59 protein-coding genes, 1 tRNA gene, 1 other RNA gene, 2 pseudogenes and 1 other annotated feature (2 of these 64 running past the window's edge) are annotated in these 54,367 nt (G+C 55.3%); of the genes and pseudogenes, 31 read left to right on the top strand and 32 right to left on the bottom strand.

Translation table 11 applies throughout. From position 1 onward, the window contains the following. Window positions 1–343: the final stretch of an ammonium transporter AmtB gene (gene amtB / locus HZZ01_RS09520; RefSeq protein ID WP_179896717.1), read on the top strand. The gene continues 944 nt to the left of window position 1, outside the view; the window shows 343 of its 1,287 coding nt (coding positions 945–1,287); its start codon lies off the left edge, out of view; its stop codon occupies window positions 341–343. 47 nt (window positions 344–390) lie between these two features. On the opposite strand, the gene tesB is transcribed toward amtB, so the two are convergent. Continuing rightward, a complete protein-coding gene (gene tesB, locus HZZ01_RS09515; RefSeq protein ID WP_179896715.1) occupies window positions 391–1,254 on the bottom strand; it encodes an acyl-CoA thioesterase II in 864 nt (287 codons plus the stop codon). A 190-nt stretch (window positions 1,255–1,444) separates the two neighbouring features. On the opposite strand from tesB, the gene HZZ01_RS09510 reads away from it, so the two are divergent. Beyond that, complete coding sequence (locus tag HZZ01_RS09510) at window positions 1,445–2,002, top strand: YbaY family lipoprotein (protein WP_179896713.1); 558 nt, start codon at window positions 1,445–1,447, stop codon at window positions 2,000–2,002. 28 nt (window positions 2,003–2,030) lie between these two features. On the opposite strand, the gene HZZ01_RS09505 is transcribed toward HZZ01_RS09510, so the two are convergent. Beyond that, entirely contained in the window at window positions 2,031–2,351 is a 321-nt protein-coding gene (locus tag HZZ01_RS09505; RefSeq protein ID WP_179896711.1) for an MGMT family protein, read from the bottom strand. Between the two features lie 175 nt (window positions 2,352–2,526). On the opposite strand from HZZ01_RS09505, the gene ffs reads away from it, so the two are divergent. Then, window positions 2,527–2,623: signal recognition particle sRNA small type (gene ffs, locus HZZ01_RS09500), an RNA gene on the top strand. Window positions 2,624–2,757: 134 nt separating this feature from the next. Here ffs and HZZ01_RS09495 read toward each other — a convergent pair. The 3 genes from HZZ01_RS09495 to HZZ01_RS09485 all read right to left on the bottom strand — a co-directional run bounded on the left by HZZ01_RS09495 (window position 2,758) and on the right by HZZ01_RS09485 (window position 3,876). Then, window positions 2,758–2,973, bottom strand: a complete 216-nt coding sequence (locus HZZ01_RS09495; RefSeq protein ID WP_179896709.1) for an HHA domain-containing protein — start codon at window positions 2,971–2,973, stop codon at window positions 2,758–2,760. A gap of 24 nt (window positions 2,974–2,997) precedes the next feature. After that, window positions 2,998–3,375, bottom strand: a complete 378-nt coding sequence (tomB, locus tag HZZ01_RS09490; RefSeq protein ID WP_003850455.1) for an Hha toxicity modulator TomB — start codon at window positions 3,373–3,375, stop codon at window positions 2,998–3,000. 147 nt (window positions 3,376–3,522) lie between these two features. Further along, on the bottom strand, window positions 3,523–3,876 hold the full coding sequence (locus HZZ01_RS09485; protein WP_179896708.1) for a hypothetical protein: 354 nt from the start codon (window positions 3,874–3,876) through the stop codon (window positions 3,523–3,525). A gap of 340 nt (window positions 3,877–4,216) precedes the next feature. On the opposite strand from HZZ01_RS09485, the gene HZZ01_RS09480 reads away from it, so the two are divergent. The 3 genes from HZZ01_RS09480 to HZZ01_RS09470 are packed head-to-tail and all read left to right on the top strand — an operon-like array spanning window position 4,217 to window position 6,615. Continuing rightward, the gene (locus HZZ01_RS09480) at window positions 4,217–4,885 is read left to right on the top strand and encodes a metal ABC transporter ATP-binding protein (RefSeq protein ID WP_179896706.1); all 669 of its coding nucleotides are present in this window, start codon (window positions 4,217–4,219) and stop codon (window positions 4,883–4,885) included. Then, window positions 4,882–5,721 (top strand): metal ABC transporter permease, encoded by an 840-nt coding sequence (locus tag HZZ01_RS09475; RefSeq protein WP_179896704.1) that lies wholly within the window; start codon window positions 4,882–4,884, stop codon window positions 5,719–5,721. Before HZZ01_RS09480 ends, HZZ01_RS09475 begins: the two co-directional genes overlap by 4 nt. Window positions 5,722–5,736: 15 nt before the next feature. Next, a complete protein-coding gene (locus HZZ01_RS09470) occupies window positions 5,737–6,615 on the top strand; it encodes a metal ABC transporter substrate-binding protein (RefSeq protein WP_179896702.1) in 879 nt (292 codons plus the stop codon). A 45-nt stretch (window positions 6,616–6,660) separates the two neighbouring features. Here the strand turns inward: HZZ01_RS09470 and ykgO are convergent, their stop codons facing one another. The 4 genes from ykgO to HZZ01_RS09450 form a co-directional block, all read right to left on the bottom strand. Further along, entirely contained in the window at window positions 6,661–6,801 is a 141-nt protein-coding gene (gene ykgO / locus HZZ01_RS09465) for a type B 50S ribosomal protein L36 (protein WP_179896699.1), read from the bottom strand. Window positions 6,802–6,812: 11 nt separating this feature from the next. Further along, on the bottom strand, window positions 6,813–7,067 hold the full coding sequence (locus tag HZZ01_RS09460) for a type B 50S ribosomal protein L31 (RefSeq protein WP_136196485.1): 255 nt from the start codon (window positions 7,065–7,067) through the stop codon (window positions 6,813–6,815). A 161-nt stretch (window positions 7,068–7,228) separates the two neighbouring features. Beyond that, window positions 7,229–10,384, bottom strand: a complete 3,156-nt coding sequence (locus tag HZZ01_RS09455; protein WP_179896697.1) for an efflux RND transporter permease subunit — start codon at window positions 10,382–10,384, stop codon at window positions 7,229–7,231. A 16-nt stretch (window positions 10,385–10,400) separates the two neighbouring features. After that, entirely contained in the window at window positions 10,401–11,594 is a 1,194-nt protein-coding gene (locus tag HZZ01_RS09450) for an efflux RND transporter periplasmic adaptor subunit (protein ID WP_179896695.1), read from the bottom strand. A gap of 142 nt (window positions 11,595–11,736) precedes the next feature. On the opposite strand from HZZ01_RS09450, the gene acrR reads away from it, so the two are divergent. Next, window positions 11,737–12,375 (top strand): multidrug efflux transporter transcriptional repressor AcrR, encoded by a 639-nt coding sequence (gene acrR, locus HZZ01_RS09445; RefSeq protein WP_179896693.1) that lies wholly within the window; start codon window positions 11,737–11,739, stop codon window positions 12,373–12,375. On the opposite strand, the gene rsmS is transcribed toward acrR, so the two are convergent. Genes rsmS through priC form a run of 3 tightly spaced genes read right to left on the bottom strand, consistent with a single transcriptional unit; the run spans window position 12,372 to window position 13,366 of the window. Next, complete coding sequence (gene rsmS / locus HZZ01_RS09440; RefSeq protein WP_179896691.1) at window positions 12,372–12,524, bottom strand: pleiotropic regulatory protein RsmS; 153 nt, start codon at window positions 12,522–12,524, stop codon at window positions 12,372–12,374. The two genes, acrR and rsmS, sit on opposite strands and share 4 nt — an antisense overlap. 8 nt (window positions 12,525–12,532) lie before the next feature. After that, window positions 12,533–12,778: a hypothetical protein gene (locus HZZ01_RS09435; protein WP_179896689.1), complete on the bottom strand. Its 246-nt coding sequence runs from the start codon at window positions 12,776–12,778 to the stop codon at window positions 12,533–12,535. Between the two features lie 57 nt (window positions 12,779–12,835). Then, window positions 12,836–13,366, bottom strand: coding sequence for a primosomal replication protein PriC (gene priC / locus HZZ01_RS09430; protein ID WP_179896686.1), 531 nt, complete (start codon window positions 13,364–13,366; stop codon window positions 12,836–12,838). A gap of 57 nt (window positions 13,367–13,423) precedes the next feature. Between priC and HZZ01_RS09425 the strand changes: the two genes are divergently transcribed. From HZZ01_RS09425 to htpG, 6 genes are all read left to right on the top strand, one after another. Continuing rightward, window positions 13,424–13,813: a DUF454 family protein gene (locus HZZ01_RS09425; RefSeq protein ID WP_179896684.1), complete on the top strand. Its 390-nt coding sequence runs from the start codon at window positions 13,424–13,426 to the stop codon at window positions 13,811–13,813. Window positions 13,814–13,957: 144 nt separating this feature from the next. Continuing rightward, window positions 13,958–14,509, top strand: a complete 552-nt coding sequence (gene apt / locus HZZ01_RS09420; RefSeq protein WP_179896681.1) for an adenine phosphoribosyltransferase — start codon at window positions 13,958–13,960, stop codon at window positions 14,507–14,509. A gap of 157 nt (window positions 14,510–14,666) precedes the next feature. Continuing rightward, window positions 14,667–16,751, top strand: a complete 2,085-nt coding sequence (gene dnaX / locus HZZ01_RS09415) for a DNA polymerase III subunit gamma/tau (protein WP_179896679.1) — start codon at window positions 14,667–14,669, stop codon at window positions 16,749–16,751. Continuing rightward, window positions 16,093–16,154: a sequence feature (DnaX frameshifting element), on the top strand. (Overlaps the previous gene by 62 nt.) A 55-nt stretch (window positions 16,752–16,806) precedes the next feature. Next, on the top strand, window positions 16,807–17,139 hold the full coding sequence (locus HZZ01_RS09410) for a YbaB/EbfC family nucleoid-associated protein (RefSeq protein ID WP_003850423.1): 333 nt from the start codon (window positions 16,807–16,809) through the stop codon (window positions 17,137–17,139). Continuing rightward, window positions 17,139–17,744 (top strand): recombination mediator RecR, encoded by a 606-nt coding sequence (gene recR, locus HZZ01_RS09405; protein ID WP_136198751.1) that lies wholly within the window; start codon window positions 17,139–17,141, stop codon window positions 17,742–17,744. The genes HZZ01_RS09410 and recR overlap by 1 nt, the downstream gene beginning before the upstream one ends. 97 nt (window positions 17,745–17,841) lie before the next feature. Continuing rightward, window positions 17,842–19,716 carry a molecular chaperone HtpG gene (gene htpG, locus HZZ01_RS09400; RefSeq protein WP_179896677.1) on the top strand — a complete coding sequence of 625 codons (1,875 nt, stop codon included), beginning with the start codon at window positions 17,842–17,844 and terminating at the stop codon, window positions 19,714–19,716. A gap of 56 nt (window positions 19,717–19,772) precedes the next feature. Here htpG and HZZ01_RS09395 read toward each other — a convergent pair whose 3' ends face one another. Continuing rightward, window positions 19,773–20,642: a LysR substrate-binding domain-containing protein gene (locus HZZ01_RS09395; protein WP_179896675.1), complete on the bottom strand. Its 870-nt coding sequence runs from the start codon at window positions 20,640–20,642 to the stop codon at window positions 19,773–19,775. 187 nt (window positions 20,643–20,829) lie between these two features. Between HZZ01_RS09395 and HZZ01_RS09390 the strand changes: the two genes are divergently transcribed. The 4 genes from HZZ01_RS09390 to HZZ01_RS09375 all read left to right on the top strand — a co-directional run bounded on the left by HZZ01_RS09390 (window position 20,830) and on the right by HZZ01_RS09375 (window position 24,896). Then, window positions 20,830–21,714, top strand: a complete 885-nt coding sequence (locus HZZ01_RS09390) for a DUF6024 family protein (RefSeq protein ID WP_179896673.1) — start codon at window positions 20,830–20,832, stop codon at window positions 21,712–21,714. A gap of 105 nt (window positions 21,715–21,819) precedes the next feature. Then, window positions 21,820–22,464 (top strand): adenylate kinase, encoded by a 645-nt coding sequence (gene adk / locus HZZ01_RS09385; RefSeq protein ID WP_090963185.1) that lies wholly within the window; start codon window positions 21,820–21,822, stop codon window positions 22,462–22,464. Window positions 22,465–22,577: 113 nt separating this feature from the next. Then, a complete protein-coding gene (hemH, locus tag HZZ01_RS09380; protein WP_179896671.1) occupies window positions 22,578–23,537 on the top strand; it encodes a ferrochelatase in 960 nt (319 codons plus the stop codon). 57 nt (window positions 23,538–23,594) lie between these two features. After that, the gene (locus HZZ01_RS09375) at window positions 23,595–24,896 is read left to right on the top strand and encodes an inosine/guanosine kinase (RefSeq protein WP_179896669.1); all 1,302 of its coding nucleotides are present in this window, start codon (window positions 23,595–23,597) and stop codon (window positions 24,894–24,896) included. 63 nt (window positions 24,897–24,959) lie between these two features. Here HZZ01_RS09375 and ybaL read toward each other — a convergent pair whose 3' ends face one another. Then, window positions 24,960–26,654 carry a YbaL family putative K(+) efflux transporter gene (gene ybaL / locus HZZ01_RS09370; protein ID WP_179896667.1) on the bottom strand — a complete coding sequence of 565 codons (1,695 nt, stop codon included), beginning with the start codon at window positions 26,652–26,654 and terminating at the stop codon, window positions 24,960–24,962. A 579-nt stretch (window positions 26,655–27,233) separates the two neighbouring features. Between ybaL and ushA the strand changes: the two genes are divergently transcribed. Then, entirely contained in the window at window positions 27,234–28,949 is a 1,716-nt protein-coding gene (ushA, locus tag HZZ01_RS09365) for a bifunctional UDP-sugar hydrolase/5'-nucleotidase UshA (RefSeq protein WP_218928150.1), read from the top strand. 34 nt (window positions 28,950–28,983) lie between these two features. On the opposite strand, the gene HZZ01_RS09360 is transcribed toward ushA, so the two are convergent. Continuing rightward, a complete protein-coding gene (locus HZZ01_RS09360; protein ID WP_179896664.1) occupies window positions 28,984–29,415 on the bottom strand; it encodes a multidrug/biocide efflux PACE transporter in 432 nt (143 codons plus the stop codon). 89 nt (window positions 29,416–29,504) lie between these two features. Here HZZ01_RS09360 and HZZ01_RS09355 point away from each other — a divergent pair, with 89 nt between their 5' ends. Then, window positions 29,505–30,374, top strand: a complete 870-nt coding sequence (locus HZZ01_RS09355) for a LysR family transcriptional regulator (RefSeq protein WP_179896662.1) — start codon at window positions 29,505–29,507, stop codon at window positions 30,372–30,374. Here HZZ01_RS09355 and ybaK read toward each other — a convergent pair. The 3 genes from ybaK to copA form a co-directional block, all read right to left on the bottom strand. Then, window positions 30,371–30,850: a Cys-tRNA(Pro)/Cys-tRNA(Cys) deacylase YbaK gene (ybaK, locus tag HZZ01_RS09350; RefSeq protein WP_179896660.1), complete on the bottom strand. Its 480-nt coding sequence runs from the start codon at window positions 30,848–30,850 to the stop codon at window positions 30,371–30,373. The genes HZZ01_RS09355 and ybaK overlap by 4 nt on opposite strands. A 174-nt stretch (window positions 30,851–31,024) precedes the next feature. Then, the gene (locus HZZ01_RS09345; RefSeq protein ID WP_179896658.1) at window positions 31,025–31,828 is read right to left on the bottom strand and encodes a TraB/GumN family protein; all 804 of its coding nucleotides are present in this window, start codon (window positions 31,826–31,828) and stop codon (window positions 31,025–31,027) included. Between the two features lie 71 nt (window positions 31,829–31,899). Beyond that, on the bottom strand, window positions 31,900–34,413 hold the full coding sequence (gene copA / locus HZZ01_RS09340; RefSeq protein ID WP_179896657.1) for a copper-exporting P-type ATPase CopA: 2,514 nt from the start codon (window positions 34,411–34,413) through the stop codon (window positions 31,900–31,902). 97 nt (window positions 34,414–34,510) lie between these two features. On the opposite strand from copA, the gene cueR reads away from it, so the two are divergent. Further along, window positions 34,511–34,915, top strand: coding sequence for a Cu(I)-responsive transcriptional regulator (cueR, locus tag HZZ01_RS09335; RefSeq protein ID WP_179896654.1), 405 nt, complete (start codon window positions 34,511–34,513; stop codon window positions 34,913–34,915). Here the strand turns inward: cueR and HZZ01_RS09330 are convergent. The 5 genes from HZZ01_RS09330 to tesA all read right to left on the bottom strand — a co-directional run bounded on the left by HZZ01_RS09330 (window position 34,903) and on the right by tesA (window position 38,689). Then, window positions 34,903–35,349, bottom strand: coding sequence for an NfeD family protein (locus HZZ01_RS09330; protein ID WP_179896652.1), 447 nt, complete (start codon window positions 35,347–35,349; stop codon window positions 34,903–34,905). The two genes, cueR and HZZ01_RS09330, sit on opposite strands and share 13 nt — an antisense overlap. Then, the gene (locus HZZ01_RS09325; RefSeq protein ID WP_090963162.1) at window positions 35,349–36,263 is read right to left on the bottom strand and encodes an SPFH domain-containing protein; all 915 of its coding nucleotides are present in this window, start codon (window positions 36,261–36,263) and stop codon (window positions 35,349–35,351) included. Before HZZ01_RS09325 ends, HZZ01_RS09330 begins: the two co-directional genes overlap by 1 nt. A gap of 58 nt (window positions 36,264–36,321) precedes the next feature. Then, window positions 36,322–37,179, bottom strand: a complete 858-nt coding sequence (locus tag HZZ01_RS09320) for a co-chaperone YbbN (RefSeq protein WP_179896650.1) — start codon at window positions 37,177–37,179, stop codon at window positions 36,322–36,324. A gap of 76 nt (window positions 37,180–37,255) precedes the next feature. After that, window positions 37,256–38,032: an SDR family oxidoreductase gene (locus tag HZZ01_RS09315; RefSeq protein WP_179896647.1), complete on the bottom strand. Its 777-nt coding sequence runs from the start codon at window positions 38,030–38,032 to the stop codon at window positions 37,256–37,258. 30 nt (window positions 38,033–38,062) lie between these two features. Beyond that, window positions 38,063–38,689 carry a multifunctional acyl-CoA thioesterase I/protease I/lysophospholipase L1 gene (gene tesA, locus HZZ01_RS09310; RefSeq protein WP_179896645.1) on the bottom strand — a complete coding sequence of 209 codons (627 nt, stop codon included), beginning with the start codon at window positions 38,687–38,689 and terminating at the stop codon, window positions 38,063–38,065. Here tesA and ybbA point away from each other — a divergent pair. Together ybbA and ybbP are read left to right on the top strand one after the other, a co-directional pair. Beyond that, on the top strand, window positions 38,657–39,343 hold the full coding sequence (ybbA, locus tag HZZ01_RS09305) for a putative ABC transporter ATP-binding protein YbbA (protein WP_179896643.1): 687 nt from the start codon (window positions 38,657–38,659) through the stop codon (window positions 39,341–39,343). The genes tesA and ybbA overlap by 33 nt on opposite strands. Next, window positions 39,340–41,757, top strand: a complete 2,418-nt coding sequence (gene ybbP, locus HZZ01_RS09300; RefSeq protein WP_179896641.1) for a putative ABC transporter permease subunit YbbP — start codon at window positions 39,340–39,342, stop codon at window positions 41,755–41,757. The genes ybbA and ybbP overlap by 4 nt, the downstream gene beginning before the upstream one ends. 83 nt (window positions 41,758–41,840) lie before the next feature. Here ybbP and purK read toward each other — a convergent pair whose 3' ends face one another. The 4 genes from purK to ppiB all read right to left on the bottom strand — a co-directional run bounded on the left by purK (window position 41,841) and on the right by ppiB (window position 44,749). Beyond that, on the bottom strand, window positions 41,841–42,905 hold the full coding sequence (gene purK / locus HZZ01_RS09295) for a 5-(carboxyamino)imidazole ribonucleotide synthase (RefSeq protein ID WP_179896639.1): 1,065 nt from the start codon (window positions 42,903–42,905) through the stop codon (window positions 41,841–41,843). Next, the gene (purE, locus tag HZZ01_RS09290; protein ID WP_179896637.1) at window positions 42,902–43,408 is read right to left on the bottom strand and encodes a 5-(carboxyamino)imidazole ribonucleotide mutase; all 507 of its coding nucleotides are present in this window, start codon (window positions 43,406–43,408) and stop codon (window positions 42,902–42,904) included. The genes purK and purE overlap by 4 nt, the downstream gene beginning before the upstream one ends. A gap of 130 nt (window positions 43,409–43,538) precedes the next feature. Next, window positions 43,539–44,255 (bottom strand): UDP-2,3-diacylglucosamine diphosphatase, encoded by a 717-nt coding sequence (locus HZZ01_RS09285; protein WP_179896635.1) that lies wholly within the window; start codon window positions 44,253–44,255, stop codon window positions 43,539–43,541. After that, entirely contained in the window at window positions 44,255–44,749 is a 495-nt protein-coding gene (ppiB, locus tag HZZ01_RS09280) for a peptidylprolyl isomerase B (RefSeq protein ID WP_010259052.1), read from the bottom strand. The genes HZZ01_RS09285 and ppiB overlap by 1 nt, the downstream gene beginning before the upstream one ends. A gap of 212 nt (window positions 44,750–44,961) precedes the next feature. Between ppiB and cysS the strand changes: the two genes are divergently transcribed. After that, window positions 44,962–46,347: a cysteine--tRNA ligase gene (cysS, locus tag HZZ01_RS09275; RefSeq protein WP_179896633.1), complete on the top strand. Its 1,386-nt coding sequence runs from the start codon at window positions 44,962–44,964 to the stop codon at window positions 46,345–46,347. A gap of 33 nt (window positions 46,348–46,380) precedes the next feature. After that, a complete protein-coding gene (locus tag HZZ01_RS09270; protein ID WP_179896631.1) occupies window positions 46,381–47,490 on the top strand; it encodes an AAA family ATPase in 1,110 nt (369 codons plus the stop codon). A gap of 24 nt (window positions 47,491–47,514) precedes the next feature. Here HZZ01_RS09270 and ybcJ read toward each other — a convergent pair whose 3' ends face one another. Both ybcJ and folD read right to left on the bottom strand, forming a co-directional pair. Next, window positions 47,515–47,727 (bottom strand): ribosome-associated protein YbcJ, encoded by a 213-nt coding sequence (ybcJ, locus tag HZZ01_RS09265; RefSeq protein WP_003849455.1) that lies wholly within the window; start codon window positions 47,725–47,727, stop codon window positions 47,515–47,517. Next, window positions 47,728–48,594: a bifunctional methylenetetrahydrofolate dehydrogenase/methenyltetrahydrofolate cyclohydrolase FolD gene (gene folD, locus HZZ01_RS09260; protein ID WP_179896630.1), complete on the bottom strand. Its 867-nt coding sequence runs from the start codon at window positions 48,592–48,594 to the stop codon at window positions 47,728–47,730. 173 nt (window positions 48,595–48,767) lie between these two features. Here folD and HZZ01_RS09255 point away from each other — a divergent pair, with 173 nt between their 5' ends. The 4 genes and pseudogenes from HZZ01_RS09255 to HZZ01_RS09240 all read left to right on the top strand — a co-directional run. Next, window positions 48,768–49,271, top strand: a complete 504-nt coding sequence (locus HZZ01_RS09255) for a DUF1198 family protein (protein WP_179896628.1) — start codon at window positions 48,768–48,770, stop codon at window positions 49,269–49,271. A gap of 94 nt (window positions 49,272–49,365) precedes the next feature. After that, window positions 49,366–49,442 (top strand) — tRNA-Arg (locus tag HZZ01_RS09250). Window positions 49,443–49,797: 355 nt separating this feature from the next. Further along, window positions 49,798–50,121, top strand: coding sequence for a hypothetical protein (locus HZZ01_RS09245; RefSeq protein WP_179896626.1), 324 nt, complete (start codon window positions 49,798–49,800; stop codon window positions 50,119–50,121). 125 nt (window positions 50,122–50,246) lie between these two features. Beyond that, window positions 50,247–50,360: pseudogene (locus HZZ01_RS09240) on the top strand (IS3 family transposase); the annotation flags it as partial. A 233-nt stretch (window positions 50,361–50,593) separates the two neighbouring features. Here HZZ01_RS09240 and HZZ01_RS09235 read toward each other — a convergent pair. Together HZZ01_RS09235 and HZZ01_RS09230 are read right to left on the bottom strand one after the other, a co-directional pair. Continuing rightward, window positions 50,594–51,115, bottom strand: a complete 522-nt coding sequence (locus HZZ01_RS09235) for a DUF2778 domain-containing protein (RefSeq protein ID WP_370463427.1) — start codon at window positions 51,113–51,115, stop codon at window positions 50,594–50,596. A gap of 226 nt (window positions 51,116–51,341) precedes the next feature. Beyond that, window positions 51,342–51,596 (bottom strand): SymE family type I addiction module toxin, encoded by a 255-nt coding sequence (locus HZZ01_RS09230; protein ID WP_370463426.1) that lies wholly within the window; start codon window positions 51,594–51,596, stop codon window positions 51,342–51,344. 584 nt (window positions 51,597–52,180) lie between these two features. Between HZZ01_RS09230 and ddpX the strand changes: the two are divergent. Then, window positions 52,181–52,762 (top strand): annotated as a pseudogene (ddpX, locus tag HZZ01_RS09225) (D-alanyl-D-alanine dipeptidase). A 111-nt stretch (window positions 52,763–52,873) separates the two neighbouring features. Here ddpX and HZZ01_RS09220 read toward each other — a convergent pair. Beyond that, on the bottom strand, window positions 52,874–53,110 hold the full coding sequence (locus HZZ01_RS09220; protein ID WP_090963114.1) for a DUF2171 domain-containing protein: 237 nt from the start codon (window positions 53,108–53,110) through the stop codon (window positions 52,874–52,876). A 343-nt stretch (window positions 53,111–53,453) separates the two neighbouring features. On the opposite strand from HZZ01_RS09220, the gene HZZ01_RS09215 reads away from it, so the two are divergent. Then, window positions 53,454–54,050, top strand: coding sequence for a DUF1349 domain-containing protein (locus HZZ01_RS09215; RefSeq protein WP_179896624.1), 597 nt, complete (start codon window positions 53,454–53,456; stop codon window positions 54,048–54,050). Window positions 54,051–54,148: 98 nt separating this feature from the next. Continuing rightward, window positions 54,149–54,367, top strand: the start of a protein-coding gene (locus tag HZZ01_RS09210) for a DUF481 domain-containing protein (protein WP_179896622.1). It continues 801 nt past the right edge of the window; 219 of the gene's 1,020 nt are visible here — the first part of the coding sequence; the start codon lies at window positions 54,149–54,151; the stop codon falls past the right edge of the window.

Raw genomic sequence — 54,367 nt, 5'->3', positions numbered from 1 at the left:
GGCGGGACTGTGGGGTGTTACCACGCTGAAAAAATGGCTGCGCGTGGATGATCCCTGTGATGTGTTCGGCGTGCACGGCGTCTGCGGCATTGTGGGCTGTATCCTGACCGGCGTTTTTGCTTCCTCTTCACTGGGCGGCGTTGGCTATGCACAGGGCGTCACCATGGGCCATCAGATCTGGGTTCAGCTTTTCAGCGTGGGTCTGACTATTGTCTGGTCAGGCGTTGTTGCCTTCATCGGCTTCAAGTTGGCCGATTTGATTGTCGGTCTGCGCGTACCGGAAGAGCATGAACGTGAAGGTCTGGATGTAAACAGCCACGGCGAGAATGCTTACAACCAGTAATGGATAGGCACTGAAAAAAAAAGGGGGCGAGAAATCGCCCCCTTTTTTTATTCGCTGCGCTGGCGCATTACCCCTTCCTGAACCGTTGAGGCCACCAGTACACCCTGCTGATTGTAAAACTCACCCCGGACAAAACCCCGCGCACCCGAAGCGGAAGTACTGACCACGCTGTAGAGCAACCATTCAGTGAAGTCGAAAGGGCGGTGGAACCACATGGAGTGATCGATTGTGGCGACCTGCATGTCCGGCTCTAAAAAGCCTTTACCGTGGGGCTGCAGCGCGACGGGCAGGAAGTTGAGATCCGAAGCATAGCCGAGCAGATACTGATGGATACGCAAGTCGGCAGGAAGTGGGCCGTTAGCTCGTATCCATACCTGGCGTTCAGGCTTATCCACATGGCCACGCAAAGGGTTGTGAATCTGCACCGGGCGGATCTCCAGCGGACGTTCAGCAATGAATTTCTCGCGTAACTTATCTGGCAGCATATGCGCCATTTTTTGCGCCATCGCCTGTTCAGTTAGTAGATTCTCGGGTCCCGCCACCTGCGGCATTGGATTCTGATGTTCAAATCCGCTTTCCGGTGACTGGAAAGAGGCGGTCATATAAAAAATAGGCTGCCCATTCTGAATGGCACTGACCCTGCGAGCGCTAAAACTTTTGCCATCGCGCAGCGTTTCAACATCGTAAATAATCGCTTTCTGGCTATCGCCTGGCCGCAAAAAATAGCTGTGAAAAGAGTGGATAACGCGATCTTCCGGGACGGTTTGTTTAGCTGCATACAGCGCCTGACCCACCACCTGACCACCAAACACCTGGCGCAGACCCAGATCTTCACTTTGGCCGCGATATAAACCCTCTTCCAGTTTTTCCAGATTCAATAAATTCAGCAGATTTTGCAGTGCCTGACTCATGGCGCATTCCTCAATATAGTGACCTGCTCAGTGTGAAAGATCGGACCAGTTGACGTCAATCAGACTTTCCGTTTTGCCTGTGTCAGGCAAAATTTCAAATATGTGCCAAAATTAAGGACATACGGCGAGTGAAGCGCTGTAAGCAGGATTCGCTGCCGACAATCATTTTGATCAAATGGAGACGACATCAATGAAACTCAGGCATGTGTTTAGTGGAGTGGTTATTGCGGTTGCTGTTGCGGGATGCGCCGACAAGAGTAAACCCGTACCTACACCAACGCTGGGTTCTGCAGTAGCAGGACAGACGGCCGCGATTGCGCAGCCAAATGTAAGTGGTTCGATCTATATCCGCCAGCGTATTGCGCTGCCGCCGGATGCGGTATTAACCGTGACGCTCTCTGATGCCTCTGTATCCGACGCACCTTCTAAAGTGCTGTCGCAGCGCGTAGTGCGTACTGAAGGCAAACAGGCACCGTTCCAGTTCGTGCTGCCGTTTAACCCGGCCGACATTCAGCCTAATGCACGTATTCTGTTAAGTGCCGCTATCACAATTGATGGCAAACTGACCTTTGTAACCGAAGGCGTGAAGCCAGTCATCAACCAGGGCGGCACCAAAGCTGAACTGCTGCTGGTTCCGGTACCGTCAGTGGCGATGCCAACCCAGCCTGGGGCAGCGACCACCGTGCCTTCGACTTCACCGACTCAGGTGACGCCGTCTGCTGCAGTTCCTGCACCAACCCATATCTGATGATTTATCGGGGTGACGTCGTCACCCCTTATTCCTGACTGAAATCCCAGCGATAAGTTTTAAGATCGAGCTGTCCTTCATCACTCACCACTATTCCTTCCGCTTCCAGTGCATCCCGCTGCCGCAACAGACTGTCGCCCTGCTGTGAAATTTTACCGTGACGATTGACGACGCGATGCCAGGGAAGCGTCGTGCCTTCAGGTAAACGGCTCAGTACGCCGCCAACCTGCCGTGCCGCGCGCGGCGAACCGGCCAGCAGCGCCACATCGCCATAGGTGCTGATATGGCCATATGGAATAGCGGCAACAATTTGCCAGATGCGTTGCTGGAAAGTGTCAGGCTGATCCATGTGCTTATTTCATCAGGAAAAAGGGGGTTAACTTTAGCATGAGGAGAGGGCAGTGAAAGTGTTAACGCGGTGATTGTTCAAGAAAACAACGGTTGTCCCGACTACGCTTGCAATTGCCACCTCCTTCCCAGATAATGCACCCGCTCTCGTAAAGAGGGCTTGTCAATGGGGGCCCTGTTGGTTCTCCCGCAATGCTAGCTTGTGAACTCGGTCAGATCCGGAAGGAAGCAGCCGTAGCAGGTGACGCGTGTGCCGGGATGTAGCTGGCAGGGCCCCCACCACTTTACCCCCTCAAAATCCCCCCCGAAAACTGCAGACAGGCAAAACCCGCCTGGGCCGCTCCTTTGCTGGCAGGCAGGAATATCCGGTACTAAACAGGGGTAATGCTAAGTTCTAATCGATCAGATTAACGGACAAATTTCCAGACGGAAACCGGGACTTTATCGTAAAGCTTGTTCATCGTCAGCTCCGCCAGACGATGGTCAGCAGCCGAGTAAAATACCGCTAACTCGTCTTCAGGTAATTCATACTTATTTTTTTCAATCACCCTTTCAAGGGTATCAAGTGAGCGGCAACGCCGCAGTCGCATCAAATAATCGGTTTTAGTCAGTGTTTTGTTCATAAATAAACCGTTCTCATGTCTGTACTATAATGAATGGCTCGGTTGCTGGAGAAAAGCGCACTCTTCAGTGAACAGATTAAATAAGCGTTTTGCTGAACGTTGCCACCGTTGAAGATCCGGACTATTGACACCATAGTTGCTGAATAACATAAAGGTATCATCAAGATATTCATCGATTTGCGAAATCAGCGCTTCATCTTCAACGTGCTTAATTTTGTAATTCATGGTGAAAGAGGCGATGTGCTCAATCAGATCGTTAAGCTGCAGATTGCTTTCAGAAGTGGGATCATTTACCCAGCCATGATGGCTGTCGGTTAACGTTGCCATGCTGTCGTCAAACAGGCTTTCACACAGGTATTTAAGCTGGGCAATATCATGCCGTTTCGGTGAGTATTCGTCCATCTTTTTCCCCTCCATAGCTAGCACAGTTGCCATAGGGCAGCGAGTCAGAATAACGCCGCCGGGAAGCGATTATTCGGGCAGTTATTAAACGGGATATCTTAAAGATAGTGTAAAACCATTAGTTCTGCTCACCTCCATTACTAAATATTACAATTCATCACCGGGTGAGGGTTGCTCATTCTCAATCACATCAAACTCAAGTACACCGGGCTTAATGTAGAAATTCACCTGCTCAGACTGCGTGACCGTTTCATTTAAATCCTGACAAGGACTAAATAAATTCCAGTCAAAATCGTAAAGTAATTTAAAACTATTCAGATCCTGGTATTCAACCGAAACGATTTTTAAACTGCCTGGAACTAACTGCGCATTCTGAGAGTACCAGCGTAAATCACCTACCAGCAAATCTGTTATTTTGAGAATATTCCGCTGAACAACCCCGGCTATTTTTGCGCAATCCATTTCGCCTGCATCAATATCACATTCAATTCGTGACAGCATATCTCATCCGCTTATAACCGTTAATAAACCTATCATTGGTTTTCCGCAACAGGTTTGCAAGTCAGGTGAGCACAAAAACGTCAGTTTATAAAACAGGCCAGACGTATTAGCAGGCTGTTTCACGGTTGTGCGGCTGACAGTCAGTTCAGGGAGAATTTATCTTTTGATACACAATCACGCGTTTAACTAACGACAACATCCGATATATTATTGTTATGTTATAACATATTGGTGAAGTGATGCGTCAGAGTGGATTACTTATGTCATTGGGTGGGCGACTGGCTATCGCACTGCTATTCATTGTGCTGCTTGCTGTGGCGATAAAATGGGGGATCAGCGCATGATCCGGTTTAACGCACTTCGCGCAGGCTATCAGGGACAGGTTGTTACTCCCGCCATTCATGGTCAGCTCGGAACTGGCTCGATGACAGCCCTGGTCGGCGCTAACGGTAGCGGCAAATCAACGCTGTTAAAAACCATCGCGGGCTTACTGCCACCGATAGCGGGGCGCTGCGAGCTGCAGGTTGCGCGCCGGGATATTGGCTGGATGCCGCAGCGCACTGAACTGGAGACGCGCTTTCCCCTGACGGTATTTGAACTGGTCTCAATTGGCTGCTGGCCACGCTGCGGTTGGTTCGGCGGCATCAACCGGGTACTGCATCGCGAGATCTGGCAGGCGCTGGAAGCAGTGCAGATGAGTGATTATGCGGATGCGCAGCCCGCGACCTTATCCGGTGGTCAACTCCAGCGGGTATTATTCGCGCGGCTGATGTTGCAGCGTAGCCAACTCTGGCTGCTGGATGAGCCTTTTAACGGCATTGACAGCCAGACGGTAACATTACTGATGTCGATACTTGAACAGCAACAGCAGGCTGGCACAACGCTGTTGGTGGTGCTGCACGATCGTCCGCTGGTGGCGCGCTACTTCAGTAACGTCATGTCGATGGATGAAAGTGATGTCAGCTGCACCTGCCTCTCTGTTTCCCCCCTTCGGAGTCGTGCGCCGTGACCCTGATACAGCCTTTTATTGAGTTTGGTTTTATGCGGCGTGCGCTGGTCGCCTGTGTCGCGCTGGCCGTCAGTGCCACACCGCTCGGCGTATTTCTCTCGCTGCGTCGTATGAGCCTGATTGGCGATGCGTTATCACATGCAGTGTTACCCGGTGCCGCCATTGGCTATCTGATTTCGGGACTGTCACTGGTCGCAATGGGTATCGGCGGCCTGATCGCTGGTTTAGCCGTGGCGCTGCTCTCCGGCGCGGTGAGTCGATACACGCCCTTAAAAGAAGATGCCAGTTTTGCCGGGTTCTATCTTGGCTCACTGGCGCTGGGCGTCACGCTGGTCTCACTCCGCGGCTCAAGCGTGGATCTGCTGCACGTTCTGTTTGGCTCGCTGCTGGCGGTGGATAATGCTGCACTGTTGCTGGTCGGCGGCATCGCCGCCTTTACGCTGATTATGCTGGCGATCATTTATCGTCCGCTGGTCATTGATGCGTTTGACAGTGACTTCCTGCGGGCGCAGGGAAAATGGAGCGCACCGCTGGTGCATGGTCTGTTTTTAATGCTGGTGGTGCTGAATCTGGTGGCGGGCTTTCAGGTGCTGGGCACACTGATGTCAGTGGGGTTAATGATGCTGCCCGCCGCCAGCGCCCGTTTCTGGAGCCGCCATCTTGCCGCGATGCTGGTTATCGCCATTTTCATGGCAATGATTTCAGCCCTGGCTGGACTGATGCTCTCCTGGCACTTTTCATTACCGGCCGGTCCCGCTGTGGTGCTGAGCGCTGCCATGCTGTTTTTTTTCTCCATTCTTGCAGGGCCATGCGGCGGGATTTTGCGCCGCCATTAATCTTAAGGGGTATCTATGAAAAAATTACCGGTTAGCCTGGCGCTCGCTGCGCTGTTTGCCACGCCACTGGCGATGGCAAAAACGGTCGATGTGGTGGCCAGTTTTACCGTGCTGGCAGACATTGTTAAACAGGTCGGCGGCGATCATGTCAACGTAAAAAGCCTGGTGGGTCCGAATGGCGATCCCCACACGTTTGAACCAACGCCCCAGGATAGCCAGGCGCTGGCGAAGGCCGATCTGGTATTTGTCAGCGGGCTCGGGCTTGAAGGATGGATGGATCGGTTAGTCAGCGCGTCGGGGTATCGCGGCGAGCCTGTGGTCGCCTCAACGGGCGTGACCACCCGCAGCATGGACGAGGATGGCAAAACCGTTACCGATCCTCACGCCTGGAACAGCATGCAGAACGGCGTTATTTACACGACCAATGTGATGAATGCGCTGGTTAAAGCTGACCCGGAGGATGCGCCAGCAATCCGTCAGCGCGGGCAGAAATACATACAGCAACTTCAGGCGCTGGATAGCTGGGCAAAAACGGCCTTTGATGCTGTGCCTGCAGACAAGCGTAAGGTGCTGACCAGTCACGATGCGTTTGGTTACTTTGGACAGCGCTATGGCGTGACGTTTCTGGCGCCAGTCGGGTTCTCTACGGAAGCGGAAGCGAGTGCCAGCAACGTGGGTAGCTTAATCAACCAGCTGAAGCAGCAGCACATTCACCGCTATTTCATTGAGAATCAGACCGACCCGCGCCTGGTGAAGCAGATTGCCAGCGCCACCGGCGCCGAGCCGGGTGGTGAGCTTTATCCGGAAGCGTTATCCACTGCCTCTGGCCCGGCGGCGACCTATCAGGCCGCTTTTAAACACAACGTGAATGCGATGCTGAAGAGCATGCGCTAAGCATAAAAAAGGCCGGGCAAGCCCGGCCAGTCATCACGACACAAACTAGCGTTTATTCTTTCTTCCCTGTACGGCTTTAAAGCGTGGATTCGTTTTACAGATAACGTAAATCCGGCCCTTGCGGCGCACCACTTTACAATCCCGATGACGACGTTTTGCTGAACGCAGCGAGCTTAATACCTGCATGACTCTCTCCCTTATTTACGGCCAAGAAAGCGCCCGAAACGCTGATTAAAGCGCGCGGTGCTGCCCTCTTTAGCAAAGTCTTTCTGTTTACCGGTGTAGAAAACGTGTGAAGCTGACGACACATCCAGGGTGACGTAGGGCAGCGTTTCGCCTTCGAACTCCACGGTACGATCGGTTTTGATGGTGGATCCAATTTTGAACCAGACATCCGCTGATGTGTCATGGAAGACCACGTGACGATAATGAGGATGGATATTCGCTTTCATAATTCGCACCTATGTAATGTTATAATATTACATTATTATGCGCCGCACCTTTCGGGATTGCAACTGCCGCAGCGCTGGTTCAGGTGAAGTGGCAGGCGAGAAGGAGGGGGGAATGGCAGGCAAAAAAAAGGCCGCTTGCGCGGCCTCAGATGATTTACAGCTTAGTGAGTCTGGTCAGATTCAACCGGATGACCGTTCGCTGATTCTTCTTTTTTCTTGCCAAAGCGGCGGCGCACCACCACAAAGAACACAGGAACGAAGAAGATTGCCAGGATGGTCGCGGTAACCATACCACCGATTACGCCTGTACCTACCGCGTTCTGCGAACCGGAGCCAGCACCGGTACTGATCGCCAGCGGCAGTACCCCGAGGATAAACGCCAGTGACGTCATCAGGATAGGACGCAGACGCATACGGCACGCTTCCAGCGCGGCCTCAATCAGCCCTTTGCCTTCTTTATCCATCAAATCTTTAGCAAATTCGACAATAAGGATGGCGTTCTTGGTTGAGAGGCCGATGGTTGTCAGTAACCCCACCACGAAGTAGACGTCATTACTCAGGCCACGCAGGGTGGTGAAGAGCAGCGCACCAATAACCCCGAGCGGAACGACCAGCATGACCGAGAAGGGAATCGACCAGCTCTCGTACAGTGCGGCGAGACACAGGAAGACCACAATCAGCGAGATGGCATAGAGCGCTGGAGCCTGGTTGCCCGACAGGCGTTCCTGATAGGACATGCCTGTCCAGTCATAGCCGATACCGGCAGGCAGTTTCGCCGCCAGCTCTTCCATCAGGTCCATTGCCGCACCTGAACTTTTACCTGGCGCAGCCTGTCCCAGGATTTCCATCGCAGGCAAGCCGTTGTATCGCTCAAGACGTGGTGAACCGTACTGCCATTTCGCCGTAGAGAAGGAAGAGAAGGGCACCATGGTTCCGCTGCTGTTACGCACGTACCATTTGCCAATGTCGTCCGGCAGCATGCGTGAATCCGCTTTACCCATCACGTAAACTTTCTTCACGCGACCACGGTCGATGAAGTCATTGACGTAGGATCCACCCCAGGAGGCGGCCAGCGTGGTATTGATGTCACTCAGTGACACACCCAGCGCCTGTGCTTTTTCCTGATCGATCATCAGCTTGTACTGCGGTGTATCTTCCATACCGTTCGGGCGCACGCCAACCAGCGTATCAGGATGCTGGGCAATCATGCCGAACAGCTGATTACGCGCTTCCGTCAGCTTATCGTGGCCAAGGTTATTCTGGTCGATCAGCTCAAAGTCGAAGCCGGTCGCGTTACCCAGTTCGATAATGGCTGGCAGGTTGAAAGGAATAACCATGGCATCTTTGATTGCGCCCAGCGCCTGCATGGCACGGCCAGCAATCGCCGGAACCTTCATGTCGGCACCGGTACGCTCATCCCATGGCTTGAGACTGACGAAGGCAATACCGGTGTTCTGTCCACGACCGGCAAAGCCAAAGCCGTTAACGGTGAACACCGATTTGACCGAGTCTTTCTCCTGCGTCAGGAAGTAATCCGTCACCTGATCCAGGACTTTCTGAGTACGTTCCTGGGTTGCACCAGCAGGCAGCTGCGCCTGAGCCAGCAGCAGACCCTGATCCTCTTCCGGTAAGAAGGAAGAGGGCAGGCGCATAAACAGAAACGCCATACCGACCACGATCACCAGGTAGATCACCATATAGCGACCTGTGCTGCGAACCATGTGACCCACACCATCCACATAGTGATTAGTGCTTTTGTCGAACATACGGTTGAACCAGCCGAAGAAACCGGTGGTTTTGCCGTGCTCGCCTTTTTTAATCGGCTTGAGCATGGTGGCACAGAGTGCCGGCGTCAGAATAAAGGCGACCAGCACCGATAGCGCCATGGCCGACACGATAGTGATGGAGAACTGACGGTAAATAACACCGGTCGACCCCCCAAAGAACGCCATTGGAATAAATACGGCGGCCAGCACCAGCGCGATACCGACCAGTGCGCCCTGGATCTGCTCCATGGAACGTTTGGTCGCCTCTTTTGGCGGTAATCCTTCTTCCGCCATCACGCGCTCAACGTTCTCGACCACCACGATGGCATCATCCACCAGCAAGCCGATGGCCAGTACCATCCCGAACATCGTCAGGGTGTTTATCGAATAACCAAACGCACCGATAACGGCAAACGTACCCAGCAACACCACGGGTACCGCGATGGTCGGAATAAGCGTGGCGCGGAAGTTCTGCAGAAACAGGTACATGACCAGGAACACCAGCACAATCGCTTCGATCAGCGTTTTCACTACTTCGAAAATCGAGATCTTAACGAACGGCGTGGTGTCATACGGATAGACCACTTTCAATCCGTCCGGGAAGGTCGGCTGCAATTTGGCCAGTTCTTCTTTCACCGCATTGGCGGTATCCAGCGCATTCGCACCGGTGGCCAGCTTGATACCGATACCGGACGCAGGCTTGCCATTATAACGGGCAACGATCTCGTAGTTTTCTGCGCCGAGTTCAATCCTTGCCACATCACGCAGACGAACCTGAGAACCATCTTCGTTCACTTTGAGCAGGATTTTGCCGAACTCATCCGTTGAGGTCAGACGGGTTTGCGCAATGATCGAGGCGTTGAGCTGCTGTCCCGGCACCGGAGGCGTACCCCCTAACTGACCGGCAGCGACCTGGGTGTTCTGGGTGTTCAGCGCACTGATCACATCAACCGGCGTCAGGTTGTAGTTGTTCAGCTTGTGCGGATCCATCCAGATACGCATCGCGTACTGCGCACCAAATACCTGGGTATCACCCACACCTTTGGTTCGGCTGATGGGATCTTTGATAGATGACGAAATGAAATCAGAAATATCATTCTGCGTCATATTGACATCGTCGCTGATGAAGCCCGCAACCATCAGGAAGCTACTGGAGGATTTTTTGACCTGAATCCCCTGTTGCTGTACTTCCTGCGGTAGCAGCGGCGTGGCCAGCTGCAGTTTGTTCTGCACCTGAACCTGCGCGATGTCCGCATCTGTGCCTGACTCAAAGGAGATGGTCAGCGTCAGCGTGCCGGAGGAGTCGCTGCTCGAGGACATATACATCAGTCCATCGATACCGTTCATGTTCTGCTCAATAACCTGAGTTACTGAATCCTGCAGCGTTTTGGCATCCGCACCAGGGTAGGTGGCCTGAATCTCAATCGCCGGCGGCGCAACATTGGGATATTGCTCGATCGGAAGTTTGAGAATCGATAGCGCACCAACCAACATGATGATGATGGCGAGCACCCACGCAAAGATGGGGCGATCGATAAAGAACTTAGCCATGAATCAACGGCTCCTGTTATGACGATGACTTGTCAGACTGCGGCTTTGAACCGGGTGCCGCTTTCGCATCGTCTGAGACTTCTTGTGGGGTAACCTGTGCGCCCGGCTTGGCTCGCTGCAGACCCGTGCTGATTACACGCTCACCCGCTTTAACGCCGTCGGTGACTAACCATTTGTCGCCAATCGCCTGAGAGGTGGTGACCTGACGGGCTTCCACTTTGTTGTCTGCACCTACCACCATGACTGTTGCCTGACCGGTTGGGGTCCGGGCTACCGCCTGCTGCGGAACCAGCAATGCATTTGGATTGGTGCCTTCATCCAGACGCGCGCGAACAAACATGCCCGGTAAGAGAGCATGGTTCGGGTTCGGGACAATGGCGCGCAGGGTGATAGAACCGGTGGTCTCATCGACAGTGACGTCAGAGAACTCCAGCGTACCTGTCTGTGGATAGCTGCTGCCGTTCTGCATCAGCAGGGTCACATTGGCTTTGCCATCGTTCTGCTTCAGCTGACCCGACTCCAGTTCTGAACGTAAGCGCATGAAATCTTCGCTCGACTGGGTAACGTCGACATACATTGGATCCAGTTGCTGCACGGTAGCCAGCGCGGTGGTTTGAGCGTTTTGTACCAGCGCACCTTCCGTTACAGAAGATTTGCCAATGCGGCCACTGATAGGCGAGGTAACTTTGGTGTAAGCCAGATTAATGCGGGCTGTTTCCACATTGGCTTTTGCAACCTGAACGGCGGCATCGTTTTGCGCCGCAGTGGCAACGGCAGTGTCGTAATCCTGCTGACTGATATATTTAGTACCGAGTAACGGCTTATAACGTTTGACGGTCAGTTGAGCGATTCGTGCATTAGCCTGCGCCTGAGTTAAATCACCTTTGGCGCTGTCATAGGCGGCCTGATAAGTAGCAGGATCGATCTGATAAAGAGACTGACCTGCTTTGACATCACTGCCTTCAATAAAATTACGTTTCAGAATGATACCGGAAACCTGCGGACGGACTTCGGCAACACGATATGCCGAGGTGCGGCCAGGTAATTCAGTCGAGATTTTCAGGGGTTCAGTTTTCAGTGTGACAACCCCCACTGCTGGCGGTTGCTGGGCGGCTTGTTCGGATTTATTGTTGTCACATCCTGTTAACAAAAAGCTGCCTGATAGCATCAGGACGGCCGCCAGAGGCGATAATCCTCTGATTTTATTCATAAATAAACCTCTAGTGTCCGATATCAAATGGTCAATGGATCACAAACTGAAAAACCCATTGCTGTGGCAAGTCGCAGGTCATGCTATGGTACATACATTCACAAATGTATGTAAACTTACCTGTTTGTAAAAAAAGCCCACTATGGCACGAAAAACCAAAGCGCAAGCACTTGAAACACGACATCAAATTCTTGATGCCGCTATTGTTCTGTTTTCACAGCAAGGTGTCTCAGCCACTTCTCTGGCAGAGATTGCAACCGCAGCCAGCGTTACGCGTGGGGCTATCTACTGGCATTTCAAAAATAAAGCCGATGTATTACATGAAATATGGCTTCGTTGCGATGCTGGTCTGGACGATGTGGAACTTGAGTATCAGACAAAATACCCTGGCGATCCACTCTCTGTGTTGCGCGCAATGCTGGTCTATATCTTTGATGCGACTGCAAAGGATCCCCAACGCCGCGCGTTGATGGAAATCATTTTCCATAAATGCGAATTTGTAGGCGAAATGTCGGCCCTGAAGAATATTCAGCAGAGCTTACTCCTGGAATGCTACGACAAAATTGAAGATGTCCTGCGTCAGTGTATTGAAGCCGGGCAACTTCCGGGCAGTCTCAGCACGCGTCAGGCCGCACTTATCCTGCGTGGTTACGTCAACGGTATGATGGAAAGCTGGCTGTTTGCGCCAGACAGTTTTGATTTAGCTGCTGACGCGCCCATTCTGACCAATGCTTTTATTGATATGCTGCGCCTCAGTCCGACGCTGACGGCCCGCCGCTAAGCCGGCTGACGATCGCGCTTGTTCTCGTAATCGCGCTGCACCATAGCCAGCGCGGAGAGCACGGTTTCCACCGGGAGTTGGTGCTCTTCCAGTAGCTGAATCAGATCAACAGCCAGCTTCACGTCGTCAGGGGCGTTTTCCAGTGACATCTTTTCTCCTAAATACGTAATCGGGCTGCGACCAGCAGCATCAGTAAGGCGCCGAGAATCGCCATGCCAAGTGCGCCGATATGTAGCGTTGCCAGCGTGCCCAGTTCAAAATAGGTGGCGATATAACCGCCAATCAGTGCGCCGATCATCGACAGCGTCAGGGTCGCCATCAGGCCGCCGGGTCGTCCCGGCATCAGCAAACGCTTAAGCAACCCCAGCAGTAGCCCGCATATCAGCCAGCTCAGTAAGCCCATTTTTCATCTCCGCGCAGAATTACACCCAGTATAGAAGCGCTTTTGTCACGGTACGCTTTATTCGCTGTGCTCGCCACCGCGCAATGAAGAGGCCCATTCGACAGAACGAATTGCCTGCCGACAGCGCGCCAGTCTTCCCTCTAACGTTTCCAAATCCTGCTTAAGCTGACGCTGGACCGCCAGCGTCCCGGCCAGCGCCAGCCGCTGCTCACGCTGATCAATCATCGCCAGTAAACGCCGCTCAAATTCCCGGTACTCCTGATATTTTGAAGCGCGTGGGTTCTTAACGGGCTGTTCGCGTCGGGTACGCAGCTGCTGGGTACTCGCCTCCCGTTGCAGGGCGGCAATCTGATCGACCAGACGTTCAGCCAGCCAGGCCGAGCGGGCCAGATCGTCACTGTTATCGCACAGCCGGGCGAAATTTTGTTCTACTTCCAGCAGGTAATCCGCCAGTCGCGTGCCCTTGGTGTGAAACAGCTGCGTGTCAAAGCGTGGCAGGCGACAAACCCCATCAGAATGGCGGGCAATCTCCTGACGCAGGTCGACAAGGAGCTGTTGCAGGCGCTGTTGCACGGCGTTCGCACTCATTGCATGGTGCCCGGTTGTGCTAACGTAAGCGGATGAGGAAAGAGCTGGACGGGATTCATGCAACGCATTCTGTTATTAACCCTCGGCTGGCTGGCAATTGTGCTGGGGACGCTGGGCATTGTATTACCTTTATTACCTACCACGCCATTCATGCTGCTGGCGGCCTGGTGTTTTGCCCGTTCATCGCCGCGTTTCCATCACTGGCTGCTGTGGAAATCGCCATTTGGCCGTTATCTGCGCCACTGGCAACAGCATCGCGCAATGCCGCCGGGAGCCAAAGTACGCGCTATCTGCCTGATAGTCGCCTCTTTTACGCTTTCACTTTTCCTGGTGCATCAGCTCTGGGTCCGCATCATGTTGCTCATCATGCTGGCTGCGCTACTGCTGTTTATGTGGCGTATTCCGGTGGTGGCAGAAGCAGCGGACGCACCGAAGTCGCCGCGATAAAGTTGCATTTAGCCGGTCATTTGCTTAGATTTGGGCGTCTTCGTGCGTGGCTTCCCTTTGTGAATTGACTTCCGCTGAGCCTTTTACCAGGTATTAGCGCTTTTGAAGCTGCGCGAAACAGAATTTTTTACCAGGCGTATCATTATGACCGACACTGCGCAGCAGCTTGAATTCATTAAAAACAGCATTAAAAGTATTCCCGATTATCCTAAGCCAGGCATCCTGTTCCGCGATGTCACCAGCCTGCTGGAAGATCCCAAAGCCTATGCCGCGTCTATAGCGCTGCTGGTTGAGCGTTACCGTAATAAAGGCATCACTAAAGTGGTGGGTACGGAAGCGCGTGGTTTCCTGTTTGGTGCACCGGTGGCATTAGGTCTTGGCGTCGGTTTTGTTCCGGTGCGTAAGCCCGGCAAACTGCCGCGTGAGGTCTACAGCGAATCCTATGAGCTGGAATATGGCACCGATAAACTGGAATTGCACAAAGATGCCATCCAGCCAGGCGACCTGGTGCTGGTGGTTGATGACCTGCTGGCGACCGGCGGAACCATTGAAGCGACGGTTAAACTGATTCGTCGTGCAGGCGGTGAAGTGAAAGACGCAGCCTTCATTATTAACCTGTTCGATCTGACCGGTGAATCGCGTCTCAGTGCCCTGGGCATTGAGAGCTACAGCCTGGTCAAATTCCCCGGCCACTAAGCCACGCTTTCGGCCTTGCCAACCGGCGAGGCCGTCACGCCTTCGGCGTCAAGATAACGAGTGCCAGCCAAAAGCGTAGCTGATAGACTACTGCAATCTTATACAGGGGTTGCAGAGCGTCTGCGCTCATCTTTCCATCCAACTTCGTCGAACCCACATGAGCTATCAGGTACTTGCGCGAAAATGGCGTCCCCAGGCTTTTGCTGATGTTGTCGGTCAGGAACATGTTCTGACGGCGCTGGCGAATGGATTGTCTCTGGGACGCATCCATCATGCTTATCTCTTCTCCGGCACCCGCGGCGTAGGGAAAACCACCATTGCGCGTCTGCTGGCCAAAGGCCTTAACTGTGAAACCGGTATCACCGCCACGCCCTGTGGTCAGTGTGATAATTGCCGTGAGATCGAGCAGGGCCGCTTTGTCGATTTGATTGAAATTGACGCCGCATCGCGTACCAAAGTTGAAGATACCCGCGATCTGCTCGACAACGTGCAGTACGCGCCGGCGCGTGGCCGCTTCAAGGTCTATCTGATCGATGAAGTGCACATGCTGTCACGTCACAGCTTCAATGCGCTGTTGAAGACGCTGGAAGAACCCCCTTCACACGTTAAATTCCTGCTGGCGACCACCGATCCGCAGAAACTACCCGTGACCATTCTTTCGCGTTGCCTGCAGTTCCACCTCAAAGCGCTGGATGTTGACCAAATCCGTCAGCAGCTTGAGCATGTTCTGAAGCAGGAACAGATTGAGAGTGAAACCCGGGCGCTGCAGCTTCTGGCACGGGCCGCCGATGGCAGTATGCGCGATGCGCTGAGCCTGACCGATCAGGCCATTGCTATGGGGCAGGGGGCTGTGACCAGCAGTACGGTCAGCATCATGCTCGGCACACTGGATGATGAACAGCCGCTTGGGCTACTGGAAGCGCTGGTGGACGGCGACGGTCAGCAGGTGATGAACCTGCTGAGCCAGGCCGCCTCTCGCGGGGTGGAATGGGAGGCGCTGCTGGTCGAGATGCTGCGCCTGCTGCACCAGATCGCAATGGTGCAGCTGCTGCCAGCTTCGCTCAACGACGACGATGAGAGCAACGCCCTGCGGCTGCGGGAACTGGCACGCGTGGTACCGCCTGCCGATCTGCAACTCTATTACCAGACGCTGTTGATGGGCCGCAAGGATCTGCCTATTGCGCCCGATCGCCGCATGGGTGTAGAGATGACATTGCTGCGCGCACTGGCGTTTCATCCTAAAGCTGATGTGGCTGAACCCATTGCACGTCCTGTGTTAACTCAGCAGATGGCACCTGTCATTCCGGCGCAGACCTCACCGGCAGCCTCAGCGCCTTCGCCGGGTGCACGAAACATGGCAGCACAGCCAGCCACATCGTCACCTGCAGCCGCGATGCCGTCTCAGACAACGTCGTCCGTGGCTCAGCAGCCGACGCCTGCGCCGCAACAGCCGGTTGCCGCTCAGCCGCAGATGGCCGCGCCCGATGCCGCTCAGCAGCCTGCGCCGCCGCCGGATGCAGCACATGATGCGCCACTCTCAAGTTCCACCAGTCAGCTCCTGCAGGCGCGCACTCAGCTGTTGCGTCAGGGAGCGAACAAGCCAAAAAAGAGTGAGCCGGCAGCGCCAGGTGCGCGGCCGGCCAACTCCGCGCTGGAGCGTCTGGCCTCGGTCACCGAGCGCAGTCAGCAGCGTATCCGCGATCGCGAGCCTGCCGCCCCGGTAAAAGAGGAAGCGTACCGCTGGAAAGCGGTCAATCAGACGGTCGTAGTGGCGGAGCCGGTCGCGACGCCTAAGGCCTTGCGTTCCGCACTGGAGCATGAGAAAACCCCTGAGCTGGCGGCGCGTCTGGCGGAAGAAGCACAGCAGCGCGATCCGTGGGCCGCAGAGATTGCAACACTGCCGCTGCCGAAACTGGTGCAGCAGCTGGCGTTGAATGCCTGGAAAGAGACCACCGAAAATGGGGTCTGTCTGCATTTACGCAGTAGCCAGCGTCACCTTAATTCACCCTCGGCGCAGCAGGTGTTAAGTGATGCGCTGAGTGATCGTGCCGGGCAGAAAGTTGAACTCTCTGTCGTTGAAGACGATAATTCATCGGTGTTGACGCCACTGGAGTGGCGTCAGGCCATTTACGAAGAGAAACTGGCGCAGGCGCGTCAGTCGATCACCTGTGATACCCACATCCAGACGCTGCAGCGATTTTTTGATGCCGATCTGGATGAGGAGAGTATCCGACCTGTTTGAACACGCTGCTGCTATCGTAATGATAGCGTTGTAGCCTTAGCTGAGAGAGAAAACTATGTTTGGTGGTAAAGGCGGATTGGGTAACCTGATGAAACAGGCCCAGCAGATGCAGGACAAAATGGCCAAGGTGCAGGAAGAGATCGCCGCGATTGAAGTGACCGGTGAATCGGGTGCTGGCCTGGTGAAAGTCACCATTAACGGCGCGCACAACTGCCGTCGTGTGGAAGTCGATCCCAGCCTGCTGGAAGATGACAAAGATATGCTGGAAGATTTAATTGCCGCGGCGTTCAACGATGCGGCACGTCGCATTGATGAAACCCAGAAAGAGAAGATGGCGTCTGTCTCCTCAGGCATGCAGCTGCCACCAGGCTTTAAGATGCCGTTCTGATGCAAACCAGTCCACTGCTTGAATCATTGATGGAGTCGCTGCGCTGTCTGCCTGGCGTTGGGCCAAAATCGGCGCAGCGCATGGCTTTTCAGCTGCTGCAGCGCGATCGCAGCGGTGGCATGCGGCTGGCACAGGCACTGACCCGGGCGATGTCGGAGATCGGACACTGTTCTGATTGCCGGACATTTACCGAGCAGGAAATTTGCACCATCTGCGCCAATCCACGGCGTCAGCAGAATGGTCAAATCTGCGTGGTGGAAAGCCCGGCAGATATCCACGCCATTGAGCAAACCGGCCAGTTTGGCGGTCGCTACTTTGTGCTGATGGGACATCTCTCGCCGCTCGACGGCATCGGTCCGGCTGATATTGGCCTGGATCGTCTGGAGCAGCGTCTGGAGAGTGAAAACCTGCAGGAAGTGATCCTCGCCACCAACCCGACGGTGGAAGGTGAGGCAACCGCGAACTACATTGCTGAGCTCTGTGGCCAGTATGGCGTCGACGCCAGCCGTATCGCACACGGCGTGCCGGTAGGCGGAGAGCTGGAGATGGTGGATGGCACCACGCTGTCTCACTCACTGGCGGGTCGCCAGAAGTTTAAATTTTAATCACTTGCCGGTGTTGTGAAAGACACCGGCTTGAAAATCCCCGCGTCATCCCCACATCAACCTCAACGTTTGTTCAACCTGTTTTGTTGAGGTAGCAATGACCATGAAAGGACAAGAGACCCGTGGCTTTCAGTCGGAAGTAAAACAACTTCTGCATCTGATGATCCATTCTCTCTATTCAAACAAAGAAATTTTCCTGCGTGAGCTGATCTCCAACGCCTCGGATGCCGCAGATAAACTGCGCTTCCGCGCCCTGTCAGATTCCAGCCTGTATGAAGGTGATGGCGAGCTACGTGTTCGTCTCTCTGTTGATAAGGACAACCGTACGCTGACGCTTAGCGACAATGGTATCGGTATGCGTCGCGATGAGGTCATTGAGAACCTCGGGACTATCGCCAAATCAGGCACCAAATCTTTCCTGGAATCCCTGGGCTCCGATCAGGCTAAAGACAGCCAGCTGATCGGTCAGTTCGGTGTCGGTTTCTACTCTGCGTTTATCGTGGCGGATAAAGTCACGGTGCGTACCCGTGCCGCTGGCGCATCAGCCGATGAGGGTGTGTTCTGGGAATCAGCGGGCGAGGGCGAATATACCCTGGCGGAGATTGAGAAAGCCGATCGCGGCACCGAGATCACCCTGCATCTGCGCGAAGGCGAGGATGAGTTCCTGGACGCATGGCGCGTGCGCAGCATCATCAGCAAATATTCCGATCACATCGCGCTGCCGGTTGAGATCGAGAGCAAAGATGAAGAAGGCGAAGGCACGCACTGGGAGAAGATCAACAAAGCCCAGGCGCTGTGGACCCGCAATAAATCTGAGATCAGCGACGACGAGTACAACGAGTTCTACAAGCATATCGCCCATGACTACAGCGACCCGGTCGCCTGGAGCCACAATCGGGTGGAAGGTAAGCAGGAGTACACCAGCCTGCTCTACATTCCGGCGCGTGCGCCATTCGATATGTGGAACCGCGATCTGAAGCATGGCCTGAAACTCTACGTGCAGCGCGTCTTTATCATGGATGACGCTGAGCAGTTTATGCCGAACTACCTGCGCTTTGTGCGTGGCCTGATTGACTCCAACGATCTGCCGCTGAACGTCTCCCGCGAGATCCTGCAGGATAGCCGTGTGACCCAGAGCCTGCGTGCTGCGCTGACTAAGCGTACTCTGCAGATGCTGGAAAGACTGGCGAAAGAGGACAACGAGAAATACCAGACTTTCTGGAATGAATTCGGTCTGGTGCTGAAAGAAGGTCCGGCGGAAGATAATGCCAACCAGGAAACGATCGCTAAGCTGCTGCGCTTCGCCACCACCCAGAGTGACGGTTCGGCACAGACTATTTCGCTGGAAGACTACGTCAGCCGCATGGTGGAAGGTCAGGAGAAGATTTACTACATCACGGCTGACAGCTATGCCGCCGCGAAGAGCAGCCCGCATCTGGAGCTGTTCCGCAAGAAAGGTATTGAGGTGCTGCTGCTCTCCGATCGTATCGACGAATGGATGATGAGCTACCTGACCGAGTTCGATGGTAAAACCTTCCAGTCGGTCAGCAAAGCAGATGACTCGCTGAGCAAGCTGGCGGATGAAGAGACCGAAGAGCAGAAAGAGGCGGAAAAAGCGCTGGAGCCTTTTGTTGAGCGTGTGAAAAATCTGCTGGGCGAACGCGTGAAAGAGGTGCGTCTGACGCATCGTCTGACCGACACGCCAGCGATTGTGACGACCGATGCCAACGAGATGACCACGCAGATGGCGAAGCTGTTTGCGGCGGCCGGACAGGAAGTGCCGGAAGTGAAGTACCTGTTTGAAATCAACCCGGATCACCCGCTGGTGAAACGTGTTGCGGATACGCAGGATGAAGCACGCTTCGGTGAATGGATTGAGCTGCTGCTGGATCAGGCGTTGCTGGCAGAACGCGGTACACTGGACGATCCTAACCAGTTTATCCGTCGCATGAACCAGCTGCTGACCGCATAACGGCAACAGGCCAGATGCAGTCATCAAAATCAAGCCGGTGATCATCACCGGCTTTTTTATGGCTGTCCGGCATCCCGCAGCCAGGCACGAAACACACTAATCTCTGTATCCTGACGCCGGCTCTGCTTCGTCATCATCCAGGTCGCCCGCTCGACGCGGACAAAGCCAAGCGGCGCAAGCAGCGTGCCATCCTCCAGCTCTTTGCGAACCAGTAAACGCGGCGCCATCAGAACGCCAAGACCGCTTCGTGCGGCCTGAATGCCCAGCGTCAGCGTTTCAAAATGCTTGCCACCGTTTAAACGGCCACTGTGCCCGGTTTTTGCCGCCCACTCTGACCATGCATGCAGTCGGGTATCCGCATGCAGCAAGGTCATCCTTGCCAGATCATTGCCGACACGTAACTGCGAGGCCAGATGCGGCGCGCAGAGCGGCCCAATCTCATCCTCGCTCACCAGGGTCGCGTCGATATCCGGTTCAGGTGGATCGCCGTGACTGAGGATCAGCACATCCACATGTTCGCTGCGAAGTTGCGAGATCGGTGCCAGCGGCAGAAAGTGAACCTCAATCTCCGGATAGCACTGATAAAAGCTGGCGATGCGAGGAATGAGCCATTGAGATAAAAAGCTGGGGGCACAGGAAATCCGAATCTGCTGAAGCAGGCCGGTGCGAATGTTCTCGCAGCTGCTGCGTAACTCACTAAAGGCCTGCTGACAGCTCACCAGCAGGTGATCGCCGTGTGAAGTCAGTTTCACGCGTCCATTGCTGCGGACAAAAAGCGGTTTGCCCATCCAGCTTTCCAGTTGGCGAATCTGGTGGCTGATAGCGCTGTGCGTGACATGCAGATGTTCGGCCGCCACACTAAAGCTGCTGTGTAAGGCTGCCTGGTGAAAATAGTGCAGCGCTCTCAGTGGCGGCAGTCCGTTCATCCTTATCCCCTGTGCAAAAATCTCACAGCGATTGTCAATTTATATCATTTCAAAGTCCAGCCGCATTGACCTACTCTGTAGGGCAAATTATGGCGGGTTGACTCAGCCTTATATCTGTGATTTCACTCGGATATTCCGCCTCGCCTGACCTGCGCTTACGCCGCACACTCCCTGAAGCGAGACAGCCATGGCACACGGCCCTTTATCCTCTGAAACATCAGCAGAGGCGCGCCATCGGTTACGCCTGGCGCTCTCACGCTTTTACCGGCTGGAGCAGTTTGATCTCTTCTTCGCGCCTTCACTCCATGTGGCGCAGGTGCTACTTTCTCAGCTGTTTCTTCGGCAGGAACAGGCGCGCAATCAGCACCGTTATGCCTCACGTTATCCGGTCACCGAACTCAACAATCTGCCAGCGGTTCCGCTGATAGCGGGCACTATCAGGCTGGTCCCGCATGTCGAATTGCCCAATGGTCGTGTGCGCCCGCTGCAGGATTGCCAGAATCAGGGCGTGACAGAAGCGAGCGAGAGTTTTGCCAGCGTGCTGCATCAGAAACTGATCGACGAAGCCCATCTGTTTGTGACCCGACTGGATCGCCATGCTGAGATCTGCAGCGATCTGGTGCTGGTGGCATTGCGAACACATGACTTCAGTACGCTGGTTCGCAGCGAACTACGGCTGTTTGAACAGGGACTGACCCTGACCGCCATGCACGAGGCGCTGCGCCGCATCGACGATCCGCAATGGCGACCTTACAATGCCGCCACTGTCGATGCGCTTTCCCTGTCAGCCCCGCTGTCGCTGAACTCCTGCCATCAGCCCGGATTGCCGTTTGCCAGCTTTAACGTCCCGCCCTCGCTGATCGCTGCGTTGTCAGATGCGGAAGATGTGGTGAAATGGCCGCAGCTGGCGAGGCTGCAGCTGACTGCTAATGTGCGCGGCAGCGGCAAAAAAAGCGTCAATATGACGCACCATCTGAGTCGGCGACTGCAATTCCTGCTCAGCGCAGGCGGTAAATCTGAAAAAGCAGCAGGCAGGCCAGGTGGGTCGGGGTCAGGGCCAAAAAGCGACTAAAGTCGCCCCGCGCGATCCGCGCCCTTCCTTGTGATGAGCGGGTCATAATGGTATGTTCTTCCGCTTCTAAGATAGATCAATGCGATTCGCAAGGGGATTTACGCAATGCGTATTATTCTGCTCGGAGCTCCGGGCGCAGGTAAGGGGACTCAGGCCCAATTCATCATGGAGAAGTACGGCATTCCGCAAATCTCCACCGGCGACATGTTGCGTGCAGCAGTAAAAGCAGGCAGCGAGCTGGGCAACCAGGCGAAAGCCATCATGGATGCTGGCAAACTGGTGACCGATGAGCTGGTGATTGCGCTGGTTAAAGAGCGTATCACTCAGGAAGACTGCAAAAACGGTTTCCTGCTGGACGGTTTCCCGCGCACCATTCCTCAGGCAGATGCAATGAAAGAAGCCGGGATCAAAGTTGATCACGTGCTGGAGTTTGCCGTACCGGACGAACTGATCGTTGAACGTATCGTGGGCCGTCGCGTTCACGCGCCATCTGGCCGCGTTTATCACGTCACCTTTAATCCACCGAAAGTGGAAGGTAAAGATGATCTGACAGGCGAAGAGCTGACCACACGTAAAGATGATCAGGAAGAGACCGTGCGTAAGCGCCTGGTGGAATACCATCAGATGACCGCACCGTTGATTGCTTACTACAGCAAAGAAGCGGAAGCAGGCAACACCGCCTATCACAAAATCGATGGCACCCGTAAGGTGACCGAAGTGAGTGCCGAGCTGGCTAAGATCCTGGGCTAAGCCCAATGGGGCCGGTATTACTGGCCCCTTTTGCAGCGATTGCTTTTACCTCCCCCTGATTCCGCTACAATTTCCCTGTTTTCACGCATCCCCGTTGTCAGCAAGGAACTCAAATGAGGCAAGATCAGCCCGGCGTATTATTGGTTAATTTAGGCACGCCAGACGCCCCAACCACACCTGCAGTTAAACGCTATCTGAAACAGTTTTTAAGCGATCCGCGCGTTGTCGATGCGCCGCGCTGGCTCTGGTGGCCGGTTCTCAATGCCGTCATTCTGCCGTTTCGTTCGCCGCGCGTTTCTAAGCTTTATACATCCGTCTGGATGGAAGGCGGCTCACCGCTGCTGGTTTACAGCATGCGTCAGCGCCATGCCCTGGCGGCACGGGTCGATATGCCGGTTGAGCTGGGTATGAGCTATGGCAACCCGAGCCTGAAAAGTGCAGTCGATAAGCTGATGGCGCAGGGCGTAACCCGCCTGATTGTGCTGCCGCTCTATCCGCAGTTCTCCTGCTCTACCGTGGCCGCGGTGTGGGATGGTCTGACCGCCGTATTCAATGATTACCGTTCGCTACCTGACGTGCAGTTTATTCGCGACTACGCCGAACATCCGGCCTATATCGCTGCGCTGAAAGCGACGGTGGAGCGCTCATTTCAGCGGCACGGTCAGCCCGATCTGCTGGTGTTGTCGTTCCACGGCATTCCGCAGCGTTTTGCCAACGAAGGCGATGACTACCCGCAGCGCTGTGCGGATACCACGGCGGCCCTGGTTAAAGCGCTGGGTCTGCGTGACGATCAGTACATGATGACCTTCCAGTCACGTTTTGGTCGTGAGCCCTGGCTGATGCCTTACACCGACAAAACTATGGAAAGCTTACCCGCCAAAGGGATCAAACATGTTCAGGTGATGAGCCCGGGATTCTCGTCTGACTGTCTTGAGACGCTGGAGGAGATCAGTGGTGAAAACTGCGAAATTTTCCTGCATGCCGGTGGAGAAAAGTTTGAGTATATCCCTGCGCTGAACGCCGACGAGGCGCATATCGACATGATGGTGCAGTTGGTCGACGCACGCCGTTAAAGTGCAGGCGGAGAGTGTGATATCATTCTCCGTCTGTTTTTCCAGACGGCAGTCCCGATGAAATTTCCCGGCAAACGCAAATCCAAACACTACTTTCCTGTCAGCGCACGCGATCCCCTGTTACAGCCGGCCCAGCACGACATTGATGCTGGCAGCTGGGTGGTAGGTATCGATCAGACGCTGGTGGATATCGAAGCCAAAGTCGATGACGACTTTCTCGCACGTTACGGCCTGAGTGCCGGGCACTCACTGGTCATCGATAATGCCGTCGCGGAAGCGTTGTACAACGAGTTGATGCGCGAGGCGCTGATCACCCATCAGTTCGCCGGTGGCACCATCGGTAACACGCTGCATAACTTCTCGGTCCTGGCCGATGACCGCTCCGTACTGCTGGGCGTTATGTGCAACAACATCCAGATAGGCGGCTACGCCTATCGCTATCTCTGCAACACCTCAAGCCGGGTCGATCTCAACTATCTGCAGGGCGTCGATGGTGCCATTGGCCGCTGCTTTACGCTGATTGGCGAACATGGCGAGCGAACTTTCGCTATCAGTCCCGGCCAGATGAACCAGCTGCATGCGGATAATGTCCCGGAAGAGGTAATTGCCGGAGCCTCCGCGCTGGTGCTGACCTCTTATCTGGTGCGCTGTGCCGAAGGTGAACCGATGCCGCAGGCGACGCTACGGGCAATTGAGTACGCCAAACGCCACAACGTGCCGGTGGTACTGACGCTGGGCACCAAACATGTAATTGGCGATAATCCCCAGTTCTGGCGGGATTTCCTGCGTGATCACGTCACCATCGTGGCGATGAATGAAGAGGAAGCGCTGGCGCTGACTGGCGAAGCCGATCCGCTGCTCGCCTCCAACATGGCGCTGGACTGGGTAGATCTCGTGCTCTGTACCGCTGGTCCGATTGGGCTTTACATGGCGGGCTACACCGAAGACGAGTTCAAACGCAAAACCAACCATCCGCTGTTGCCTGGCGCAATTGCTGAGTTCAACCAGTATGAGTTCAGCCGTGTGATGCGCCAGCAGGATTGCCAGCAGCCGCTGCGCATCTTCTCGCACATCGCGCCTTATATGGGCGGACCGGAAAAGATCATGAATACGAATGGCGCCGGAGATGGTGCGCTGGCGGCGTTACTGCATGACATCACCGCCAACAACTATCACAGCCTGAATGTGCCGAACTCCAGCAAACATGCGCGTCCGTATCTGACCTACTCGTCGCTGGCGCAGGTGTGTAAGTATGCTAACCGCGTCAGTTATCAGGTGCTGAATCAGCATTCGCCGCGTTTAACCCGTGGTCTGCCGGAGCGGGAAGACAGTCTGGAAGAGTCTTACTGGGATCGGTAAAGCGGGTCGTTGCCACACATAAAAAAAGCCCTTCTGAACAGAAGGGCTTTTTTTGAACACGCATCAGCGCACGACATCGCAGGGCTGTAAATCCTCGCCTTGCGTCATCTCATCCTGCAGGATTTGCAGCATACTGCTGGCAATCTCACGCTCACCCATTACGACGCGGGTGGCACCACGCTCCATGATGTATTCCACTTCATCGTCATAGTGGGCGCGGGCGATAATCTCAATATTTTGATGCTTTTCACGCGCCGCCGTTACCACTTCACCTGCTTCATAGCCATTCGGGATGGTCAGTAACAGCCAGCGGGCACAGTCGAGCCGGGCCAGCTCCATGGTGTCCGCGCGAGCTGCATTTCCCAGCACCGCTTTAATGCCTTGCTCGCGCAGCGCTTCAACCCGTGGGCGGGAGTTTTCAACCACCACCAGCGGCACATTAGCTTCAAGAAGCTTCTTACCAATCAGGCTGCCAACCCGGCCATAGCCGACAATCACCGCGTGATTGCAGAAATCTACCGGGATCTGCTTCTCATCTTCAACTGCTTCTTCCAGCGTTTGCTCTTCCATCGTCTCTGTTTTCGCCAGGAAACGCTCCAGTAGGGTAAACAGAATCGGGTTAAGCATAATCGACAGGATGGCGGCGGCCAGTACCAGGTTGCGGCCCTCATCATTCAGCAGACCCAGCGAGATACCCAGGCCGGCCAGGATAAAGGCGAACTCACCAATCTGCGCCAGGCTGACCGAAATAGTCAGAGCCGTACGACGCGAATGGCCGAGCAGCGACACCAGCAGCCAGGCGGCCATCGACTTGCCGACCACAATAATCACCAGCGCACCCAGTACCGCCAGCGGCTGCGTCACCAGAATCGACGGATCGAACAGCATGCCGACGGAGACAAAGAACAGCACGGCAAAGGCATCGCGCAGCGGCAGGGTATCGCGCGCGGCGCGGTGACTCAGTTCTGATTCGTTCAGCACCATACCGGCAAAGAAGGCACCCAGGGCAAACGACACATCGAAGAATTCAACCGCACCGAAAGCGATGCCCAGCGCCAGTGCTAATACCGCCAGCGTAAACAGCTCGCGCGAACCGGTGGCGGCGCTACGGGCGAGGATCCAGGGCACGGCACGACGACCCACGACCATCATCAGCACCATAAAGGCAGCCACTTTACCGATGGTCCACAGCAGATCCCAGGCCAGCAGTCCGGCGCTGGCGTTGCCCTGTTCCATCATGCCGGCAATCGCAGGCAGCAGCACCAGCGTCAGCACCATCACCAGATCTTCAACAATCAGCCAGCCAATCGCAATCTGTCCGCGCTGGCTATCGATAAGCTGTCGTTCCTCCAGGGCGCGCAATAACACCACGGTACTGGCGGTAGAGAGGCAGAGGCCAAATACCAGGCCGGTCATCCACGACCATCCCAGCGTCCACGACAATCCCATTCCCAGTAATGTCGCAACCGCGATCTGTGCGATGGCTCCGGGAATGGCGATCGACTTTACCGACATCAGATCTTTCATTGAGAAGTGCAGGCCGACACCGAACATCAGCAGGATAACGCCGAGTTCTGCCAGTTCAGGGGCGAGATTGGTATCAGCAACAAAGCCGGGAGTAAAGGGACCCGCCAGCACGCCTGCGAGCAGATAACCTACCAGCGGGGAGATACGCAGGCGGTGGGCAAGCATTCCAAGGAGAAATGCCAGAACCAGTGCTCCGACGATGGTAGTGATCAACGGTGTGGTGTGATGCATGCCTCTCTCCTTGTATACAAATGTATCCGGTTGTAACAAATGAGTTTAAAACAAAATCTATTCTTTCGCTGAGCAATTTGCGGGAATACCAAAAAAAACCACGTAAAAAAGCCAAATACGCAATCGAAAGGGTGTTTTTATTCATTATCCATAATATTGGCTGATTTGACGCTTTAAACCGGCCCGACTCAATAAAATTTATACGTTCTGAATGACGCTGGTGTGGCACGAATAAGGGTTAAATACGCACACAGAGTGGTTAAAGCCCATCAGCGGCACTTTTGCAGGCGTAAACAACGGTTTAACAACGTAGTTTACAGCCTGCCTCTGCCCGATTCGCAGAATCGGGCACCGTGGTGTCGCCTCCTCGCAGACACTGTCACGCTTAGCAAAGGCGGACCAGGGTAAAAAAAAGGCATCGTCAGGCACGTGAGTGTGCATTGGCCTTGAGTTCGCCGGAGGAATATGCGACACAGTGGGGCAATGCGGCAGAAAATCGGGCCAGACGGTAAATTAAGGAGAATCACAGTGTTGTTATCTAAATGGACAGGGGTGGGCGTGGCGCTACTGGTGGCCCTGATGCCGCTGTTTTCACAGGCCGCCCAGGCCGATCACACCTATCGTTTCAGTTTACTGCACACCAACGATGAGCATGGTCACTTCTGGTTTAATGAACAGGGGGAATATGGTCTGGCCGCGCAGAAAACCCTGATGGATACCCTGCGCTACGATGTGCAGTCCCACGGCGGTGGCGCATTGATCCTCTCTGCCGGTGATGTGAATACGGGCGTGCCGGAGTCCGACGAGCTGGACGCTGAACCCGATTTTCGTGCGATGAACCTGATTGGTTACGATGCGATGGCGCTGGGCAATCATGAGTTCGACAAGCCAATCACAGTCCTTCGCAAGCAGGAGAAGTGGGCGCGCTTCCCGCTGCTGGCCGCCAACGTTTACCAGAAAAGTACCGGTAAGCGCATGTTCAAACCCTGGGCGGTATTCAACCGTCTCGGACTGAAAATCGCGGTAGTCGGGCTGATCACTCCGGACACCGCAAAACTGGCTAATCCGGCCGGACTGACAGATACCGAGTTCCGCGATCCGATTGCGGAGACGGAGAAGGCGGTGGCCGAACTGCGCGCCACCGAAAAGCCGGACGTGGTTGTCGCGCTGACACATCTTGGCCACTATGACAACGGTAAGCATGGCAGCAACGGCATTGATGATGTCACTCTGGCGCGAAGCCTGCCTGCTGGCACCCTCGATCTGATTGTCGGCGGTCATTCGCATGACGCGGTTTGCATGGAGAAAGCGAACGTCAGCGTTAAAAATTATCAACCTGGCCAGCCGTGCAAACCCGATCAGCAGAACGGGATCTGGATTATGCAGGCCGACAAGTGGGGCAAATATGTTGGCCGCGGTGACTTCACCTTCCGCAATGGTCAGGTGACGCTGGAGGCTTATCAGCTGGTGCCGGTTAACCTTAAACACCAGATAAAGAATGCGGACGGCAGCGAAACCTGGCTGACCTGGCAGGAAGAGATCCCGAAAAACACCGCCATGATGAAACTGCTGATGCCGTTCCAGAAACGGGCCGAGGCGAAATTAACCGTGAATGTCGGCAGCGCTGAGGGCAACTTCAGCGGTGAAAAAGAGCAGGTTCGTTTTGAGCAGACGAATCTTGGCCAGCTGATTCTCCGCGCTCAGATGGCGCACACCAAAGCAGACTTTGCGGTAATGAGCGGTGGCGGTATTCGCACCTCGCTGAAAGCGGGCAAGCTGAGCTGGCGTGACCTGCTTCAGGTTCAGCCGTTTGGCAACCAGGTGGTCTCGGTCACTCTGACCGGTGCGGAGATCAAAAAATATCTGGATGTCGTGGCCAATATTCAGCCTGACTCAGGCGGCTACGCCCAGTTTGCCGGTATCAGCCTGACCGCCGACGGTAAGCAGGTCAGCGACGTCAGCATTAACGGTAAACCGCTGCAGGACACGCAGAGTTATCGCCTGGCGACCAACAGCTTCAATGCGGCGGGTGGCGACGGTTATCCGCGTCTGGATAATCATGCCGGGTATGTCAACAGCGGAGCTGTGGATGCGCAGGTGCTGCGTGACTGGATCAAGGCGCATTCGCCGGTGAAGGCCAGCGACTATCAGCCGAAAGAGCAGATTGTGCACCTGACCGATGAGCAGATTCGGGCACGGGATGAAGCAGCGGAAAAAGCGCGGAAGCGTAACTATCCAAAAATGATTCTGGCGTGGATCTGGCCGTGGGGGAATGAAACAGCCCGTACGCATTGAGCTTAACGGGAGGCGCTTGCGCCTCCCTTTTTTCTTACGCCTGGCAGGAGTGACGTCTAATCCAGCGCTCGCGCAGTTTGTCCCATACCCAGTTGTAGGCCATGGTGTAGGGCAGGAAGAAGAGGAAAAAGGCCACTTCTACCAGCAACGCCTGACCCAGAGAAATATCCAGCATCCAGGCCGCAATCGGCAGACCAATCAGGATAAACCCGCCTTCAAAACCCAGCGCATGTAACACACGCACGCCGGGTCCGCGTTTCTGGCCCGGCGCATAGAGCCTGTCAAATCCGCTGTTATAAATCATGTTCCATAGCATCGCGACCGTTGAGAGCATAATCGCCAGCGATCCCATCTGAAACAGCGGCTTATCCATCACCCATGCCGCCAGCGGCGAAACGGTCAGAATCGCCAGCGTTTCAAAGCAGACAGCATGAAGAATACGTTCTTTAATTGAGCGGGTACGCATTGTTAATTCTCCTTGAATAATGCGGCGCATTCTCACACGTCAGAATGCTAAGATAAAATGAACACCTATCGAAAAAAGCGATGGTTCAGATGCGTTACTCCCCGGAATCCCTTGAGGCTTTTATGCAGACCGTGGCGAGCGGTTCTTTCTCTGCGGCTGCGCGCGCGCTGGGTAAAAGTCAGTCCACCATCAGCGCGGCAGTGGCAAATTTAGAAGACGATCTCGGTTTCGTGCTCTTTGATCGCGCCGGTCGTCAACCCATTCTGACCGAGCAGGGACGCCGCGTAATTCCTCAGGTTCAGCAAATCCTCGCCGCCAGTGAGCGGCTGGATGCGCTGGCGATACGTCTGTCGCAGGGCGTTGAGCCCCGGCTGAGTTTTGCCATGTCCGATTTCTGGCAAACCGATCATCACGAGCATCTGCTCAGGCAATTTGATGCCCGTTATCCGGAGATTGAACTGGAAGTCATGATTGCCGAAGATGGCGATGTGCTGGATCTGCTGCAGGCCGGGCGGGTTCATCTGGGCGTAGTGCGGGCACAACCTAATCTGCCGGTGGATATCGCGGTGGCAAGGCTGCAGGTGGAAGCGCAGATGGCCGTCTTTTTACATCGCGATCATCCACTGGCACAGCTTAATACCGTTAGCGAAAGCGAACTGGAAGGGGTTCGTCACCTGCGATTAAACACCTGGGTTGAGGCCTCTGAACCCACGCCAATGGGACGCATCTGGTCGGCGCCCACCTATTTACTGCTGCTGGAGATGGCGGAGCAGGGGTTTGGCTGGACTGTTCTGCCGCGCTGGCTGGTGAAGCAGTTTGGACATGACGTCTTGAAAGAGTTGTCGATGCCGGGCTGGCCGCAGCATATCGCTGTTGAGGTAGTCTGGTCGCGACGCACACCGCCCGGCCCGGCAGGTCGCTGGATGATCGATCAGCTTTGTGCCCAGCCACGGGTTTAGTCGTGGCGGGCGATATCCGCAAACGGGGCGTCCAGCAGTCGTGAAAGATCCTGTGGAGCCAGTTCGATATCCAGTCCCCGCTTGCCGCCTGAGATAAACATGGCGTCAAACGTGCTGGCTGAGTGGTCAATCACCGTGGGCAGCCGTTTTTTTTGTCCCAGCGGACTGATACCGCCCACCAGATAACCCGTGACCCGCTGCGCCAGCTGCGGGTCAGCCATATCCGCTTTCTTCGCACCCAGCACTTTTGCCACCTTCCTGAGATCCAGCTGCGTTGATACGGGCGTAATCGCCACCGCCAGCTGTTTCGCCTCACCATTCAGCGCTACCAGCAGCGTTTTATAGACCTGGCGCGCATCCAGATTGAGTTTACGAACCGCTTCGTCACCAAAATGGGTTTCGTTGCTGTCATGCTCATAGGGATGCAGGATGAAGCTGACTTTTTGTTTTTCCAGCAATTTTACGGCGGGCGTCATACAGGTTCCTTACTAAGAAAAATCTTATTAAGCACAATCGTGGAAAAAGGTGGCGAAAATTTGTTCTTTGAGTGAGAATTAGCCGCGCGCCAGCAACCCGATTGCTGAGCGATAACCAAAATCATAAACAAATTCCTCTTTGACGGGCCGATAACATTATCGGCTCTCTTTTTTTCAGGGCTTCTTCAGCATCTCAGGCAGATTATCTTCGCCGTAAAGATGCAACGCACCGACCGCGACCACATAGTTTCCCGCCGCTAATTCCTGCAGCCTGCTACGCCATTGCGCATTACGCTGACCGATCAACGTATCATTCAGCGCCTGACTGAAGGTGGCGGGCAGGGTAATTTCCGGCTGACGTGGCGGCGTATCGAGCCACCAGCTCACCATCATTTGCAGCAGTCGTGCATTCGTATGCCAGTGCAGCAGCGTATCCTGTAACAGTGCCATGCCGTCATCCGGCAGCGCCGTCAGCAGGGCGATTTGCGCATCCGCGCCTTCCAGTTCAATCACCGGTTTATTAAAGCCTTTCGCTGCCTGCAACAGCTGATAATCAATGCCGTAGTCAGGCCGCAATCCCAGCCGTTGCGCCTGCTGTGCCTGTAACATCAGCGCCACCTGCCAGGCGGGCAGGTTATCAAACAGGCTCAGGTTGAGACTCATCTCCTGACACAGCGCGGTGAGCGTTTGCATCGCGCTGCTCTCAAGCCGGGTAGCGAGCGCAGGGCGATCGCCACGGTGATCAAAGGGCGAGCCACCCTGCGTAATATCGGCTTCCACAATCAGCGCATCCGCCTGCTGCAACTGCCGCAGCAGACGGGCAGGTAACGGCTGCATATCGCGCGTTCCCATGTGAATGCTACCTACCAGATGTAGCTGACGATCGCCAAGCCTGACATCCATCGCAGGCCAGCGGTAACTGGCGGGAAAAAGTTGGCTCATAAAGCCGCGCAGTGAGCGCCAAACGTTGCCTGTCATTCCCGGTCCTTTGCGATTCAAAACCCCATGCTAGCGACTTCAGAGAGTGAAAAACAGCGCTGAAACGGCGATTACTGGCGCGGCGGCCGGTAACGCAGCAGGCGGTTAGCATTGCTGACCACGGTAATGGATGACAGCGCCATTGCGGCACCGGCCACAATCGGGCTGAGCAGGGTACCGGTCAGCGGATAGAGCACACCTGCGGCCACCGGAATGCCGATGCTGTTATAGATAAATGCCCCAAACAGATTCTGTCGGATATTGCGCAGCGTCGCGGAAGAAAGTGCCAGCGCATCCGCCACACTGTTGAGGTCGGCGCGCATCAACGTAATACCCGCGGTTTCTACTGCCACATCGCTGCCGCCCCCCATGGCAATGCCCACATCGGCCTGTGCCAGAGCGGGCGCGTCATTAATGCCATCACCGACCATCGCGACGCGGCGGCCCTGCTGCTGTAACTGTTCGATGGCGGCCGCTTTGCCTTCCGGTAGCACGCCCGCAATAACTTCATCAATACCGACCTCGGCAGCAATAGCGCGTGCGGTATTTTCATGATCGCCGGTCAGCATAATCAGACGATAGCCCTGCTGATGCAGCCGCTTCAGGGCTGCGTCGCTTTCCGGTCGTAGCTGATCGCGCAGCGCAATCAGGCCGGTTAACTGGCCCTGTTCAGCCAGCAACACGGGTGTTGCACCCTGTTGTGTCAGGCGCGCAATCTCTGCTTCTGCCGCCTGATAATCGACACCGTTGTCCTGTAACAGCGCAGCGTTACCCAGCAGCAGTGTTCTGTTAGCCAGATTACCGCTGACCCCTTTACCGCGTATTGTACGAAATTGCGCTAACAGAGGCGGTTGTGTCAGTTTCGCCTCGGCGACAATCGCTTTCGCCAGCGGATGACCTGAGGCGAACTCCAGTGCGGCAGCGGTCGCTAACACGGACTCACGGCTGGCCTCACCCCAGACCAGCACTTCACTGACCTGTGGCTTGCCGGCTGTCAGGGTGCCGGTTTTATCAAACACCAGGGTATCTATCTGGCTGGCGCGCTGTAAGGCATCGGCGTCGCGCACCAGCACGCCCAGCTCGGCGGCGCGGCCAACACCGGCAATAATCGACATCGGCGTCGCCAGGCCCAGCGCACAGGGGCAGGCAATAATCAGGACGGTTGTTGCGATCACCAGCATGTAAGCAATCTGAGGCTGCGGTCCGAACAGATACCATACTGCGCCGCTGAGCAGCGCAATCAACACCACCACCGGGACAAAAACGGCGGAGATGCGATCGGCCAGACGGCCCACATCGGGTTTGCTGCTTTGCGCCTGACGTACCAGCCGGATAATGCGCGACAGGGTGGTGTGATTCCCGGTCGCCCGGGCGATAAATTCTACCGAGCCGTCCTGCACCAGGGTTCCGGCAAAGATCGCCGCACCCGGACTTTTGCTTTGCGGCACGGCTTCACCGGTCAGCATCGCTTCATCAAACCACGCGTCACCCGCGGCGATTTCACCATCGACCGGGACCCGATCGCCGGTGACCAGACGCAGCGTCATGCCAGGCTGAACTTCGCTGACCGGGATCAGCCGGTCGCCCTGTTGATCGACGAGCCGCGCCTGGGCTGGCGTCAGATCAAGCAGTCGTTCCAGCGCCTTAGATGATCGCTGACGCGCCCGCTGTTCCAGCGCATGTCCCAGATTGATCAATCCCAGGATCATGACGCTGGCTTCGAAATAGAGATGGCGTGCCTGCAGCGGGAAGAAATCCGGCCACAGCACCACGCTAAAGGAGTAGATCCACGCCGCGCCTGTGCCGAGTGCCACCAGCGTATCCATGGTGGCGCTGCCATTGCGCAGACTGCGCCAGGCACTGCGATAAAAATGGCTGCCGGTCACGATCATGATCAGCAGCGTTACGATGCCCAGCGTCAGCCATGTGGTGTGATTGTGATCGGTGAGCATCATGTTGTCGCCCACCATGCCCCAGATCATCAGCGGCACGCCAAATACTAAGGCGACAGCCGCCTGCCAGCTGAAACGCCGCATCGCGCTGTGGGCGCTGAGCTGTTGCTTCTCACGTCGCTCCTGCTCGTCATCTACCACTTGCGCGCCGTAACCGGCGGCATCGACGGCAGCAACCAGTTGCTGCGGATCAGTATCGCCCATTACCAGCGCACTGCGTTCGCCGAGATTGACCCGCGCCTGACTGACACCCGCGACCTGCTGCAGCGCTTTTTCCACCCGACTCACGCAACTGGCGCAGGTCATGCCCTCAATCAGCAGCATATGGGTGGGTAATGTTTTTTCTGCCGGATAAGAAGCGGTCTCCGTTGTCAGCGCCTCCGGCGGCGGCTCCGATGCTGTCAACGGTTCAGACTTTGGGGAAGCGTCCGCTGTTTTCAGCGTCGCGTGATAGCCCGCCTGTTCGACGGTCGCGATCAGCGCAGCGGCATCCGCGTGACCGGAAACCTGCGCTTCCTGTTGAGTCACCTCGGCCTGAATAACATCGTCGCGCTGTTCCAGCGCTTCTTTAACGCGTTTGACACAGTGGCCGCAGGACAAGCCGTCCAGTGCCAGAGAAATGGTGTGTGACATAATGAACTCCTCTTGTAATCCCATTTGACCGATTGGCCAGTTTCGATTCATGCTTAAGCATAAACCTTCCATCAAGGGGAAGGTCAAGGGGACGAAAATGAACATCAGCGATGTGGCGAAAAAGACCGGGCTGAGCAGCAAGGCGATTCGGTTTTACGAAGAAAAGGGGGTGGTGACACCACCGTTGCGCAGTGAGAATGGTTACCGCACCTATAACGGCCATCATCTTGATGAGCTGAATCTGCTACGTCAGGCGCGGCAGGTGGGTTTCACGCTGGATGAGTGTCGCGAGCTGGTGGCGCTGTTCAATAATCCGTCGCGCCACAGTGCTGATGTTAAAGCTCGTACCCTGCAGAAAGCCGATGAAATTGCCGCGCACATAGAAGAACTTCACGCCATGCGCGCTCGCCTGCTGGCGCTGGCCGACGCCTGTCCCGGTGATGACAGCGCCGAATGTCCCATCATCAACAACCTGGCCGGGTGCTGCGGTCAGCGTGGCTGAATACGCAGGGTGATCCCCTCAATACCGACCACGACGACGGGCGTGCCCGCAGGTAGATCCTGATCCGCCTCAACCCGCCAGCTGCTGTCCCCGATACGCACGTGACCGGTGCGGTTATTCAGCGCGCTATCCAGCGTCAGTTGCAACCCGAGCATCTGGTTTCCGCGCTGATTGAGGGCATTAGGTCTCTGACGCACTTCACGATGGCGCATCCAGCGGTACCACAAAAAGACGCAGACCAGCGTCATGGCGGCAAACAGGGAACCCTGCGCCGTCCAGCTCACCGGCACAAACCATTCAATGAGGCCAACGATGACTGCCGCCAGCCCGCTCCACAGCAGATAGCCGCTGGTGCCCAGCATCTCTGCGGCCAGCAGTAATCCGCCCAGCGTCAGCCAGAACCAGTGCGGATGAGCGATAATGTCGACCAGCATCAGCGTTTCGACTCTGGACGTGATTCCTTCAGCAGTTCACCGATACCCGCAATCGACCCCAGCAGACTGCTTGCCTCAAGCGGCATCATCACCACTTTGCTGTTGTTGCCTTCACCGATTTTTTGCAGCGCATCGGTGTACTTCTGCGCCACGAAATAGTTGATAGCCTGAATGTCACCCGCCGCGATGGCTTCTGAAACCATTTTAGTGGCGTTAGCTTCCGCTTCAGCCTGACGTTCACGCGCCTCTGCCTGCAGAAACGCCGAAGTACGTTCACCTTCCGCTTTGAGGATCTGCGACTGCTTATCCCCTTCAGCACGCAGGATAGCCGCCTGTCGCACCCCTTCGGCCGTCAGAATATCGGCGCGCTTAGTTCGCTCGGCTTTCATCTGCGCATTCATTGCGCCGATCAGCTCCTGTGGCGGACGTACGTCGCGAATCTCGATACGCGTGATCTTGACGCCCCACGGGTTGGTCGCTTCATCCACAATATGCAGCAGACGAGTGTTGATGCTGTCGCGCTGCGACAGCATTTCGTCCAGCTCCATGCTGCCAAGCACGGTACGCATATTGGTCATGGTGAGATTCAGGATCGCCTGCTCAAGATTACTGACTTCATACGCGGCACGCGCCGGATCAACGACCTGAATAAAACAGACCGCGTCGATGGTGACGTTAGCGTTGTCTTTGGAGATGATCTCCTGCGAGGGAATATCCAGTACCTGTTCCATCATATTGATCTTACGACCGACACGATCCATGAACGGTACCACCAGGCTTAATCCTGGCTGCAGGGTGCGGGTATAACGGCCAAAACGCTCAACCGTCCATTGAAAACCTTGTGGCACGATCTTAACGGTTGCCCAGACCGCCACCAGGGCCAGAATAATCAGGGCAGGAATGACAGTTATCATACAACCTCCACATTGTCAGATTAACGGGCCGAGTCGTTTCGGCCCGGGGTGCTGCTGGTTAGTACAGCAGGGAATAGAGCTGGCGACGATAACGCGCAGCCAGTGCATCGCCGGTACCCAGTGCTGCCAGAATCTCCTGCAGCATTTTACGCGCCTGACCATCAGCGGCATTAAGATCGGATTTCAGGAAGCTGAACAGCAGTTCCAGCGCTTCTTCATTACGACCCACCTGATGTAGCTGCAACGAGAGTTTAGCAGCCAGCCCGGCATTAGTCGGGTCCGCTTCCAGCTCGGATTGCAGCTGCTGAATCTCCGGCGTATCGGCAGCCTGTTTCAACAGATCGATCTGCGCCATCAGGCTCTGATAGCGGGTATCCTGATCCTGCAGGGGGACGACTTTCAGTACCGCTTCCGCTTCATCGCTGCGGTTCAGGGTAATCAGCACCTCCGCCAGCAGGAAACCAATTTCGCTCGACTGGTTGCTCAGCTGCCACGCATCTTTTAACAGCGGCAGCGCTTCCAGTGGTTTATCTTCCTGCATCAGCGCCATCGCCTGCTGCGCTTTCAGCTCTTCTTCGCGCGGCAGCACTTTCTCCAGCAGGGCGCGGATCGCGTCTTCCGGCTGCGGTCCCTGGAAGCCGTCAACCGGCTGACCATCCTGGAACAGGTAGACGGTTGGAATTGAACGCAGACCAAACTGTGACGCGACCCGTTGCTCTTTGTCGCAATCCAGTTTGGCGAGAATAAACTGACCCGCATACTCCTGCGCCAGGCGCTCCAGCACTAGCGTCAGCTCCTGACAGTGCTGGCTGCGCTCAGACCAGAAGTAGAACAGCACCGGCAGCTGCATCGACTGCTCAAGGGTCTGCTGCAGGTTAGATTCGTTGATGTCGATGATAGAAGCTTGTGGTGACATGGATAAGTCTCTTTGCAAAAAGTGTTCTAAGAATATGGGGCCAACTGGCACGGCTTCAAGCGCTATTGCACATGGCTTATTGATGGCTGCGCAAAATGCGATCCAGCATCCAGCCTGGCAGCAACCGTTTAAGCAGGCTCATCACGTGTGCGACCAGTGTCACTGGATAGCGTAAACGCGGATGTTTACTCTCGAGTGCATGACGAAGTTTAGGCAGAATGGCTTCCGCTGGCAGAGTAAAGCGAGCCGCGATGCCAGGGTTACGCACCGGGTTATGCTGTTCGCCCTGCGCCACATTGTCAGTAAAGCGGGTTTCAATCGGGCCTGGCTCGATCAGGCTGACCCGGATGCCGCGGCTGCGTACTTCAAGCCGCAGCGCATCGCTCCAGGCTTCCAGCGCATATTTACTGGCGGCATAGGCACCCCGGCCTGGCGTAGAGATCAGTCCCAGCACCGAACTGGTGTTCACAATGCGGCCATCGCCGCTGGCCTGCAACGCGGGTAACAGCCGCAGCGTCAGTTGATGAACGCCGAAAAAGTTACTGGAAAACTGCCGCTCCAGCTGTTGACGGGAGAGGGTGTGCAGCGGGCCGTAAAGCCCAAAACCGGCGTTGTTGAACAGCGCCGCCAGACGGTTATCGCAAAGCGCGAGCACCGCGTCGGCAGCCTCATCCACGCTCTGTGGCTCGTCGAGGTCGAGCTGCAGCCCCGTAAAGCCCAGCATGTTCATACGCGCGACATCGTCGGCTTTGCGGCAGGCGGCGATCACCCGGTAGCCCCGCGCCAGCAAATCGTGCGCGGCCACCAGGCCAATACCGCTTGAACAACCTGTAATCAGAATGGTTTTTTGCATTTCTTTACCCTATTTGCGCATCCAGGCGCGCTACGGCTGCTTAACTAAGGGGGCCAGTTCTTTTGCCATCAACCCGGCGATAAACGGCTGGGCATCAGGATTGGGATGAATACCATCCTGCTGCATCCACTCGGGTTTCAGATAGACCTGCTCCATGAAAAAGGGCACCAGAGGGATGTCATGCTGTTGGGCGAGTCCAGGATAGATGCCGCTGAACGCCTCGGTGTAGCGGCGGCCATAGTTGGCGGGCAGGCGGATCTGCATCAGCAGCGGCTTCGCATTGGCGGCTTTGACGTCGTCGATCACTTTACTCAGATTCTGCGCGATAGCGTCGGGCGGGAAACCGCGCAGACCATCGTTACCGCCCAGTTCGATTAACACCCATTGCGGCTGATGCTGTTTTAATAGCGCAGGCAGACGCGCCAGTCCCTGTGCGGCAGTATCGCCGCTGATACTGGCGTTGACCACTTTCGGTTTCTGCTCCCACTGCTTATTGAGCAGGCTGGGCCAGGCCGCCGTGGCAGACATGCGATAGCCCGCACTCAGGCTGTCGCCCAGCACCATCAGGGTATCTGCAGCAGCAAGACGTGATACCAGCAGAAGCATTAATAACAGGAAGGGATAATGCCAGCGGAAAACATTGTTGAAGTTCATCATCTTACTAAGTCCGTCGGTCAGGGAGAGCATCAGTTAACCATCCTTACCGGAGTTGAGTTGGTTGTCAAACCAGCCGAGACCATTGCACTGATTGGCGAGTCCGGCTCCGGCAAGTCAACCCTGCTGGGCATTCTGGCCGGGCTGGACGATGGCAGTAGCGGTGAAGTTCATCTGCTGGGGCAACCGCTGCACCAGATGAATGAAGAGCAGCGCGCGGCCCTGCGGGCCCGGCAGATTGGTTTTGTATTTCAGTCATTTATGCTGGTGCCGACGCTGAATGCGCAGGAGAACGTGCAGTTGCCATCGCTGCTGCGCGGCGACAGTGATCGCCAGAGCCGCGAACAGGCACGTGAACTGCTGACGCTGCTCGGATTGGGTGAACGTCTGCATCATCTGCCCGCCCAGTTGTCAGGCGGCGAGCAGCAGCGTGTCGCGCTGGCCCGCGCCTTCAGTGGTCGTCCAGGCCTGTTATTTGCCGATGAGCCGACCGGCAACCTCGATCGCAAAACCGGTGATCGCATAGCCGACCTGTTGTTTTCTCTTAATCGCGACTTTGGCACCACGCTGATTCTGGTGACGCATGATGAGCAACTGGCGGCGCGCTGCGATCGTCGATTGCGGTTGCGCGACGGAAAGTTGTGGGAGGAGCAATGATCTGGCGCTGGTTCTGGCGCGAATGGCGCTCGCCCTCGCTGCTGATTGTCTGGCTGGCCCTGACGCTGGCGGTGGCCTGCGTACTGGCGCTGGGGTCGATCAGCGATCGTATGGAAAAGGGGCTGAATCAGCAGAGCCGTGATTTTATGGCGGGTGACCGCACGCTGCGCAGCACGGATGCTGCACCAGAAGCCTGGCTGGAAAAGGCGAGGGAAACCGGTCTGACGGTCAGTCGTCAGCTGACTTTTATGACCATGACCTTTGCCGACCAGTCACCGCAGCTTGCCTCAGTCAAAGCAGTAGATGACCGCTACCCGATGTTTGGTACGCTGCAGACGCAGCCGCCAGGCCTGCGGCCACAGGCGGGCACCGCGCTGGCGGCACCGCGCCTGATGGCGCTGCTGAATCTGAAAGTGGGTGACATGCTGGACGTGGGGGATACCCGGCTGCGCATCAGCGGCGAGGTCATCCAGGAGCCGGATGGCGGCTTTAACCCGTTCGAGATGGCGCCGCGTCTGTTGATTAACCTGGCGGATGCGGCAAAAACCGGTGCGATTCAGCCCGGTAGTCGCATTACCTGGCGCTATAAGTTCTCCGGTAATCCCGATCAGCTGGCCAGCTACGACCGCTGGATTGAACCGCAGCTGAAGGCCGACCAGCGCTGGATCAGCGTGGATAACTCGGACGATGCGCTGGGCCGTTCGATGCAGCGCGCGCAGCAGTTTCTCCTGCTCTCGGCCTTGCTGACGCTGATGCTGGCGATTGCGGCCGTAGCGGTCGCCATGAGTCACTACTGCCGCAGCCGTTACGATCTTGTGGCAGTGCTGAAAACCCTGGGCGCAACGCATGGCGCGTTGCAGCGGTTGATCATCGGGCAGTGGCTGGCGGTGCTACTGCTGGCAGCGATTGCCGGTGGCGTGGTCGGACAGGGCGTGGAAGCAATCCTGATGACGATGCTGAAGCCGGTGCTGCCTGCCAGCTTACCGGCGGCCAGCGTCTGGCCGTGGATCTGGGCAGTAGGGTCGCTGTTTGTGATTTCGCTGCTGGTAGGTCTGCGCCCCTATCGTCTGCTGCTGGCAACCCAGCCTCTGCGGGTGTTACGGCGTGATGCGGTGGCGAATCTCTGGCCATTGAAATTTTATATCCCGGTGATGATCGCCGTCGTGGTAACGCTGTTAGCCCTGCTGGTCGGCGGCAGCAAAATGCTCTGGGCGCTGCTTGCAGGTGTCGTGGTGCTGGCGGCATTACTGGCGTTACTCGGCTGGGGAACCCTGCTCCTGCTGCGCCGGCTGGTGGTGCGCAATCTGGCGCTGCGACTGGCGGTCAACCGGCTGTTGCGCCAGCCCGGCATGACACTGAGTCAGCTGGCGGCTTTTTCGCTGTCGTTTATGCTGCTGGCGCTGCTGCTGGTGATGCGTGGCGATCTGCTGGATCGCTGGCAGCAGCAGTTACCGGCAGATAGCCCGAACTTCTTCCTGCTGAACATGACGGCGGATCAGGTGCCGCAGGTGCGGGACTTCCTGCAAGCACACCAGATTAAACCTGAAACTTTTTATCCGATTGCGCGGGTGCGGCTCAGTGAACTCAACGGCAAACCGGCCGATCCAAAACTGGATAATGCCCTGAACCGCGAGCTCAATCTGACGGCGCTTGCCGATCGTCCGGATCACAATCCACTGGTGGCTGGCAACTGGCCGCCAAAAGCGGGTGAAGTATCGATGGAGGTGGAACTGGCGGATCGGCTGGGGCTGAAGCTCGGCGATACCTTAACGTTCGACGGCGATACGCAGACGTTCAGCGCCCGTATCACCAGTCTTCGTAAAGTGGACTGGGAAAGCCTCAAGCCGAACTTCTTCTTTATCTTCCCGCCGGGCGCGCTCGACAGCCAGCCGCAGACCTGGCTTACCAGCTTCCGCATGGAGGCGAATCCGGTTCTGCTGGCGCAGCTGAACCGAGCTTTTCCGGCGCTGAGTCTGCTGGATATCGGCAGCATTATGCGGCAGATCGGTCAGGTGTTGACGCAGGTCAGCCAGGCGCTGGAGATCATGGTAGTGCTGGTTACCGCCTGTGGTGTGTTACTGCTGCTGGCGCAGATTCAGGTCGGGATGCGACAGCGTCGGCAGGAGCTGGTGGTCTATCGCACGCTGGGTGCGGGGAAACGTCTCCTGCGCACAACGCTATGGTGCGAATTTGCGCTGCTCGGCGTGGTCTCTGGCGTGGCGGCCGCGATGGGGGCAGAAGCGGCGCTATGGGGATTACAGACAAAGATTTTCGACTTCCCATGGCAGCCTGACTGGACTTTATGGCTGGCGCTGCCCCTGTGTGGCGCGTTGCTGCTATCGCTGTGCGGCGGCTGGCTGGGAATCCGGTTACTGAAAGGGAAGGCGCTGTTCAGGAAGTTTGATGCGGCATAAGGCAGGGCTGGCTAAGGCGGCATGAGGCCGCCTTTGACCTTTATCCGGAACGTTCCCTGAACCCGCAAGCGGGTAGCGGGAAACTACAGCTTTTCAACGGCCCAGGCGATGCCGCTGGCGTACTCTTCCGGCAGCTGAGGCACCAGCGCATTCAGCGCCGCTTTCAGCCGCTCTGCATTGCTGTCGGTGAGATTGAGGTGGCCCACTTTACGACCCGGACGCACCTCTTTGTCATACCAGTGCAGATGCACCAGCGGCTGTTGCAGCCAGTGGAGATTCACGTCAGTACCAATCAGATTAACCATTACCGACGGCGCAAACACCACCGGCTGTGGCAAGGCCAGGCCAAGAATGGCGCGCAGATGCAGCTCAAACTGGCTGATCGACGCACCGTTCTGCGTCCAGTGCCCACTGTTGTGCACGCGCGGCGCCAGCTCATTGATCAGTAGTCCGGCTGGCGTAACGAAACACTCCATCGCCATTACGCCGACGTAGTTCAGTTCCTGCATGATCGCGCTCAGCATCGCTTCAGCCTGCTGCTGCTGTGCCGGATCCGCCTGCGGAAACGCCACGCTGGTGCGCAGAATGCCGTCCTGATGCAGGTTATGCGTCAGCGGATAGAACACAACCGAGCCATCGTTACCGCGCCCACCCACCAGTGACACCTCACCGGAAAAGTTGATGCCCTGCTCAACGATACATTCGCCGTAGCACGCATCCGGTAACTGGTGCGTTTCATCAGCGCGCAGACGCCACTGACCCCGCCCGTCGTAACCGCCGGTGCGGCTTTTCACAATCGCCAGCTCGCCCAGAGAGTCAAACACCGCTGGCCATTCACTTTTATCGGCCAGTAACTGCCACGGCGCGGTGGCAAGCCCCAGCTGATCCAGCAGCTGTTTCTGCGTCAGGCGATCGGCCAGACGCGGAAAAATATCACGGTTAACAAAGGCCGGATGGCTCGCCAGTTCGCGCGTCAGCGCGGTCTCCGGCCAGCGTTCGATTTCGGCGGTGATCACGCTATCGGCGATAGGCAGGGCCGCAGGATTGGCATCCAGACCCACCGGATACACCGCGATGCCCAGTGGCTCACCCGCCTGACGCAGCATACGACCTAGCTGGCCGTTACCCAGTACGCAAACCGGCTTCATGCATCCACCCGCGGATCAGGGTGGTTCAGCACCTCATCAGTCTGGCTCTGACGCCAGGTAGTCAGACGTGACGCCAGCGCACTGTCATGCAGCGCCAGAATCTGCGCCGCCAGCAGCGCGGCATTGGCTGCGCCCGCCTTGCCAATCGCCAGCGTCCCGACCGGAATACCGCGTGGCATCTGCACAATCGAATAGAGGCTATCCAGGCCGCTCAGCGCAGCGCTCTGTACCGGCACACCCAGCACCGGTACCAGGGTTTTGGCCGCCAGCATTCCCGGCAGGTGTGCCGCGCCACCTGCGCCAGCAATAATCACCTGAAAACCGTTTTCGGCTGCCGTTTCGGCGAAGCTGAACAGTTTATCCGGGGTGCGGTGCGCAGAGACGACTTCAACATGAAAAGGAACGTCCAGGCTGGAGAGGATTTCAGCGGCGAACTGCATGGTGGCCCAGTCACTTCTGGAACCCATAACAAGGGCGATGCGGGCCGGGGCGTTGGATGACATGCGGTCAACTCCTGTAAATGAACAAACAGACCTGGCCGGGCGGACAGGTTTTGAAGGGCACCGAGAATAGCATGAGAAGCACGCAAGGAAAACGGTTGCGTCGGCCTGACGTCAGGGAGTTGCCTGCAGATTAAAAATCGAAATGGATAAGCTGAATGCCGCTGGCGTCGAGCTGAATCATAGAACCCCGGCTGTGCCAGGCGCCCAGCACAGCGCGTTGCGCCGTTTCACCCTGCAGGCTCAATGTATGAATGTCAGGACGATGGGTATGACCATGAATGAGCAGCGGCACCTGCTGGCGCAGCATGGCAGCGGCCACGGCATCCTGGTTTACATCCATGATGGTCTGGGATTTGTGCTGGTTGGCCTGTTTACTGTCGGCGCGCATCCGGGCGGCAATGCGTTTGCGTATCCACAATGGCAGCGCCAGGAACAGTCGCTGGATCCACGGATTGTGCACTTTGGCACGAAAGCGCAGATAACCCACATCGTCGGTACAGAGTGTATCGCCGTGCATGATGAGTAGTCGATGGCCGTAGAGCGTCAGCACCTGCTCTTCCGGCAGCAGCGTCATGCCACAGGCCTGCGCAAAGCGTCGGCCAATCAGGAAGTCGCGATTGCCATGAATAAAGTAAACCGGAACCGGCAGGGCGCGCAGGGCGCGGGCAATCTGATGATGCAGGGGATCGGGATCGTCGTCGCCAATCCAGGCTTCAAACAGATCGCCGAGAATATAGAGCGCGTCGCAGTGGGGCGCTTCGCGCTGTAAAAAATGCAGAAAACCGGCGGTAATCGCCGGTTCTTCCTGACACAGATGGAGATCTGCGATAAACAGCGTGCGCGACATTACTCGCTGACGGTCACTTTCTGAATAACGACGTCATCTTTTGGCACATCCTGGTGCATGCCGCTACGGCCAGTAGAGACCGCTTTGATCTTCTCGACCACATCCATGCCTTCAACCACTTCAGCGAACACGCAGTAGCCCCAGCCCTGAACGCTTTCGTCACGGAAGTTCAGGAAGTCGTTGTCAGCGACGTTAATGAAGAACTGTGCGGTCGCAGAGTGCGGCGCAGAGGTACGTGCCATTGCCAGCGTACCTTTGGTGTTTTTCAGGCCGTTGCTCGCTTCGTTCTGAATTTCGGCTTTGGTTTCTTTCTGCTTCATGCCCGGCTCGAAGCCGCCGCCCTGAATCATAAAGCCGTTGATTACGCGGTGAAAAATGGTGTTGTCGTAAAAACCTTCACGGCAGTAATCCAGGAAGTTCTGTACGGTTGCCGGCGCTTTATCATCGAAAGTTTTGATTACGATATCGCCATGGTTCGTCTGGAAAGTTACCATTTTTGTCGTCCTGTAAAGGTTGTCATCAGTTGCTGAGGTCGCGTTGTCGATCGGCGACCCCCTTTTTGTCGACCGTTCTTATATCATAATTTCCAATGACGCGTCAGCAGCGCGGCGCAGTTGGCTTGCTTTGCGTCGCGCGAGCGATAAAAATACGGCACAATGTCTGGATACTTAAAAAAGCCAACCACACGCGAAAACGGAACCGTTCAATGCTTAAGATTTATAACACCCTGAGTCGACAGAAAGAGGAATTCAAACCCATTCATGCCGGTAAAATCGGGATGTATGTTTGCGGCATCACGGTGTATGACCTCTGTCACATTGGTCATGGGCGGACGTTCGTGGCGTTTGACGTGGTGGCGCGCTACCTGCGTTACCTCGGTTATCAGCTTAATTATGTACGTAACATCACCGACATTGATGACAAAATTATCAAGCGCGCCAATGAAAACGGCGAGAGTATCGAAACCCTGACTAATCGCATGATCGGCGAGATGCACAATGACTTCGCCGCGCTGGGGATCCTGCCACCCGATGAGGAGCCGCGTGCCACCCGTCACATCGCTGAAATCATTGAGCTTGTGGAAACACTGATTGCGCGGGGTCACGCCTATGTGGCAGACAATGGCGACGTAATGTTTGATGTCCTCAGCGACACCGATTATGGCGCGCTGTCGCGTCAGGACCTGGAGCAGCTACAGGCAGGTGCACGCGTTGAAGTCGCCGACGTGAAGCGCAATCCGATGGATTTCGTGTTGTGGAAAATGTCCAAAGCGGATGAGCCAGCCTGGTCATCGCCATGGGGTAACGGCCGTCCTGGCTGGCACATCGAGTGCTCGGCAATGAACTGCAAACAGCTGGGTACCCATTTCGATATCCACGGCGGCGGTTCAGACCTGATGTTCCCGCACCATGAAAACGAAATCGCCCAGTCGAGCTGCGCCCATGACGGTCCTTACGTCAATTACTGGATGCACTCCGGCATGGTGATGGTTGACCGCGAGAAGATGTCCAAATCGCTCGGCAACTTCTTCACCGTGCGGGACGTGCTGCAACATTATGATGCGGAGACGGTGCGTTACTTCCTGATGTCCGGTCACTATCGCAGCCAGCTTAACTATGGTGAAGATAACCTGAATCAGGCGCGTGCGGCACTGGAGCGTCTCTATACGGCACTGCGTCACACCGACAGCAGCGTGAAAGCCCATGGCGGCGACGCGTTTGAAGCGCGCTTCCGCAGCGCGATGGATGATGATTTCAACACCCCGGAAGCCTACTCAGTGCTGTTCGACATGGCGCGTGAAGTGAATCGCCTGAAAAGTGAAGAGGGCGCTTCTGCACACGGACTGGCGTCGAAGCTGCGCGAGATGGCCAATGTGCTGGGCATCCTGCAGCAGGATCCTGAACTGTTCCTGCAGAGCGGCGCGCAGGTGAATGACGAAGAGGTTGCCGAGATTGAGCACTGGGTGAAAGCCCGTGCCGATGCGCGCGCCGCCAAAGCCTGGGCAGAAGCGGATATCGCGCGTGACAAACTTAACGCGCTGGGTGTCATCGTCGAGGATGGGCCACAAGGCTCCAGCTGGCGTCGAAAATAAACCGGAGAGGGCGAGCAATCGCCCTTTTTTATTATGGCGATTGAACAGATTCAGATTCGCGGCTTCCGCTCAATACGTAACCTGACGCTGTCGCTGCAGCAGCTGAATGTGGTGAGCGGTCCCAACGGCTGCGGTAAATCCAACCTCTATAAAGCGGTGCGGCTGTTGCATGAGGCCGCCAGCGGTCGTCTGGCGCTGGCACTGGCTGACGAAGGCGGCATTCAGAAAGCGATGTGGGCGGGTGGTTTACGCCGGGGCGATCGCCGACACGATCCAAAGCGGCTGGAGCTGGCAGTGGTGATGGATGACATGGATTACCAGCTGGAAATGGGTTTCCCCGAGCCGCTGGCGACCAGCCTGTTCAATCTCGATCCGCTGGTGAAGCAGGAACGGCTCTGGCTCAGCGGCCAGCAGCGTCGTCCTTCTGCCTGCATCATGCAGCGCGAAAACCAGACCGCCTTTCTGCACAATGTTGAAGGTGAGCGCGTCACCTATCCGGCAGTATTGCATCCGGAAGAGTCGCTGTTTGGTCAGCTTGGCGAACCCCATCTTTACCCGGAGCTTTCGCAACTGCGCGAACGTCTGCAGCAGTGGCGCTTCTATCACGAGTTCGCCGTCTGGCCCGGCTCACCGATTCGTGCGCCGCAGATTGGCGTGCGTGCGCCGGTACTCGCTCACGATGGCCGCAATCTGGCGGCGGCCTGGGCGACCATTGTGGAGCGGGGTCATTCAGAGCTGTTGTTTGAGGTTATGGCGCAGGCGTTTCCCGACTGCCAGTTTGACGTCGAGGTGCAGAATGGCCGCTTTCAGATGCTGATGTCCCGTCATGGCATTCTGCGTCCGCTGGAGAGCGCGGAGTTTTCTGATGGCACGCTGCGTTTTCTTTGCCTGGTTGTGGCGCTGCTCAGCCCGCGTCCGCCCGCCTTTATGGCACTGAATGAACCGGAAAACAGTCTGCATGAGGATTTGTTGCCTGCGCTGGCGCGCTTAATCGCTGAAGCCAGCGAGTTCAGTCAGCTCTGGATCACCAGCCATTCACCCCGACTCGCCACGCTGATTGCGCAGCATACGGCGGTGAATCATATTGCACTGGAACAGCGGGAAGGGGAGACGTGTGTGGAGGGGGATGAACCGCTACAGTAGCGTCCCCGCAGGGACGCCCCGGAATTACTCGACCACAGTGATGCGGAAACCGGCAAATTCCACGGTCTGACCAGCCACGATCTTGCAGCGCTTACGGGTTTCAACCGCGCCATTCACCTTCACTTCACCCTCGGCAATCACGACTTTCGCCTGTGCACCGCTCTGAACCCAGCCTTCCAGTTTCAGCAGGTCACACAGATCGACATGCGGGAATTTACCCAGTGAAAAACTTGTCATTTAAACTACCTCTTTATCATGAAACTCTTCGCACGCCTGCAGCGTGTTTTGAATCAGGGTTGCCACTGTCATCGGACCCACACCGCCCGGCACCGGAGTGATCCAGGCGGCACGCTCTGATGCGCGGTCAAAATCAACGTCGCCCACCACTTTGCCGCTATCCAGACGGTTAATACCCACGTCGATAACGATGGCACCGGGTTTGATCCAGTCGCCCGGAATAAAGCCTGGCTTGCCCACCGCAACGACCAGCAGATCGGCATGCTCAATGTGATGGCGCAGATCTTTGGTAAAGCGGTGGGTCACAGTCGTAGTACAGCCCGCGAGCAGCAGCTCCATGCTCATCGGACGGCCGACAATGTTGGACGCCCCGACCACCACAGCGTTCAGGCCATAGGTGTCAATGTTGTAGCGCTCCAGCAGCGTCACGATACCGCGCGGCGTGCAGGGACGCAGGGTTGGCGCACGCTGACACAGGCGACCCACGTTATAAGGGTGGAAGCCATCAACATCTTTATCTGGCGTGATGCGCTCCAGCACCTTCACATTATCGATGCCCGCTGGCAGCGGCAGCTGCACCAGGATGCCATCGATTTCGTCATCCTGATTGAGCTTATCGATCAGCTCCAGCAGCTCAGCTTCGCGGGTGGTGGCAGGCAGATCGTAAGAGCGGGAGTGGAAACCGACCTCTTCACAGGCGCGGCGTTTGCTGGTCACGTAAATCTGCGATGCCGGGTTTTCACCCACCAGAACCACGGCCAGACCCGGCGCGCGTTTTCCGGCGGCCAGACGCTGCTTCACTTTTTCCGCAACCTCAAGACGCACCTGCTGCGCAATCGTTTTACCGTCAATAATTTTTGCTGCCATCAGAGAGGAAATCCACTGTGTTGTGTTGAATCGGGGAAGGACGCTATTTTGTCAGAAGCGCGGCGCGCTGTCAGTCACAGTTTCAGCCGCGCATGCGCTTTCCTGCTTTTTCGCCGCGACGAGTACCCGCCTGCATGCGTATGATATCGACAGGACAATCCGGGGACGATGTAATGATTTGGATAATGCTTGCGACTCTGGCGGTGGTGTTTGTCGCTGGATTTCAGCTGCTCACCGCGGGCTCACGCCACGCTGCCCAGCGGCTCAGCAAACGACTGCAGCTGCCACCGGTACAGGTGGAATCAATGATCTCTATGATGGGAAAAGAGGCGGCGAAAGAGTTTACCGACTATCTCAGCCACGATAATGAAACGCATCTGCATAATGCCGCAGCGGTACTGCTGATCTGGCAGGTGTTGATTGTTGACGGCAGCGAGGAGAACAGCCAGCGCTGGCATGCGATTCTCAGTCGCGCCGGTTTTTCACCGCTTATCAGCCGCCAGCAGTTGCTGCTCGCGCTGGGCTTTCTGCGACAGCTGGAGCCAGACAGCCAGGAGCTGCACGCGCTTCGTGAGCAATACAATGCGCGTTTCACATCACAAGGGATTGAGCTGGAAGGAGAATTGACCGGCAGCAGTAAACTCGTGTCGCTCAGTGAATGGCGCAGGCGTCATTGATGCCAGTTGGTTATTCCCGCAGCACTTCGCTGCGGAGAAACGGCAAAAACGTTGACGTACCCGCTTCCCGACGTATAATCCGTGCCATCTCCATGCGCCCTTAGCTCAGTTGGATAGAGCACCGGCCTTCTAAGCCGTAGGTCACAGGTTCGAATCCTGTAGGGCGTACCAAATTTTCTCTTCTGTTTCGCAGTCTGGTACTCTTTTTCCTCTACTGTCAGTTCGATACCGCAACATTTTACTCTTATTTATATTCAATAAACTCATTGCCAGTATTACTCCCATGGTAGTTTGGATAGGGTTGTATTTTTTCTGTGCATACGATCTGCTTATTGTTCGTGATGTCTATTGCATATAGCATTTTAATATCATGCGCAATTGCATGATAAGTATGATGTTCAGGCAGAGCCTTCTGAGGTGAGGAAACGTTGATACCAGTGCTGGCCAGGTAAGCAGGTTGGTTAGCTTGTGTCTCGTTCACTGTGCAATACTCACACGTATCGCAACATCATTCAGGATGAATCAGATGAACGAATTTGAGCAAGAACTCTATAATAACGGCTTCTCTGCTAAAGATATCGGTAAGCTCAAGAGCACCATCAAAAAAGACGAATCAAAAAAAGATACACTACAAAGCCTCGTTATTGATTTGAGTAAACGCTTTTGGGGCGGTGTCATTGCTCTTGTTATTTTGATGCTTATTGGATTGGATGGCATTTTCAATGCGGATGCTTCAAATGCTATTCCATATATTATCATTCTGACGTTTGCATTTCTTGTGGTCTATTTTGTGACTCCTCTGAAACTGACCTGGAAATCCTATAAATTTGTCAGGAAAATTAGAAGTTAGTTTTGTGCTGGGTTATTTTGCATATGATAAAGTTTGATAACTATTTTAGTTCAATTTAACTGCTTCCCTTTGACTAATACACCGCGATGTTAGTAATGTCTTCATAAGCTCAATGAGAACATCCTTTGAAGAAGCGTTTTGCCTGGGAACAGATCATCAATGTTCTTCACGAAGCTGAATCCGGAGTTTATGCCCGCAAGCACGCCATTTCAGATGCCATGTTGCACACATGGCATAAGATCCACTTCTAAAATGTCGCTACGTTATCGTTGACTCGCTTTACGATAAAGCCAGGCACCGATAAAGGCTAGCAGCAGGGAAAACACTGCCTTAAGCACAATCACGGTGAATTCAAAACTATCCATAGCGCTTTCACCATCACCACTAATGTGGCCTTCAACCAGTGATCTGATGAACTCTTCAGGAATAAGAATCCAGGAAGCGGATAGAATTATAATAAATATTTGTATTTTCACCGCACTACACACTTTGTGAAATCAGGAACTCCAGGAACATCAATGCGTCCGTATGCCAGTAAACCATGACTACCCGGCACGACGACTTTTTTTCTCCGCAACAACGAACTGCGCAAAGTCTGGAAGTCAGTTGAACGATAGAGGGTTATGCATCCCCATGATACGCCGGAACCGTCAGTATTGAGTGGGTGAAGCCTGAAGCTGCCGCGCTTTACGCCATTAACAAAAACGTAGTCACTCATGGTTTTCGCGCTGTATAGACCGAACCACTCTGAGTGATGATTTCGGTACAAATGGGCCATATCAATCAACTCTGCTCGGGCGCGATTTAGTAAACTGCCTTCTGGCCTGTCTACGATGCAGTATGTTCCAGGCGGAATTGCTGCCTTCTCAATGTCAGAGCAATCTGGATTGTTAATATACCTTTCAATGCCCGAAAAAATGTCAAAAGAACCAACACCATAGCAGTTTAGCTTTACCCGTTTTCCATCACTTGAAAGGCGGTCATAATCCATCATGCATATTTGTACTGTAATGCTACTGTTATCAATTCACAGCCCATTCATAATGCTTCTGACAAGCTACATAAATCTCTCTTCCTGCAACTGATTCTTAAAGCAGTCTGGCTTTGTTTCTATTGCCACATCCAGCATCTTGCAGTCACCGTTCACCGGCACCCACAATAATAAATGATTTAATCTGCCGCTCACTAACAAGAAGCGGCATGCTTTCACGCCAGTGCCATTACCCTTTAGCCACACCTGACAATGCTAGCACCTGCTTCTGTTTCCTTGCAGGCAACTTATTCAGTTGCACTAACACGTTGACCAATTGTTCATCAACATGCTCTGGTGGTTTAACGGTCAGCACGATGCGGTCTGCGGTGAAATTCACCTCGATTTCGGTGCCGGTGATGAATCCGGCGGCAGTCAGCCACTGGCCTTTCATAATGATCGATGGAATTCGGGTATAGCTGGGATACCGGCTGGCGTAACTCACTGTTAACTTATGCTGAGTAATAGAAGGGGCTTCTGAAGTTAAACCAACTGCATTACACTCTGACTCAGTCCTGATCTCTATTCTCTCTAAATAGGATTGTGATTAGCATTGCAGAGGTGCTCCAACACCTCTGTATCGCGCTAAATACCTGTACGTATAATCAACTAATAAGAATAAAGTCCAGCTGAAAGCTGATGTAAGCCAGCGAGTTGTCTCGCAATTAAAATAATGTATTTTGCGGCCAGAATCGCAAAATAAAATAATTAACTCCTGCGCTTTGCTATGAAGTAAAAATGACAAAGTATTTAAATTTCCTGGGAATTAAATAATGCTTTTCATTTTACTGTGATTATTTATTAAGTGCTGCAGTTCCTGAGTTCAGCAAACTGATTATTCCGCCTGTACCCATTCCTGAAGCCATCAACGCTGTCAGTCAGAATCCTGAGTAAGTAAACTGCCACACTACACTCAGACTCAAAAATTCACGGCATCTTTTTTTCCTTCCGCCGTAATGCCATGATGACCGCTTCAACACTCCGCTTACGACAACCCGCCACAGAGCACAAAACAGGGAGCACCCCGTCATGGAAAGTAAAAATCTTGTTGATATTGCTGAGGCATTTCCTCAGTTAGCGATTGACCTTAAATATGCCACCGCCGATAACCTTACCAGTCAGCCGATCTATCGCGACGCACGCTGTCTGCTGCACGTTGATGCGGCGAAAGCGCTGGCGAAAAGTATCAATATCGCCCGTGTTGCGGGCTATACACTGCTCATCCTCGACGCGTACCGTCCACCCGAAGCGCAGGCAATTCTGTGGAATGCCTGCCCGAATCCCGACTATGTTGTGCCGCTTTCGCGCGGATCAAACCACAGCCGTGGCACTGCGGTAGATGTGACGCTGATCGATGAGCGCGGCGAAATCGTGGATATGGGCACTGGCTTCGATGAGATGAGTGAACACTCCCATCCTTATCATCCTGATGTGGGGGTTCAGGCGCAGCGCAACCGGCTGATGCTCAATGCCATCATGCTGGGGGGCGGCTTCACCGGCATTGCAACCTAGTGGTGGCATTTTGAATTGCCAGGCTCAGAAAGCTATTTGCTGCTTGACGGGGTATTTGGCTGTTACTCCTCACTACAGGCGGAAAATACCAGCCTCTGAGGCGACAGGGCAGTGCGATTGAATTATCGGAAAGAGAAGGGGGGAGTATTTACAGCGCAGATATACGTACCAGAAAAGAAATAAGCCGCGGCAGGCGCCACGGCTATTTTTTTATGCAGACTGCCACTCACTCTCTACATCCGCTTTGGCTTTAGAGAGGATGACTTTATTATCGTCAACTTCTTTCACCCAGCTGAATGGAATAATGTGGTGTTTGCCGCCTGCTTCAGGATCGCTTTTCGCCAGCTTAATTTTGTCGTCGCCTTCAAAATGGTCAACAACGCCGACATGTTCGCCATTGACATCAACAACCTGTGCGTGATCCAGAATTTCTGATTTATCTACCATGGTGGCTTAATCCTTATATTTAATGAGTTCAGTTGCCCTCAGACAAAACAAGCCTGGTTGTTAAACGTGGTTTTTGCCAGGCAATTAACAAAATGAAATAGTTAAGTGAACTGGTCCTGATGAATATCATTTATTTCCGCTAAGAAAAATAAGCGAAGCCGTAAACAGACTGAATGGTCTGCTATCACTGGGCTGGTCATCACTTCGCCGTTTTCATCAGCATCATCAGATTTACCTTTCAGTCTGCCGCTACCTGACCAATAAACGTTATGATAATCAGAATAATCGCCATACAGCAGCCCGGACTAAACGCAGGCGGCTTAACGTACAGAAAGGAGTCCTTATGCCAGCAGTGAGTTCACTGACCACCGAAGGAGGCGTCTGGATTAATCAGCCGCCAGTACACCGTTTTGATGGTGATACGCTGCAGTTCGAAACCGCGTTAAACAGCGATTTCTGGCTCCATACCTGGTACGGCTTTGAACGGCACAGTGGCCACGCCTTTGGCTTCTGGGTAGAAAGTGATTTTACCGTTCAGGTGCAGGTGAGAGCGGACTTCAGTCAGCTCTACGATCAGGCCGGTCTGTTTATTCAGGACAGCGAAACGCACTGGGTCAAAGCGGGTATTGAATTTAACGATGATCAGCCCGCCATTGGCAGCGTGGTAACGCGTGAGTTCTCCGACTGGTCTACGGGCGTCTTTCCCGGCGATGCACAACAGTTCTGGATGCGTGCCACGCTGCAAAATGCGGCGCTGAGGATCCAGTACTCCAGCGACGGAGTGACCTGGCCACTGTTGCGACTCTGTCCGTGGCCCGATCAGGCACGGCGTTTTGTCGGTGTGATGGGCTGCTCGCCGGAACGCCAGGGACTGGGAATCCGTTTTAGCGATTTCACGCTGGGCCCGCCTCTCGGTAAAGCATTGCATGATCTCTCCTGAAGGCTGATTGCATATCCTCGCGGGATCGGCTTAATTGTCAGGTCAGATTTTGCGTTGACACGTCGCCTGCTTAAGACGACGCCTTTACAGGGAAAGCTATGCGTTGCCCCACCTCCTTTACCTCGCTGCTGGTCACGCTTTGCTGTGCCGGATGGGCACAGCAGGCCGCAGCCGATACCGTCTGGCTGAATAATGGCGACCGGCTGACCGGCACCATTCGTTATCTCAGCGACGGCAAGCTGGGGATAGAGACACAGTATGCCGGGACCGTCACGCTGGACTGGCGTGCAGTGAGTACGCTCGCCAGCGAGAATCCG

Origin of the sequence: Pantoea sp. WMus005 (assembly GCF_013415305.1) — a bacterium.
GTDB lineage: Bacteria > Pseudomonadota > Gammaproteobacteria > Enterobacterales > Enterobacteriaceae > Pantoea > Pantoea rara.
The sequence above is the reverse complement of the archived record's forward strand: the minus strand, read 5'-3'. Positions and strand labels throughout refer to the sequence as shown.

Bases quoted from the DNA above. Each gene is read 5' to 3' on its own strand.
- tesB (WP_179896715.1), bottom strand. From the start codon at position 1,254: ATGAGTCAGGCACTGCAAAATCTGCTGAATTTATTGAATCTGGAAAAA.
- HZZ01_RS09510 (WP_179896713.1), top strand. From the start codon at position 1,445: ATGAAACTCAGGCATGTGTTTAGTGGAGTGGTTATTGCGGTTGCTGTT.
- HZZ01_RS09505 (WP_179896711.1), bottom strand. From the start codon at position 2,351: ATGGATCAGCCTGACACTTTCCAGCAACGCATCTGGCAAATTGTTGCC.
- HZZ01_RS09495 (WP_179896709.1), bottom strand. From the start codon at position 2,973: ATGAACAAAACACTGACTAAAACCGATTATTTGATGCGACTGCGGCGT.
- tomB (WP_003850455.1), bottom strand. From the start codon at position 3,375: ATGGACGAATACTCACCGAAACGGCATGATATTGCCCAGCTTAAATAC.
- HZZ01_RS09485 (WP_179896708.1), bottom strand. From the start codon at position 3,876: ATGCTGTCACGAATTGAATGTGATATTGATGCAGGCGAAATGGATTGC.
- HZZ01_RS09480 (WP_179896706.1), top strand. From the start codon at position 4,217: ATGATCCGGTTTAACGCACTTCGCGCAGGCTATCAGGGACAGGTTGTT.
- HZZ01_RS09470 (WP_179896702.1), top strand. From the start codon at position 5,737: ATGAAAAAATTACCGGTTAGCCTGGCGCTCGCTGCGCTGTTTGCCACG.
- ykgO (WP_179896699.1), bottom strand. From the start codon at position 6,801: ATGCAGGTATTAAGCTCGCTGCGTTCAGCAAAACGTCGTCATCGGGAT.
- HZZ01_RS09460 (WP_136196485.1), bottom strand. From the start codon at position 7,067: ATGAAAGCGAATATCCATCCTCATTATCGTCACGTGGTCTTCCATGAC.
- HZZ01_RS09455 (WP_179896697.1), bottom strand. From the start codon at position 10,384: ATGGCTAAGTTCTTTATCGATCGCCCCATCTTTGCGTGGGTGCTCGCC.
- HZZ01_RS09450 (WP_179896695.1), bottom strand. From the start codon at position 11,594: ATGAATAAAATCAGAGGATTATCGCCTCTGGCGGCCGTCCTGATGCTA.
- acrR (WP_179896693.1), top strand. From the start codon at position 11,737: ATGGCACGAAAAACCAAAGCGCAAGCACTTGAAACACGACATCAAATT.
- rsmS (WP_179896691.1), bottom strand. From the start codon at position 12,524: ATGTCACTGGAAAACGCCCCTGACGACGTGAAGCTGGCTGTTGATCTG.
- HZZ01_RS09435 (WP_179896689.1), bottom strand. From the start codon at position 12,778: ATGGGCTTACTGAGCTGGCTGATATGCGGGCTACTGCTGGGGTTGCTT.
- priC (WP_179896686.1), bottom strand. From the start codon at position 13,366: ATGAGTGCGAACGCCGTGCAACAGCGCCTGCAACAGCTCCTTGTCGAC.
- HZZ01_RS09425 (WP_179896684.1), top strand. From the start codon at position 13,424: ATGCAACGCATTCTGTTATTAACCCTCGGCTGGCTGGCAATTGTGCTG.
- apt (WP_179896681.1), top strand. From the start codon at position 13,958: ATGACCGACACTGCGCAGCAGCTTGAATTCATTAAAAACAGCATTAAA.
- dnaX (WP_179896679.1), top strand. From the start codon at position 14,667: ATGAGCTATCAGGTACTTGCGCGAAAATGGCGTCCCCAGGCTTTTGCT.
- HZZ01_RS09410 (WP_003850423.1), top strand. From the start codon at position 16,807: ATGTTTGGTGGTAAAGGCGGATTGGGTAACCTGATGAAACAGGCCCAG.
- recR (WP_136198751.1), top strand. From the start codon at position 17,139: ATGCAAACCAGTCCACTGCTTGAATCATTGATGGAGTCGCTGCGCTGT.
- htpG (WP_179896677.1), top strand. From the start codon at position 17,842: ATGACCATGAAAGGACAAGAGACCCGTGGCTTTCAGTCGGAAGTAAAA.
- HZZ01_RS09395 (WP_179896675.1), bottom strand. From the start codon at position 20,642: ATGAACGGACTGCCGCCACTGAGAGCGCTGCACTATTTTCACCAGGCA.
- HZZ01_RS09390 (WP_179896673.1), top strand. From the start codon at position 20,830: ATGGCACACGGCCCTTTATCCTCTGAAACATCAGCAGAGGCGCGCCAT.
- adk (WP_090963185.1), top strand. From the start codon at position 21,820: ATGCGTATTATTCTGCTCGGAGCTCCGGGCGCAGGTAAGGGGACTCAG.
- hemH (WP_179896671.1), top strand. From the start codon at position 22,578: ATGAGGCAAGATCAGCCCGGCGTATTATTGGTTAATTTAGGCACGCCA.
- HZZ01_RS09375 (WP_179896669.1), top strand. From the start codon at position 23,595: ATGAAATTTCCCGGCAAACGCAAATCCAAACACTACTTTCCTGTCAGC.
- ybaL (WP_179896667.1), bottom strand. From the start codon at position 26,654: ATGCATCACACCACACCGTTGATCACTACCATCGTCGGAGCACTGGTT.
- ushA (WP_218928150.1), top strand. From the start codon at position 27,234: ATGCCGCTGTTTTCACAGGCCGCCCAGGCCGATCACACCTATCGTTTC.
- HZZ01_RS09360 (WP_179896664.1), bottom strand. From the start codon at position 29,415: ATGCGTACCCGCTCAATTAAAGAACGTATTCTTCATGCTGTCTGCTTT.
- HZZ01_RS09355 (WP_179896662.1), top strand. From the start codon at position 29,505: ATGCGTTACTCCCCGGAATCCCTTGAGGCTTTTATGCAGACCGTGGCG.
- ybaK (WP_179896660.1), bottom strand. From the start codon at position 30,850: ATGACGCCCGCCGTAAAATTGCTGGAAAAACAAAAAGTCAGCTTCATC.
- HZZ01_RS09345 (WP_179896658.1), bottom strand. From the start codon at position 31,828: ATGACAGGCAACGTTTGGCGCTCACTGCGCGGCTTTATGAGCCAACTT.
- copA (WP_179896657.1), bottom strand. From the start codon at position 34,413: ATGTCACACACCATTTCTCTGGCACTGGACGGCTTGTCCTGCGGCCAC.
- cueR (WP_179896654.1), top strand. From the start codon at position 34,511: ATGAACATCAGCGATGTGGCGAAAAAGACCGGGCTGAGCAGCAAGGCG.
- HZZ01_RS09330 (WP_179896652.1), bottom strand. From the start codon at position 35,349: ATGCTGGTCGACATTATCGCTCATCCGCACTGGTTCTGGCTGACGCTG.
- HZZ01_RS09325 (WP_090963162.1), bottom strand. From the start codon at position 36,263: ATGATAACTGTCATTCCTGCCCTGATTATTCTGGCCCTGGTGGCGGTC.
- HZZ01_RS09320 (WP_179896650.1), bottom strand. From the start codon at position 37,179: ATGTCACCACAAGCTTCTATCATCGACATCAACGAATCTAACCTGCAG.
- HZZ01_RS09315 (WP_179896647.1), bottom strand. From the start codon at position 38,032: ATGCAAAAAACCATTCTGATTACAGGTTGTTCAAGCGGTATTGGCCTG.
- ybbA (WP_179896643.1), top strand. From the start codon at position 38,657: ATGCCAGCGGAAAACATTGTTGAAGTTCATCATCTTACTAAGTCCGTC.
- tesA (WP_179896645.1), bottom strand. From the start codon at position 38,689: ATGATGAACTTCAACAATGTTTTCCGCTGGCATTATCCCTTCCTGTTA.
- ybbP (WP_179896641.1), top strand. From the start codon at position 39,340: ATGATCTGGCGCTGGTTCTGGCGCGAATGGCGCTCGCCCTCGCTGCTG.
- purK (WP_179896639.1), bottom strand. From the start codon at position 42,905: ATGAAGCCGGTTTGCGTACTGGGTAACGGCCAGCTAGGTCGTATGCTG.
- purE (WP_179896637.1), bottom strand. From the start codon at position 43,408: ATGTCATCCAACGCCCCGGCCCGCATCGCCCTTGTTATGGGTTCCAGA.
- HZZ01_RS09285 (WP_179896635.1), bottom strand. From the start codon at position 44,255: ATGTCGCGCACGCTGTTTATCGCAGATCTCCATCTGTGTCAGGAAGAA.
- ppiB (WP_010259052.1), bottom strand. From the start codon at position 44,749: ATGGTAACTTTCCAGACGAACCATGGCGATATCGTAATCAAAACTTTC.
- cysS (WP_179896633.1), top strand. From the start codon at position 44,962: ATGCTTAAGATTTATAACACCCTGAGTCGACAGAAAGAGGAATTCAAA.
- HZZ01_RS09270 (WP_179896631.1), top strand. From the start codon at position 46,381: ATGGCGATTGAACAGATTCAGATTCGCGGCTTCCGCTCAATACGTAAC.
- ybcJ (WP_003849455.1), bottom strand. From the start codon at position 47,727: ATGACAAGTTTTTCACTGGGTAAATTCCCGCATGTCGATCTGTGTGAC.
- folD (WP_179896630.1), bottom strand. From the start codon at position 48,594: ATGGCAGCAAAAATTATTGACGGTAAAACGATTGCGCAGCAGGTGCGT.
- HZZ01_RS09255 (WP_179896628.1), top strand. From the start codon at position 48,768: ATGATTTGGATAATGCTTGCGACTCTGGCGGTGGTGTTTGTCGCTGGA.
- HZZ01_RS09245 (WP_179896626.1), top strand. From the start codon at position 49,798: ATGAACGAATTTGAGCAAGAACTCTATAATAACGGCTTCTCTGCTAAA.
- HZZ01_RS09235 (WP_370463427.1), bottom strand. From the start codon at position 51,115: ATGATGGATTATGACCGCCTTTCAAGTGATGGAAAACGGGTAAAGCTA.
- HZZ01_RS09220 (WP_090963114.1), bottom strand. From the start codon at position 53,110: ATGGTAGATAAATCAGAAATTCTGGATCACGCACAGGTTGTTGATGTC.
- HZZ01_RS09215 (WP_179896624.1), top strand. From the start codon at position 53,454: ATGCCAGCAGTGAGTTCACTGACCACCGAAGGAGGCGTCTGGATTAAT.